General features: G+C 71.9%; 47 protein-coding genes, 2 tRNA genes and 4 pseudogenes (1 of these 53 running past the window's edge). 37 read left to right on the forward strand and 16 right to left on the reverse strand.

Annotated elements, in window-relative coordinates:
* The coding region (locus TU30_RS20065) for a transposase (RefSeq protein WP_042172220.1) at positions 1 to 643 on the forward strand (643 nt) is incomplete at its 5' end.
* A gap of 166 nt (positions 644 to 809) precedes the next feature.
* A pseudogene (locus tag TU30_RS20070) lies at positions 810 to 2,316 on the forward strand (ISL3 family transposase).
* A gap of 13 nt (positions 2,317 to 2,329) precedes the next feature.
* On the opposite strand, the pseudogene TU30_RS34315 reads toward TU30_RS20070, so the two are convergent.
* From TU30_RS34315 to TU30_RS20100, 5 genes and pseudogenes are all read right to left on the reverse strand, one after another.
* Positions 2,330 to 3,031, reverse strand: a pseudogene (locus TU30_RS34315) (site-specific integrase); the annotation flags it as partial.
* Between the two features lie 7 nt (positions 3,032 to 3,038).
* Positions 3,039 to 3,266 (reverse strand): helix-turn-helix domain-containing protein, encoded by a 228-nt coding sequence (locus TU30_RS20080; protein WP_042171882.1) that lies wholly within the window; start codon positions 3,264 to 3,266, stop codon positions 3,039 to 3,041.
* On the reverse strand, positions 3,266 to 4,042 hold the full coding sequence (locus TU30_RS34320) for a replication initiator (protein ID WP_370626686.1): 777 nt from the start codon (positions 4,040 to 4,042) through the stop codon (positions 3,266 to 3,268). The genes TU30_RS20080 and TU30_RS34320 overlap by 1 nt, the downstream gene beginning before the upstream one ends.
* A 27-nt stretch (positions 4,043 to 4,069) precedes the next feature.
* Positions 4,070 to 4,699, reverse strand: a complete 630-nt coding sequence (locus TU30_RS20095; RefSeq protein WP_042171887.1) for a maleylpyruvate isomerase family mycothiol-dependent enzyme — start codon at positions 4,697 to 4,699, stop codon at positions 4,070 to 4,072.
* A 330-nt stretch (positions 4,700 to 5,029) separates the two neighbouring features.
* Positions 5,030 to 5,512, reverse strand: a complete 483-nt coding sequence (locus tag TU30_RS20100) for an ATP-binding protein (protein WP_042171889.1) — start codon at positions 5,510 to 5,512, stop codon at positions 5,030 to 5,032.
* 201 nt (positions 5,513 to 5,713) lie between these two features.
* On the opposite strand from TU30_RS20100, the gene TU30_RS20105 reads away from it, so the two are divergent.
* The 4 genes from TU30_RS20105 to TU30_RS20115 all read left to right on the forward strand — a co-directional run bounded on the left by TU30_RS20105 (position 5,714) and on the right by TU30_RS20115 (position 7,601).
* Positions 5,714 to 6,598 (forward strand): DUF5753 domain-containing protein, encoded by an 885-nt coding sequence (locus TU30_RS20105; RefSeq protein ID WP_042172225.1) that lies wholly within the window; start codon positions 5,714 to 5,716, stop codon positions 6,596 to 6,598.
* Positions 6,599 to 6,601: 3 nt separating this feature from the next.
* Positions 6,602 to 6,775 carry a DUF397 domain-containing protein gene (locus tag TU30_RS33235; protein ID WP_062189646.1) on the forward strand — a complete coding sequence of 58 codons (174 nt, stop codon included), beginning with the start codon at positions 6,602 to 6,604 and terminating at the stop codon, positions 6,773 to 6,775.
* A 368-nt stretch (positions 6,776 to 7,143) separates the two neighbouring features.
* The gene (locus TU30_RS20110; protein WP_052479869.1) at positions 7,144 to 7,362 is read left to right on the forward strand and encodes a type II toxin-antitoxin system HicB family antitoxin; all 219 of its coding nucleotides are present in this window, start codon (positions 7,144 to 7,146) and stop codon (positions 7,360 to 7,362) included.
* Entirely contained in the window at positions 7,359 to 7,601 is a 243-nt protein-coding gene (locus TU30_RS20115; RefSeq protein ID WP_042171894.1) for a type II toxin-antitoxin system HicA family toxin, read from the forward strand. The genes TU30_RS20110 and TU30_RS20115 overlap by 4 nt, the downstream gene beginning before the upstream one ends.
* Here TU30_RS20115 and TU30_RS20120 read toward each other — a convergent pair.
* Complete coding sequence (locus TU30_RS20120; RefSeq protein WP_042171896.1) at positions 7,559 to 10,459, reverse strand: beta-N-acetylglucosaminidase domain-containing protein; 2,901 nt, start codon at positions 10,457 to 10,459, stop codon at positions 7,559 to 7,561. The genes TU30_RS20115 and TU30_RS20120 overlap by 43 nt on opposite strands.
* Positions 10,460 to 10,754: 295 nt before the next feature.
* On the opposite strand from TU30_RS20120, the gene TU30_RS20125 reads away from it, so the two are divergent.
* The 3 genes from TU30_RS20125 to TU30_RS20135 all read left to right on the forward strand — a co-directional run bounded on the left by TU30_RS20125 (position 10,755) and on the right by TU30_RS20135 (position 13,757).
* Positions 10,755 to 11,018, forward strand: coding sequence for a hypothetical protein (locus TU30_RS20125; protein WP_042172227.1), 264 nt, complete (start codon positions 10,755 to 10,757; stop codon positions 11,016 to 11,018).
* Positions 11,019 to 11,185: 167 nt separating this feature from the next.
* On the forward strand, positions 11,186 to 13,315 hold the full coding sequence (malQ, locus tag TU30_RS20130) for a 4-alpha-glucanotransferase (protein ID WP_042172229.1): 2,130 nt from the start codon (positions 11,186 to 11,188) through the stop codon (positions 13,313 to 13,315).
* A gap of 166 nt (positions 13,316 to 13,481) precedes the next feature.
* Entirely contained in the window at positions 13,482 to 13,757 is a 276-nt protein-coding gene (locus tag TU30_RS20135; protein ID WP_042171898.1) for a hypothetical protein, read from the forward strand.
* A gap of 102 nt (positions 13,758 to 13,859) precedes the next feature.
* On the opposite strand, the gene TU30_RS20140 is transcribed toward TU30_RS20135, so the two are convergent.
* Positions 13,860 to 14,414 (reverse strand): MarR family winged helix-turn-helix transcriptional regulator, encoded by a 555-nt coding sequence (locus tag TU30_RS20140; protein WP_042171899.1) that lies wholly within the window; start codon positions 14,412 to 14,414, stop codon positions 13,860 to 13,862.
* A gap of 146 nt (positions 14,415 to 14,560) precedes the next feature.
* On the opposite strand from TU30_RS20140, the gene TU30_RS20145 reads away from it, so the two are divergent.
* Together TU30_RS20145 and TU30_RS20150 are read left to right on the forward strand one after the other, a co-directional pair.
* Positions 14,561 to 15,484 (forward strand): EamA family transporter, encoded by a 924-nt coding sequence (locus TU30_RS20145; RefSeq protein WP_042171901.1) that lies wholly within the window; start codon positions 14,561 to 14,563, stop codon positions 15,482 to 15,484.
* Positions 15,485 to 15,682: 198 nt separating this feature from the next.
* Entirely contained in the window at positions 15,683 to 17,296 is a 1,614-nt protein-coding gene (locus tag TU30_RS20150) for a PQQ-dependent sugar dehydrogenase (RefSeq protein ID WP_234307922.1), read from the forward strand.
* Between the two features lie 141 nt (positions 17,297 to 17,437).
* On the opposite strand, the gene pepN (TU30_RS20155) is transcribed toward TU30_RS20150, so the two are convergent.
* The gene (gene pepN, locus TU30_RS20155; RefSeq protein WP_042171905.1) at positions 17,438 to 20,026 is read right to left on the reverse strand and encodes an aminopeptidase N; all 2,589 of its coding nucleotides are present in this window, start codon (positions 20,024 to 20,026) and stop codon (positions 17,438 to 17,440) included.
* Positions 20,027 to 20,199: 173 nt separating this feature from the next.
* Here pepN (TU30_RS20155) and TU30_RS20160 point away from each other — a divergent pair.
* From TU30_RS20160 to TU30_RS20170, 3 genes and pseudogenes are all read left to right on the forward strand, one after another.
* A pseudogene (locus TU30_RS20160) lies at positions 20,200 to 20,644 on the forward strand (DUF1203 domain-containing protein).
* Positions 20,645 to 20,773: 129 nt separating this feature from the next.
* On the forward strand, positions 20,774 to 21,004 hold the full coding sequence (locus tag TU30_RS20165; RefSeq protein WP_042171908.1) for a ribbon-helix-helix domain-containing protein: 231 nt from the start codon (positions 20,774 to 20,776) through the stop codon (positions 21,002 to 21,004).
* Positions 20,991 to 21,338: a type II toxin-antitoxin system PemK/MazF family toxin gene (locus TU30_RS20170; RefSeq protein WP_042171910.1), complete on the forward strand. Its 348-nt coding sequence runs from the start codon at positions 20,991 to 20,993 to the stop codon at positions 21,336 to 21,338. Before TU30_RS20165 ends, TU30_RS20170 begins: the two co-directional genes overlap by 14 nt.
* A gap of 61 nt (positions 21,339 to 21,399) precedes the next feature.
* On the opposite strand, the gene TU30_RS20175 is transcribed toward TU30_RS20170, so the two are convergent.
* A complete protein-coding gene (locus tag TU30_RS20175) occupies positions 21,400 to 22,416 on the reverse strand; it encodes an aspartate-semialdehyde dehydrogenase (RefSeq protein ID WP_042171912.1) in 1,017 nt (338 codons plus the stop codon).
* A gap of 388 nt (positions 22,417 to 22,804) precedes the next feature.
* On the opposite strand from TU30_RS20175, the gene TU30_RS20180 reads away from it, so the two are divergent.
* Positions 22,805 to 23,341, forward strand: a complete 537-nt coding sequence (locus TU30_RS20180; protein ID WP_042171914.1) for an RNA polymerase sigma factor — start codon at positions 22,805 to 22,807, stop codon at positions 23,339 to 23,341.
* 1 nt (position 23,342) lies between these two features.
* Positions 23,343 to 24,263, forward strand: coding sequence for a hypothetical protein (locus TU30_RS20185; protein ID WP_042171916.1), 921 nt, complete (start codon positions 23,343 to 23,345; stop codon positions 24,261 to 24,263).
* An 80-nt stretch (positions 24,264 to 24,343) separates the two neighbouring features.
* On the opposite strand, the gene TU30_RS20190 is transcribed toward TU30_RS20185, so the two are convergent.
* Positions 24,344 to 27,658, reverse strand: a complete 3,315-nt coding sequence (locus tag TU30_RS20190) for a S8 family serine peptidase (protein WP_042171918.1) — start codon at positions 27,656 to 27,658, stop codon at positions 24,344 to 24,346.
* Between the two features lie 250 nt (positions 27,659 to 27,908).
* Here TU30_RS20190 and TU30_RS20195 point away from each other — a divergent pair, with 250 nt between their 5' ends.
* Both TU30_RS20195 and TU30_RS20200 read left to right on the forward strand, forming a co-directional pair.
* Positions 27,909 to 28,376 carry an NUDIX hydrolase gene (locus TU30_RS20195; protein WP_199816876.1) on the forward strand — a complete coding sequence of 156 codons (468 nt, stop codon included), beginning with the start codon at positions 27,909 to 27,911 and terminating at the stop codon, positions 28,374 to 28,376.
* A 318-nt stretch (positions 28,377 to 28,694) separates the two neighbouring features.
* Positions 28,695 to 30,461 carry a TIGR03767 family metallophosphoesterase gene (locus TU30_RS20200; RefSeq protein WP_042171920.1) on the forward strand — a complete coding sequence of 589 codons (1,767 nt, stop codon included), beginning with the start codon at positions 28,695 to 28,697 and terminating at the stop codon, positions 30,459 to 30,461.
* 61 nt (positions 30,462 to 30,522) lie between these two features.
* On the opposite strand, the gene TU30_RS20205 is transcribed toward TU30_RS20200, so the two are convergent.
* Both TU30_RS20205 and pepN (TU30_RS20210) read right to left on the reverse strand, forming a co-directional pair.
* Positions 30,523 to 31,608 carry a hypothetical protein gene (locus TU30_RS20205; RefSeq protein ID WP_042171922.1) on the reverse strand — a complete coding sequence of 362 codons (1,086 nt, stop codon included), beginning with the start codon at positions 31,606 to 31,608 and terminating at the stop codon, positions 30,523 to 30,525.
* 226 nt (positions 31,609 to 31,834) lie between these two features.
* Complete coding sequence (pepN, locus tag TU30_RS20210; protein ID WP_042171924.1) at positions 31,835 to 34,429, reverse strand: aminopeptidase N; 2,595 nt, start codon at positions 34,427 to 34,429, stop codon at positions 31,835 to 31,837.
* A 182-nt stretch (positions 34,430 to 34,611) separates the two neighbouring features.
* On the opposite strand from pepN (TU30_RS20210), the gene TU30_RS20215 reads away from it, so the two are divergent.
* Entirely contained in the window at positions 34,612 to 35,259 is a 648-nt protein-coding gene (locus TU30_RS20215; protein ID WP_042171926.1) for a DsbA family protein, read from the forward strand.
* A gap of 49 nt (positions 35,260 to 35,308) precedes the next feature.
* On the opposite strand, the gene TU30_RS20220 is transcribed toward TU30_RS20215, so the two are convergent.
* Together TU30_RS20220 and TU30_RS20225 are read right to left on the reverse strand one after the other, a co-directional pair.
* Positions 35,309 to 35,551, reverse strand: a complete 243-nt coding sequence (locus TU30_RS20220) for a hypothetical protein (protein ID WP_042171928.1) — start codon at positions 35,549 to 35,551, stop codon at positions 35,309 to 35,311.
* A 211-nt stretch (positions 35,552 to 35,762) separates the two neighbouring features.
* A pseudogene (locus tag TU30_RS20225) lies at positions 35,763 to 36,836 on the reverse strand (amino acid permease); the annotation flags it as partial.
* 234 nt (positions 36,837 to 37,070) lie between these two features.
* Between TU30_RS20225 and TU30_RS20230 the strand changes: the two are divergent.
* From TU30_RS20230 to TU30_RS20255, 6 genes are all read left to right on the forward strand, one after another.
* Complete coding sequence (locus tag TU30_RS20230; protein WP_042171930.1) at positions 37,071 to 37,676, forward strand: biotin transporter BioY; 606 nt, start codon at positions 37,071 to 37,073, stop codon at positions 37,674 to 37,676.
* A gap of 396 nt (positions 37,677 to 38,072) precedes the next feature.
* Positions 38,073 to 38,558 carry a ribose-5-phosphate isomerase gene (locus tag TU30_RS20235; RefSeq protein ID WP_042171932.1) on the forward strand — a complete coding sequence of 162 codons (486 nt, stop codon included), beginning with the start codon at positions 38,073 to 38,075 and terminating at the stop codon, positions 38,556 to 38,558.
* 144 nt (positions 38,559 to 38,702) lie between these two features.
* On the forward strand, positions 38,703 to 39,527 hold the full coding sequence (locus tag TU30_RS20240) for an Fpg/Nei family DNA glycosylase (protein ID WP_042171935.1): 825 nt from the start codon (positions 38,703 to 38,705) through the stop codon (positions 39,525 to 39,527).
* A gap of 127 nt (positions 39,528 to 39,654) precedes the next feature.
* The gene (locus TU30_RS20245; protein WP_042171937.1) at positions 39,655 to 40,833 is read left to right on the forward strand and encodes a PP2C family protein-serine/threonine phosphatase; all 1,179 of its coding nucleotides are present in this window, start codon (positions 39,655 to 39,657) and stop codon (positions 40,831 to 40,833) included.
* Positions 40,834 to 40,852: 19 nt separating this feature from the next.
* A complete protein-coding gene (locus TU30_RS20250) occupies positions 40,853 to 41,392 on the forward strand; it encodes an HD domain-containing protein (RefSeq protein ID WP_370626687.1) in 540 nt (179 codons plus the stop codon).
* 904 nt (positions 41,393 to 42,296) lie between these two features.
* Complete coding sequence (locus TU30_RS20255; protein WP_042171943.1) at positions 42,297 to 42,491, forward strand: hypothetical protein; 195 nt, start codon at positions 42,297 to 42,299, stop codon at positions 42,489 to 42,491.
* 90 nt (positions 42,492 to 42,581) lie between these two features.
* Here the strand turns inward: TU30_RS20255 and TU30_RS20260 are convergent.
* Positions 42,582 to 42,655 (reverse strand) — tRNA-Gly (locus TU30_RS20260).
* Positions 42,656 to 42,833: 178 nt separating this feature from the next.
* Between TU30_RS20260 and TU30_RS20265 the strand changes: the two genes are divergently transcribed.
* From TU30_RS20265 to clpX, 5 genes are all read left to right on the forward strand, one after another.
* A tRNA-Pro gene (locus tag TU30_RS20265) sits at positions 42,834 to 42,910 on the forward strand.
* 168 nt (positions 42,911 to 43,078) lie between these two features.
* Positions 43,079 to 44,479: a trigger factor gene (gene tig / locus TU30_RS20270; protein WP_042171948.1), complete on the forward strand. Its 1,401-nt coding sequence runs from the start codon at positions 43,079 to 43,081 to the stop codon at positions 44,477 to 44,479.
* A 499-nt stretch (positions 44,480 to 44,978) separates the two neighbouring features.
* The gene (locus TU30_RS20275; RefSeq protein ID WP_042171950.1) at positions 44,979 to 45,587 is read left to right on the forward strand and encodes an ATP-dependent Clp protease proteolytic subunit; all 609 of its coding nucleotides are present in this window, start codon (positions 44,979 to 44,981) and stop codon (positions 45,585 to 45,587) included.
* 165 nt (positions 45,588 to 45,752) lie between these two features.
* Positions 45,753 to 46,433, forward strand: coding sequence for an ATP-dependent Clp protease proteolytic subunit (locus TU30_RS20280; RefSeq protein ID WP_042171952.1), 681 nt, complete (start codon positions 45,753 to 45,755; stop codon positions 46,431 to 46,433).
* A 189-nt stretch (positions 46,434 to 46,622) separates the two neighbouring features.
* Positions 46,623 to 47,909 carry an ATP-dependent Clp protease ATP-binding subunit ClpX gene (gene clpX, locus TU30_RS20285; protein ID WP_042171954.1) on the forward strand — a complete coding sequence of 429 codons (1,287 nt, stop codon included), beginning with the start codon at positions 46,623 to 46,625 and terminating at the stop codon, positions 47,907 to 47,909.
* 94 nt (positions 47,910 to 48,003) lie between these two features.
* On the opposite strand, the gene TU30_RS20290 is transcribed toward clpX, so the two are convergent.
* Positions 48,004 to 48,900 carry a hypothetical protein gene (locus TU30_RS20290; RefSeq protein WP_042171956.1) on the reverse strand — a complete coding sequence of 299 codons (897 nt, stop codon included), beginning with the start codon at positions 48,898 to 48,900 and terminating at the stop codon, positions 48,004 to 48,006.
* 138 nt (positions 48,901 to 49,038) lie between these two features.
* Between TU30_RS20290 and TU30_RS20295 the strand changes: the two genes are divergently transcribed.
* The 7 genes from TU30_RS20295 to mreD all read left to right on the forward strand — a co-directional run.
* Positions 49,039 to 51,687, forward strand: a complete 2,649-nt coding sequence (locus TU30_RS20295; RefSeq protein WP_042171958.1) for a valine--tRNA ligase — start codon at positions 49,039 to 49,041, stop codon at positions 51,685 to 51,687.
* A 328-nt stretch (positions 51,688 to 52,015) separates the two neighbouring features.
* The gene (locus TU30_RS20300; protein ID WP_042171960.1) at positions 52,016 to 53,566 is read left to right on the forward strand and encodes a folylpolyglutamate synthase/dihydrofolate synthase family protein; all 1,551 of its coding nucleotides are present in this window, start codon (positions 52,016 to 52,018) and stop codon (positions 53,564 to 53,566) included.
* A 6-nt stretch (positions 53,567 to 53,572) separates the two neighbouring features.
* Positions 53,573 to 53,923 carry a DUF4233 domain-containing protein gene (locus TU30_RS20305; protein WP_042171963.1) on the forward strand — a complete coding sequence of 117 codons (351 nt, stop codon included), beginning with the start codon at positions 53,573 to 53,575 and terminating at the stop codon, positions 53,921 to 53,923.
* Positions 53,924 to 53,993: 70 nt separating this feature from the next.
* Positions 53,994 to 54,407 (forward strand): nucleoside-diphosphate kinase, encoded by a 414-nt coding sequence (ndk, locus tag TU30_RS20310; protein WP_042171966.1) that lies wholly within the window; start codon positions 53,994 to 53,996, stop codon positions 54,405 to 54,407.
* Positions 54,408 to 54,917: 510 nt separating this feature from the next.
* Positions 54,918 to 55,937: a rod shape-determining protein gene (locus tag TU30_RS20315; RefSeq protein ID WP_042171968.1), complete on the forward strand. Its 1,020-nt coding sequence runs from the start codon at positions 54,918 to 54,920 to the stop codon at positions 55,935 to 55,937.
* Between the two features lie 181 nt (positions 55,938 to 56,118).
* Positions 56,119 to 57,060 (forward strand): rod shape-determining protein MreC, encoded by a 942-nt coding sequence (gene mreC / locus TU30_RS20320; protein ID WP_042171970.1) that lies wholly within the window; start codon positions 56,119 to 56,121, stop codon positions 57,058 to 57,060.
* Between the two features lie 12 nt (positions 57,061 to 57,072).
* On the forward strand, positions 57,073 to 57,671 hold the 5' portion of the coding sequence (mreD, locus tag TU30_RS20325; protein WP_042171972.1) for a rod shape-determining protein MreD. Its footprint extends 67 nt past the window's final position; the window shows 599 of its 666 coding nt (coding positions 1-599); it begins with the start codon at positions 57,073 to 57,075; the stop codon falls past the right edge of the window.

Below are 57,671 nucleotides of genomic sequence, written 5' to 3' on the forward strand. Positions count from 1 at the left end.
GCGCGGCCGAAAGGCCATGGACGACCTCGGCGTCCTGCCCGCCTTCACCGGCATCCTGGTCACCGACGCCCTGGCCTCCTACACGGTCCACGGCGACGCCGCGGCCCTGTGCGGCGCGCATGCCCTGCGCGAGCTGATCGCGGTGACCGAGGACAAGCACCACGACTCGGCCTGGGCCCAGGCGGTGATCGACGTCCTGATCGACGCCAAGGACGGCGTCGCCCTCGCCCTGGCCGACGGACACGACGCACTCGCTCCCGAAGTGCCGGCCGGCTTCCAGGACCGCTACCGCCAGGCCACGTTGTGCGGCATCGCAGCCCACCCCTATACCGGTTATACCGGTACCGGGCCCCGGTCCAAGGCCCGCGCGCTGGCCGAGCGACTGCGTGACCGCACCCGGGAGTACCAGCGGTACATGGTCAACTTTGGCGTCCCCTTCGACAACAACCAGGCCGAACGAGACCTGCGGATGATCAAGGTGCAACAGAAGATCTCCGGATCCTGGAGGACTCTGACCGGCGCGAGGCGCTTCGCCCGGATTCGCTCCTACATCTCCACCGTCCGCAAACACGACATCAACCCACTCGCTGCCCTACACGACCTCTTCGCCGGACGGCCATGGATGCTGCCTACAACCAGCTGAAATCCCTGAACAGTCACCGGGGAGGTGGGTAAAGGCCATGGAGCCGACCGACCCCACCGGTGCTGGGGACTGTAAATCGTTCGGCTCTGTTCCGTAGTCGGTGGTGACGGCTGGTGATGGGCGTCGTTGACGTTGTATGCGAGATATCAACTCCCTTGTGGCAACGGTGTTTTCAGGGCTCTCGGCGCTGGTCATCGAGGATGTGGCGGACGACGGCGAGGTGATCCGGGCCTTGGCCCGGACCCGGGATGTTCCCTTTCCCTGCCCGATGTGCGGGGTCCCGACGGGGAAGGTGCACGGATACCACGTCCGGACCGTTGCAGATGTGCCGGTCGATGGCCGCCAAGTCGTGGTCAACGTCCGGGTACGACGTCTGGTCTGCCCGGTCCTGGGCTGTCGGCGGCAGACCTTCCGCGAGCAAGTCCCTGGGTTGATCGAGCGACTTCAGCGCCGCACCACGCGTCTGACCAGCCAGGTCTCGGGCGTGGTCAAGGAGTTATGCGGCCGGGCGGCCGCCCGGCTCACCCGGTTACTGGCCGTGCCCGTATCGTTCGCCACCGCCCTGCGGGTGCTGCGAGGAATCCCCCCGCCGACGCTGCGGATCCCGAGAGTGATCGGGGTCGATGACTTCGCCCTGCGCCGCCGGCACCGCTACGCCACGATCATCATCGATGCCGAGACCGGGGAACGCATCGATGTCCTGCCCGACCGCGAAGCCGCCACGTTGGAGGCATGGCTGCGCGGTAGGAAAGGCATCGAAGTCGTGTGCCGGGACGGCTCGGCCACCTACGCCGAGGCGATCCGCCGGGCCCTGCCCGACGCGGTGCAGGTCAGCGACCGCTGGCATCTGTGGCGGAACCTGTGCGACAAAGTCCTGGCCGAGGTCCGCGCCCATGCCCCCTGCTGGGCCACTGTCAACCCGCCCCGGCCCGGCGGCGTCCGCGAGCAGACCACCCGCGAGCGCTGGCACAAAGTCCACGCCCTCCTCGACTTCGGCGTCGGCCTGCTCGACTGCTCCCGCAGACTGAACCTTGCCCTGAACACCGTCAAGCGCTACGCCCGCATCCCTGAATCGCCCGCGGATCGCATCGGCCCCCCGCTACCGGCCCACCCTGGTCGACCCCTACCGCGACCACCTGCGCCGACGCCGGTCCGACAACCCGGCCGTTCCCGTCACGCACCTCCTGCACGAGATCAGGGAACTGGGCTATACCGGCAGTGCCAACCTGCTGGTCCGCTACCTCAATCAGGGCCGCGCCGAAGGCGACCGCCCCGTGACAACCCCCCGCCGCGTCGCCCGGCTCCTGCTCACCCACCCCGAGCGCCTGTGGACCAAGGACACCGACCTGCTCGGCCTCCTCGCCGCGGCGTGCCCGGAGATGACCGCACTCGCCCGACTCACCGGCGAGTTCGCCGCGTTCCTGACCCCGGCCCAGGCCAACGACGACAAGCTCACCCAGTGGATCGCCGCAGTCCGCACCGCTGGCCTGCCCCACCTGCACAGCTTCTGCAACGGCCTCGAACTCGACCGCGCCGCCGTGAACGCCGGCCTCACCCTGCCCCACCACAACGGCCGGACCGAGGGCGTCAATACCCGAACCAAGAAGATCATGCGGCAGATGCACGGCCGAGCAGGATTCGACCTCCTCCGTCACCGCATCCTCCTGCAATAAGGAGCACGCACCGTCACCACCGACTACGGAACAGAGCCGTTTGATTGACAGACCCGACGACTGCTGCTGTCGCGGGCGGGTCGTCGGGGTCGTCGTCGGTTAGGCCGAGGGCGTGGTTCAGGGTGTCGATGGCTTGGCGTTGGAGACGGAGCCTTACGTGGGCGTAGACGCCGGCGGTGACGCCGATGTGGGCGTGGCCCAACAGCTCCTTGATCACGACGAGGTCGACGCCCTGTTCCAGGAGCAGAGTGGCGGTCGAGTGGCGGAGATCGTGGAAGCGGATGCGCCGGAGCCCGGATCGGTCGAGGAAGCTGCGGAAGCGCCGGGTGAGGTTGGCCGGGTCGAGAGGTCCGCCCGTCGGGGTGGTGAAGACGAGGCCGCTGTCTTTCCAGTCCGGCCCTGCCGTCTCGCGTTCCTTGTCCTGCTGTTCCTTGTGCTCCTTGAGGGAGTAGAGGCATTCGGTCGGTAGAGCGATGCGGCGTTCAGATGCGAGGGTCTTGGTGGGCAGCGCAGTGAGGCCCCCGGTACGGGGGCGCTGGAGCGAGCGGCGGATGGCGGCCGTCCCGGCGTTGAGGTCGAGGTCTTCCCAGTGGGGGCCGAGGAGTTCGCCTTTGCGGAGTCCGGTCCGGCGGCTTCCCAGCGGCTGTCCTTGCGCTGGTAGACGGCGCCGTCGCCGTTGGCGCGGACGCGGCGGGAGGCGGGGGTGTCGCGGTGTGTGGTCATCAGGCGGCGGCTTCCTGGTCGAGGCGGGTGCGGATGAAGGCGGCCAGCGCGTGGGCAGGGATGCGGCGGGCGCGGTCGAGGGTGATCGAGGCGAGCTGGCGGGTGCGGAGCAGGTCGTAGACGGCGGAGCAGCCGAGCTGGAGGCGCGCCATCACCTGGGGCACCGTGAGCAGATCCAGCGTCGGCGCCGCCTTCGCGTGGAGGACGGCAGTCGGGGGTGAGGCCATCAGCAGCCCCCTTCGGCCGCGAACTGCCGTTCCAGTTGCTTGCGGTGCCGGACGTGGGCGGCGAGGAGGGTCACGCCGGGGCTGTAGCCCGAGCCGAGGTAGTCCCAGCGGCCGACGACGAGCGTGGTCGTCGGGTCGGACTCGGGCAGTCCGGAGTGGACGCGGGCCTGTTCGGTGCGCCAGGCGCGGCGGGCGGCGCGCAGCGCGCCGAGGGTGGTGGAGTGGCTGCGGGACTTGGTGGAGAAGTGGCCCCGGAAGCCGAGCATGTGCGCCCACTTCCGGAGCTTGAGGTGGGCGAACTCCGGCAGCTTGCCCAGTTCCCAGCAGGTGCGGATCATCCGTCGCACATGCCGGGCGACGGCGAGCCGGGACAGCGGCCGGGCCTGCCCGGTGCTGTCGCACGCGGTGCACGGGAGCGGGGTGCCGTGGGGCAGCACGGTGGCGCCGCGTCCCTGGCAGGGGCGGCAGAACAGGGCACGGCCGAGGGTGCCGGAGACGTCGGCGGACTTGGTGGCGTACTGCGCCGCACAGGCGGCCACCGCCTGGTCGGTGAATTCGGCGTCAGCGCCGAAGGCGGCGATCTCACGTACGTCGAACTGTTCGCCCCAGGAGAGTTCGCGTTCCCCGACCGTATCCGAGGCGACCGTGACGCGGACCCGCGCGGCGGCGGCAGCGCGGGCGGCCTTGGTGAGTACGGCGACGGTGGCGTACGGCGGCGGGGGCTGGCTGCTGCCGTCGGGGCCGTCGAGCCGGATGACGGCGTGGAAGTGGACCAGTCCGCGAGCTGAACCCGCACTGCAGCGTCACCGGCACGATGTCATGAGCCTGGCGATTCCCGGCCCGTCAAGATCCTCCAGTGCCACCCGTCGCCCGGAGACGGCCAGCAGCAAGGAAAGCGCGGGTCCCCTGACTTCCGGACCGTCTCCGATGGACAGGTCGGTGTCCACTGCCGTGAGCCGGACACGGGCTGTCAGCTCCTTGGCTCCGCCGAAAGACGCAGGAGTACGAGCTTGTAGGCGCAGCGCTCGGGTGACAGCCTCCGGCGGGTAGGAGTGGGTGAGCCCCAGTGCCCTGCGGATGTCCTCACCGTGGACGACCTCCTCGACGAGCCGGCTGTCCAGGGGCGCCGGGGGGGTCGACCTCCGCGACGCCACCTGCCGAAGCCGCTGCAACGTCTCCTGCGGTGAGGCACCACGCTCGCGTTCCACACCGCGTGCGTTCTGACGGTCGAAGTCGAACCGCTCCCGGACAAGGCCGACCACGAAACCAAGGCGTGTCGTCCGAGCCGAGTGGACCAGATGGGCGGCCACGTCATGCACGGTCCACCCCTCGCAAAGCGACGGCTGCCCCCACCGCTCGTCATCGAGGTGCGCGAGGTCATCAATCAGCGCCGCACGCTCCGTATGCACCATCGGCCAGATGTCGTTGTTCATTGGCTTCTCCTTCACTCAACCACAGCGTTCGCCCCCCGTAGGACTCCCGGCACTGCGGGAACTCATCGCTCGGTGAGCGTGACCGGGACCACCCGGAACCACGTGCTTCTCGTGCTTATGGGGGCGTCTGCCAGAGCGTGTATCGGAGATGGGGTGCCGTTCGCCGGCAATCCACAGGCCCCTGTGCCGAGCGGCTGCTCGGATTCAGGACCGTCTCACCTCGCACCGCCACCCCTCGGCAGTGGCCCCGCCTCCGGCGGGGCCACTGCCGCATCCAAGGCCGTCACCCGCACCCGACCCCGCAATCCGCGTCTTCAAGAACACGCTCTTTTAGGCGATCTCTTCCGTTCCTGTGGGGGGTTGGCGGGGCACGGGGACGTCCCACTCGGCATACACCGTCTTGCCCACGGTCCGTGGTTCCCAGCCCCACCGTGTGGACAGCGCGTCGACCAGCAGGAGTCCGCGTCCGAACTGGTCGGCGGTGCTTCCGGTCGGGCGCGGGTGCGGTAGCCGCTCGCCACGCGGGTCGCTCACTTCCACGCGCAGAGTGTTCCGGCCGAGGGTGATGTGTACACGGACGAACCGGCCCCGGACGCTGCCGTGCAGCAGGGCGTTGGTCATCAGCTCCGACACGACGAGGGCGACGTCCCCGGCCAGGTTCGACTGCCCCCATTCGGTGCCGAGCCGGGCCGCTCTGCGCCGGGCGAGCGGGACGCTGCGCTGGGTGGGGGTGTAGGTGAGGAGGTCCTCCTGGAGGACCGGTTCGGGCGTGGAGCCGGGCTCGGGTGCGGCACAGGGTTCGGGTACGGGCATGGGGGCGCGTCTCCCGGTACGGGCGGCGGTGGCTCTGCCGCGCCTGCGCGGGGGCAGGCGGTGCACTTCCACCGAGGGCGGGGCCGCACGGCGAGCGGCCGGGTGCTGAACGTAGCGAGTCGGTCGCACTGAGTGCAACTGGATCGGAGGCAATTGTCTCCATGATTCCCTGTGTCGAGTTGATTCCGGCACCATGTGGGGGTGAAACGAACTGCGCAACTGGGTAACCGGTCGTCAACTGTCCTGGGCCGCAGACTTGGTGGGGAGCTCCTCCGTCTGAGGGATGCGGCGGCCAGGACTCAGCAACAGGCCGCTGAGGTCATCAGCGCCACCAACTCCAAGATCGTCAAAATGGAACGCGGCTGGGTGCCGATGCGTGATCCGGACATCCGTGCGCTGTGCGAGTTCTACGGCCTGACGGACCAGAAGGCGGTGGTCCAGTTGCTGGAACTCGCCAGGCTGGACCGTGAGAGGCGCAAGGCGAAGGGATGGTGGCAGGACTCGCCGCACCCGGGTGCGCTGACCGAGTACCTCGCCATGGAGGACGCCGCGAGTCGGGTGCGTACCTGGCAGCTTTCGCTGGTGCCGGGACTGTTCCAGACGCCCGAGTACGCACGGTCGCTGGCGGTCAGCGAAAGGGTCGGCTCTTGGGAGGACCCTGCGGAGATCGAGCGGATCGTGGACATCCGGATGCGCAGGCAGGACCGTCTGGTGGGGGAACACCCGCTCGACGTGTACGCCGTGGTCTGGGAGGCGGCGCTGCGACAGCTGATCGGTGGCTCCTCGACGATGCGCCGACAGCTGGAACGTCTTCTGGAGGTGGCCGAACTCGGGAACGTCCGGCTTCAAGTCCTTCCGTTCCACGCAGGAGGACATCCATGCATCACGGGCCCGTTCACCATCCTGTCGTTCGACGAGACCGAGGCGGTGGACGTGGTCCAGGCCGACACCATCGCCTCCAGCGTGTGGGTGGAGAACGAGGCGGCGAGCAGCGAGTACAGCGACCTCTTCGACCGCACGGCCCGGCGGAGCCTTGCGCCTCGTGACTCCGTCCGGCTCATCGACACCATCCGACAGGAGATGTGACCGGTGCCCGAATTCGACTTCGTGAAGTCCAGTTACAGCAACACCTCCGGCGAATGCGTGGAGGTCGCCCTCGACGCCCCCCACGCCGTGGCCGTGCGGGACTCCAAGGACCCCGACGGTCCAATACTGTGCCTCGCCGCGGCGACCTGGGCGGAATTCACCGCGTCGCTGGGCTGACTGCAGCAGCGGTCTTGGCCTGCGTCAAGCACGGCGGCACGGCGGCCATGCCCCGGTCCCCGGCGGACCTCCGTTCCCCGGTGCCGGGGTATGGCCGTCGCGCCGCCGCTCAGGCGTACCGCAGTTGGGACGGGTCGGCCGAGCGGTTCAGCAGGGGGAGGGCCGTTGCCGAGGCCAGGAGGCAGGCCGCGTAGGCGGCCGGGGGGCCAGGGCAGAGACGGTGCCGCCGCCAGCGTTGCCGTAGCCGGTGCCGAACGCCAGGCCGCCGATGCCCGCGAGGAGCAGTGCCGGTGCCAGGGGCAGCGCGGCGCGGGTGACAGCGGGGAGAGCCGCTGACCGGCGGGGGCAGTGCGTGCCAGACTGACGACATGACCACTGACGCACTGCGTCTGACCGCCGCGATCACCCACGAGGGCGAGTGGTACGTGGCACGCTGCCTCCAGGTCGAGGTCACCTCCCAGGGCGAGACCGTCGAGGAGTCTCTGGAGAACCTTCGCGAAGCGCTGGAGCTCTACTTCGAGGACGCCCCCGCCCCCGAGGTCACCGACGTGATCACGGCCCCCGTCGAAGTGCGGCGCGCCGCGTGAGCCCCGCCGTCCCCACGGGCCTCTCCGGAGCCGTGGTGGCCAAGGCCCTGGAGCGGGGCGGGTTCGAGCACATCACCACCCGTGGCAGCCACGCCAAACACCGCAGCGGAGAGCGGATCGTCATCGTCCCCCTCCACCGCAGCCTCGCCCCCGGCGCCCTCCGTTCGGTCCCCTGCCAGCCGGTGGAATGCGCCCGTCAGTCCGCGACCGCGTACGCCTCCGCCGACCACAGCGAGTAGCCGTACCGCGTCGCGCGGCTCTCGCCCTGGACGCGGACGTGGCGGACGGCGGGTTCGTCCATGCGGAGCGTCTCCCGGCCGCCGGCGCTGTCCGTCACCGATGCCGCCGTGCGCCAGCTGTGGCCGTCGGCGGAGACCTCGACGCGGTACGCCGACGGGTGGGCGTCCTGCCAGTGCAGGTCGACCCGGCCCAGCCGCACCGGGCTCTCCAGCTCGACCTGCCACCAGGAGTCGTCCTCGACCGGGGACGACCAGCGCGTCGCGGGGTCCCCGTCGTTCGCCGCCGAGGCGGGGAAGTCGGGCGTCTCGTCGGCCGAGGAGGTAGCCGTGCCGGTACGGGCCAGGTCGGGGCCGGCGGTGCGCGGGACGGCGTTGACCGTCAGGGTCCGGGTCGCCCCGCCGAAGCCGAGCCGCACCTCGTACGACCGGGCCGGTGTCCCCGGCGCCACCGTCACCTCGACCGGCACCTCCACGGGCGTGCCGCGCGGGACGGTCAGGGTGTTCTTCGGTACGCCCACCTTCACGCCCTTCGGCGCCTCGACGGTCACCTTGCCGCGCACCTTTCCGGGCAGCAGCGAGCCCAGCGTGGCCGTCAGCCGGCGGGTGCCGCCGATGTCGGTGTCCAGGGTCCCGTCCGCGAGGTCCGGCAGCTTCAGCGAGGCGCCGGGCTCGTCCGTGAACCACGGCACGACGTGCCGTATCCGGGAGGCGTCCGCGCCGGTGACGCGGACGGCGCCGGCCGGGCCGTCCACCCGCAGCTCGGTGGCGCCGGACGCGGCCAGCGTGCCCAGGCTGCGCCAGCCCGCGCCCGGGGCGTGGATCTCGACGGTCCCCGTGGTGCCTGGCTCGGCCAGGACCGTCACCGTGCTCAGGTCCCGGACCCGGGGCAGCTGGAGCACGCCGTCGTCCGTCCGGCCGCCGGACCCGGCGGTCGCCTCGCGGCCGATGCCCGCCCAGGTCTCGTACGCGTTCCGCGCCCGGTCCAGGAACGGGTCCAGGACGCCCTTGCCGACCGTCACCCGGGCCGGCTTCAGTCCCGCCCGCTGCCCGGCCAGCTTCCGGTACGCGGTCCAGGCGGCGCCCGCGTCGTCGGACTCCTGCGCGCGCAGCATGTCCAGCGCGGTCACGCCGGCCTCCCCGTACCGGGCCAGCTGCCCGGTCCAGGGGGCGACCTCGGTGGCGAGGGAGGCGGTGCGCGGGTGGCCGGCCAGGGTGTCGGGCAGTTCGCGCAGCACCGTGAAGGCCGCGCGCAGCCGCTTCTCGGCCGCGCGGCCGTCGTCGCCGCCGGCGTCCGCGCGGGTCCGCCAGAACTCCTTCAGCAGCGGCCGCAGGTACGCCGACTCCTCGGCGCCGAGGACCGAGGACGCGTCGTTGCCCGCCAGCGCGGACAACGCCTCGTCCAGCTCGGGGTCGCCGCCCGCGAGATCCGCGATCGCGGCCCGCCAGGACTCCTGGGGGCGGTAGTCGCGCGGGTTCCAGGCGAAGTCGGCGGCCGTGAACAGGGGGATGCGGGACGCCTCGGGCTGCTCCATCGCGTTCGAGAGGAGGGCGGCCGAACCGGCGGCCACGGCGGGCTCGCGGCCCTGGTAGGGGCCGAGGAAGATCCGGCCGGGGGCGAAGTCGTTGACCGGGTAGTTGTCCATGGTCACCAGCGGGCGCGCGAACACCTGCCGCGCCTCGGCCAGGTCGCCGCCGGTGATGGTGCTCGGCACCACCCCGACCCCGGTCCACGCCACCTCCACCCCGGAGTCCAGGGCGTCCGAGAGGGCCCGCCGGTACTCGGTCGACCCCTCCTCGTAGTACTCGGTCGGCATCAACGACAGGGCGGCGGAACCGGGGTGGCGGTCCGCCAGGTGGCGGGCCACCGCGTTCGCCACGTACGCCTGGGCGCGGGCGGCGGCGTCCGGGCCGGAGCCGAAGAGGTCCGCGTCCGCGCCGCAGTGCCACTCGCTGTAGCTGACGTCCTGGAACTGCAGCTGGAAGGCGCGGAAGCCCAGCGCCCACATCGCGTCCAGCTTGCGGGTCAGCGCCCGCAGGTCGTCGTCCGAGGCGAAGCACATCGCCTGGCCCGGCGACACCGCCCAGCCGAGCGTGACGTGGTTGCTCCGGGCCCGCTCCGCCAGCTCCCGGAACTGGGCGCGCTGCCGGTCCGGGTACGGCTCGCGCCAGCGGGCCTGCCGGTGGAGGTCGTCGCCGGGCGCGTACAGGTACCGGTTCTGCTTGGTGCGGCCCATGAAGTCCAGCTGGTCCAGCCGCTGCCGGTGCGTCCACGGGGTGCCGTAGAAACCCTCGGTGATGCCGCGCACGGCGGTGCCCGGCCAGTCGCGTACGACGGCGGCGGTGAAGGTGCCGTCGGGGCGCAGGAGCTGACGCAGCGTCTGGACGGCGTGGAACAGGCCGTCCTCGCCCGCCCCGGTGAGGGCGACCGCTTCCTCGCCGACGGTCAGCGTGTAGCCACCGGAGGGAAGGGAGCGGAGGTCCTGCTGGCGGGAGCCCGCCGGCCGGTCCGCGCCCATCCGCACCACGAGCGCCCCTGCGGGCGCCTTGCCGCCGGGGGCGGTGAACCGGCGTGCGCCGGCTTCCCGCAGCAGCTCCCGCAGGGCGGCGACGGCACGGGGGTCGGCCGACGGGTCGGCGGTCAGCGCGACCTCGGCGGTCACCGCGACCGGGGCGCCGTCGGCCCGCAGGGACTGGGGGCGGGGCCAGACGGCCAGGCCCGCCTCCGCCCGGTCGGGAACGGGGGACGTGGTCGTCCCGGGAACGGACGGCGCCGCCACCGAGACGGGCGCGACGCCCAGAGTTCCGGCGACGACCGCGAACGCGAGAGCGACCGCGCTCTTCCCACGCCGTAGCTGCAAGGCCCCTCCCGAGGAGACAGAACCGTCCCGATCATCCATTGGCACGCCCGGAGCCCACCATTGTGCTCCGGGCGTGTCAACGGCAGTGGCCGTTGTGGCAGGTTTGTCCGCATGCGGGACGTGGGAACGGGAACACCATGTGAGCAGGAGCACGTTGTACGGATTGGTATGCCTGCCTTCGCGTCCGCTGGGTAGGGGCAGCGAGGAACGCGCCGAACGGCGCATCCGTACACGAACCGTGACGACGAGGAGGCCCTCCGTGGCTGCTGCACCCGCGTTCCTTCTGGCCCCGCCCATGTCCAAACCCGGGGCGGAGCCGTCCGCCGCCTTCGAAGACCTGCACAGCGCGGAGGCCGAGGGTCTGCAGGCCTGCGTCTTCAGCGCGGAGGGTCCGTGCGCGGGGGTCCCGCTCACCAGCGAGCCCCCGCTGCTCGACGCCGAACCCCTCACCAGCGAGCCCCCGCTGGCCGACGCCGCCCCCCTGACCAGTGAGTCCGACGCCGCCATGGACGCCACCGGACTCGACTCCTTCCCGGCGCAGTACGTCCCGGAGCCCTAGTGGCCGCGCCCGGACCGGCCGAGCCGCCTTCCGAGTCGCCCTCCGACCCTTCCGAGCTTCCCGCGCCGCCTTCCGCACCGCCGTCCGGGCCGTCCTGCGAGCCGCCGTCCGGGTGGTTCTCCGGGCCGACTTCCGCACTCCCGGACGACCTCTCCCGGCTCGCCGCCCTGCACGGCGTCGCCACCTCCTACAACCCGTCGCCGGACCGCACCGTCGCCGCCTCGGCCACCGCCGTCACCCTCGCCCTGGCCGCCCTCGGGGTGGACGCGGAAACCCCCGGGGCCGTCCGCGACGCGCTCGCCGCCCGCGAGCGGGAGCTGGCCGGGCGGCTGCTGCCGCCCACCGTGGTCGGCTGGGGCACCGGCACGCCGCCCGCCCTGGACGCGCTCCCCGAGGGCACCCGGCTGCTCGTGCGCACCGAGCAGGGAGAGACCCGCGTCTCGGCCGCCGGCCTCCCGCCCGGCGTGCACCGGGTGAGAGCCACCGCGCCCGACGGCCGCACCGGCGAGGCCCACCTGATCGTCGCCCCGCCCCGGCTGCCCGCGCCCCCGGCCCGCTCGTACGGCCTTCTCGTCCAGCTGTACTCGCTCCTCTCCCGCCGCTCCTGGGGCATGGGCGACCTCGCCGACCTCGGCGAACTCGCCGCCTGGGCCGGCCGTGCCCTCGGCGCCGGATTCGTCCAGATCAACCCGCTGCACGCGGCCGTCCCCGGCACCCCGACCGACCCGTCCCCGTACCGTCCGTCCTCCCGGCGCTTCCCGGACCCGGTCCATCTGCGGATTGAGGACGTTCCGGAGTTCGCGTACGTGCCGGTCGGTGCGGGGGCCGGGAAGGCGGCCGAGGGCGGGGCCCGGCCGGGGGACCCGATGGCGGACCTGCTCCGGCGGGCCGCGGAACTGCGCGAGGCGGTGCTGGACAGGGGCGCGCTGATCGACCGCGACGCCGTCTGGGCGACCAAGAAGGCCGCACTCGAAGCGGTCGTGGACGGGGTGCCGCTCGGCCCCGGCCGCCACGCCGCCTACTGCGACTTCCTCGCCGAGCAGGGCCAGGCCCTGGAGGACCACGCCACCTGGTGCGCGCTCGCCGAGGTGCACGGCCCCGACTGGCACGGCTGGCCGGCCGGACTGCGCGACCCGCGCTCGCCGGAGACCGCGCGGGCCCGCCGCGAGCTGATGGCCCGCGTCGACTTCCACTCCCGGCTGGCCTGGCTCACCGACACCCAGCTCAGGGCGGCCCAGCACGCCGCGCGCGAGGCCGGGATGCCGCTCGGGATCGTCCACGACCTCGCGGTCGGCGTGCACCCCGGGGGCTCCGACGCCTGGGCCCAGCAGGACACCCTCGCCGCCGGCATGTCGGTCGGCGCGCCCCCGGACGCCTTCAACGCGCGCGGCCAGGACTGGGGCCTGCCGCCCTGGCGCCCCGACCGGCTCGCCGCCTGCGGCTACGCGCCGTTCCGCGCCCTGCTCCGGGCCCTGTTCCGGTACGCGGGAGCCCTGCGCATCGACCACGTCATGGGTCTGTTCCGGCTCTGGTGGGTGCCCCTGGGGCAGCCGCCCACCGAGGGCACGTACGTCCGCTACGACGCCGAGGCGATGCTCGCCGTCCTCGTCCTGGAGGCCTCCCGCGCCGGGGCGGTGGTGATCGGCGAGGACCTGGGCACGGTCGAGCCCGGCGTACGCGAGGCGCTGCGCGCACGCGGGGTGTACGGGACGTCGGTGCTCTGGTTCGAACGGGCCTGGGAGGGCGACCGCCGTCCGTTGCCTCCGGAGACCTGGCGCGCCGACTGCCTGGCCACCGTCACCACCCATGACCTGCCGCCCACCGCGTCCCGCCTCACCGGCGAACACGTCGAGCTCCGCGACGGCCTCGGCCTGCTCACCCGCCCCCTGTCGGAGGAGCGCGCGGAGGCCGCCGCCGACACGGCGGAGTGGCTGGACCTGCTGACCGAACTGGGCCTGCTGCACGGCCCCGGCGGCCCGGTGGGCCCCGGCGGCCCCGGCACGGGGGGCGCCGTCACCACCGAGGAGGAGGCACGCGTCCAGGCCGTCCACCGCTACCTGCTGCGCACCCCCGCCCGGATGATCGGCGTCTGGCTCCCCGACGGTGTCGGCGACCGGCGCCCGCAGAACCTCCCCGGAACCTGGGACGAGTACCCGAACTGGCGCCTGCCGATCGCCGACGCGCGGGGCCGCCCGATGACCCTGGAGGACCTGACGGCGTCCCCGAGACTGCACGCGCTGCTCGACGTGGTCCGCACCCGCACCGGCCGGCCGGCCGGAGGGGCGGTCGAGCCCTGAGCCGGGACGGACGAGGCCCGGGGCCGCCGGACGGGTGAGGCCCGGGGCCGGACGGGCGAGAGGCACGGGGGCGAAACGGGGTGGAACCGGACATACGCAGGCCGGCCGGGGGTGCGTGGGCCACCCCGGACGCGCGGGCCCCGCGGCTGTTCGCTACGTTGGCACCGTGGACAAGACGAACGCCCTGCGCGCCGGCGCCCTGGCAGCCGGTACGACGCTGATGATGCTGCTCATGACGTCCCCCGCGCTCGCGCTCACCCGCGACGACGGCGACGACCCCGGCACGGGTCTGAGCGTGATCGAGACGCTGGGGCTGTACGTCGTGGCCCCGATCGTGCTCTTCCTGGCCATCACGGGCCTGGTGATGGTCCTCGACAAGTCGCACAAGAAGAAGGACACGACCAGCTCCAACATCAGCACCACGGCCGAGGCCAAGGCCTGACCCGGCCGTTGTCCCGCACCCTTCCCGAAGGCGCCGCCCCACCACCCGTACCCGCGTTCCGCGGTAGGGCGGGGGCGGCGCCTTCGGCGTGCGCGGGCCCTCCTACGGCTGTGAACGCTCGGTCGCGAGGAGCAGCTCGCGGAGCAGGCCGGTGAGCTGTCGGGCGCGGTCCGGGGGGAGGGCGGCCAGGGCCTCGGTCTGGACGGCGAGCCCCGCGCCGACCGCCTGGTCGACGACGGCGAGCCCCTGTTCGGTGAGGGTCACCTGCAGGCCCCGGCGGTCGTGGGGGTCGGGGGAGCGCCGCAGCAGCCCCGCGCGCTCCAGCTTGTCGAGGCGGCCGGTCATCCCGCCGGTGGTGAGCATCAGGGTGCCGGAGAGCTGGCGGGGCGAGAGCGTGTAGGGCTCACCGGCGCGGCGCAGCGTGGCGAGGACGTCGAACTCGCCCCGGGCGATCCCGTACCGCGCGTACGCCTTCTCGACGCGGTCGCCCATGGCGCGCGAGAGCCGGTGGACGCGGCCGAAGACCTCCATGGCGGTGGTGTCGAGATCGGGCCGGACGCCGGCCCACTGCTCGGCGATCGCGTCCACGGGGTCCTTGCGGTCTCCGCCGTCTCTGCCGTCCGTGCCGTCCGTGCGCTGCTCGGGGCGTGCGTTCATGGCGTCGAGTATCGGCCGCTCCTCGCTCACCCGCAAGAAAGAAGCTCGAAGGTAAGTCGCTTGCTGCTAAGCTACTTTCTGTCGACCTGATGAGAGAGGTGCGCCCGACCGTGACCGCGACCCGATCCGCGCCGACGGGAGGACCGGTGACGAGGGCGATCCTGCTCACCGCCCTGGCCCCCGTCTCCTGGGGCACCACGTACGCCGTCACCACCGAACTCCTCCCGCCGGACCGCCCCCTCTTCACCGGCCTGATGCGTGCCCTGCCCGCCGGACTGCTGCTGCTCGCGTCGGCCGGGGTGCTGCCGAAGGGCGCGTGGTGGTGGAAGGCGGCGGTGCTCGGCGCGCTCAACATCGGGGCGTTCTTCCCGCTGCTGTTCCTCTCCGCGTACCGTCTGCCCGGCGGCCTGGCGGCGGTGGTCGGCTCGGTGGGCCCGCTGTTCGTGGCCGGCCTCGCGGGGCCGCTGCTGGGCCGGCGCCCGACCGCGCGCACGCTGCTCACGGGGATGGTGGCCGCGCTCGGGGTGAGCCTGGTCGTCCTGAAGGCGGCGGGGGCGCTCGACCCCCTCGGGGTGGCGGCGGCGCTCGCCTCCACGGCGTCCATGTCCACCGGCACGGTGCTGACGAAACGCTGGGGACGCCCGGAGGGCGTGGGCCCTCTCGCCCTGACCGGCTGGCAACTGACCGCGGGCGGCCTGCTCATCGCCCCGCTCGCCCTGTTCGTCGAGGGCGCCCCGCCGGCCCTGGACGCCCCGGCGGTCGGCGGCTACCTCTACCTGGCCCTCGTGAACACGGCCCTCGCGTACTGCCTCTGGTTCCGGGGCATGGGCCACCTCTCCGCCACCCAGGTCACCTTCCTGGGCCCCCTCTCCCCCCTGACCGCGGCCGTACTCGGCTGGGCAGCCCTGGGCGAGACCCTCACCCCGCTCCAACTGGCAGGCATGGTGCTGGCGTTCGGCGCGACGGTGGCGGGCCAGCTCGCGCCGGCGCCCCGGCGGAAGGCCTCCTGGCGCACGGGGGCGGCCTCGGACACCGCAGGGCGTGAACGCGACGCGCCGGTGTCGGCGTGAAGAACTGCGGCGGCGCGGGTCTCCCGGTCGCGAGCAGCGACGTGTCGTTCGCGCCACGCGGGGCGAAAGTGGTGTGAACGAACGTTGCCCCCCTGTTCCGCGACGCGCAGCCTGGGAGTCCGCGGGAGCGCTCCCACGCGTCGGACCCCGCAGGAGACCGGTCGCGCCCGCTGCCCGGAGAAGCACCAGAAGCACCAGATGCGCCAGAAGCACCACCGCCGTGCACACGTCCTCGTTTCTGGAGCCGACATGCTACGACGCCGCTGGACCGGACCCCTTCTGCTGGCCCTCCTGCTGACCGTCCTGGCCCCCTTGCCCGCCGCGGCCCGGCCCGCCGGGGCTGCCGCCTCCGCAGCCGCGGATCCCGTGCCGCTCCGGACGGGCACGGCCAAGGGCGCCCCGACCGTGCCCCTGCCGTCGCTCGGCGCGACCACCACCCAGGTCGCCCGCGGGCTGAGACGGCCCACCGCCCTCGTCGGCCCCGACGACGGCACGGACCGGCTGTTCATCACCGAGAAGTCCGGCACCGTCCGGGTCTACCACCCGGACACCGGCCTGGCTGCGGCCCCGCTCGTCGACATCACCTCGGCCGTGGACGAATCGGGCAACGAGCGCGGCCTGCTCGGCATCGCCCTCCCGCCCGACTTCGCCGCCAGCCGGAACCTGTACCTGGCGTACACGGCACGGCCCGACGGCGCGGTCACCCTCGCCCGTTACCGGCTCGACGAGTCCCGCCTGGAGGTCCTGCTCTCCCAGGAACACGCCGAGTACAACAACCACAACGGCGGCCAGCTCGCGTTCGGCCCCGACGGCAACCTGTACTGGAGCATCGGCGACGGCGGCGGCTCCGGGGATCCCTTCCGCTCCGGCCAGCGGCTGGACACCCTGCTGGGCAAGATCCTGCGGATCGACGTGAGCCGTGGCTGCGACCCGCTTCCCTACTGCGTCCCCGCCGACAACCCCTTCGTGGACACGGACGGCGCCCGCGAGGAGATCTGGCTGTACGGGCTGCGCAACCCGTGGCGGTTCTCCTTCGACGACGCCGACGGCTCGATGTGGATCGGCGACGTCGGCCAGGGCCGGTGGGAGGAGATCGACCACCTCGCCCCGGGACAGGGCGGGCTGAACCTCGGCTGGTCCTGCTACGAGGGGCTGGAGAGATTCGAGGACGGCGACTGCGCGCCCGGTGAGACGTACACCGAGCCGGTCTTCACGTACTCCCCGTACACCGGCGGCTGCTCGGTCATCGGCGGCCACGTCTACCGCGGCCAGAAGTACGCAGACCTGGCCGGCGGCACGTACATCGCCACCGACTACTGCTCGTCCACGGTCTGGGCGCTGCGCCCCGACGGCAGCGGCGGCTACGAGCAGGCCGAGATCGGGGAGATGCCCACCCAGGTGACCTCGATCGGTACGACCGCCGACGGGGAGTTCTACGTGGTCAACGATCTGCCCGGCGGCCTGCACCGGGTGTCGTTCGCACGGGAGGAACCCACCTGCCGGGTGGACCGTACGGTGACGACCTGGGGTACCGGCACGACGGTCGACCTCACCGTCACCAACACCGGCGGCACCCCGGTGAACGGCTGGACGCTGGAGTTCCCCCTGACTCTCGGGCAGACCGTCGTCTCCGACTGGAACACGGACCTGACCCAGGGAAGCAACGTGATCAAGGCGACCGACGCCTCGCACAACGCCACGATCGCTCCGGGCGCGAGCATCACCCTCGGCTACCTCGCCGGCCACACCGGCGACGCGTCACCTCCGCCCCGGTTCACGCTCAACGGGGACGCCTGCGCCGTCGGCCGCTGAACCCCCGGCGCGGCGCCCGCGTGGCGCCGTCGGGCTCCTCGTGCGGCGCCGGAGTCCGGCCCGGTTGCCCCGAAGGCGAAGGGCTGAGGGAACACCAGGGGCGCCCGGCGCGGCACCGGGCGCCCCTGGCACTCGTACGGGTTACGCCCGTTCGGCCGCCGCGTCCGCGGCCTGGGCGCGCAGGGCGCGTTCCACGCCCGCGCGGGACTCGGAGACCAGGCGGCGCAGGGCCGGGGTCGGTTCGGCGGAGGCCAGCCAGGCGTCCGTCTTCTCCAGGGTCTCGTCAAAGACCTGGACCGCCGGGTAGAGGCCGACCGCGATCTGCTGGGCCATCTCGTGCGAGCGGGACTCCCAGACGCCGGCCAGCGCCTCGAAGTACCGGTCCGTGTACGGCTCCAGCAGCTCGCGCTGGTCGGTCTGGACGAAGCCGGCGATGACCGCCTCCTGGACCGCGTTCGGCAGCTTGTCGGACTCCACGACCGACGCCCACGCCTCCGCCTTGGCCTCCTCGGTCGGCCGGGCGGCGCGCGCGGTGGCGGCGTGGCGCTCGCCGGCGGCCGTACGGTCCCGCTCGTACTCCGAGGCGATCTCCGCCTCGTCGAACCGGCCCACCGCCGCGAGCCGCTGCACGAACGCCCAGCGCAGCTCGGTGTCGACGGCCAGGCCCTCGATCGTCCGGGTGCCGTCCAGCAGGCTCTCCAGGAGGTCCAGCTGCTCCGGCTTGCGCGCCGTCGCGGCGAACGCGCGCGCCCACGCCAGCTGGTGGTCGCTGCCCGCCCCGGCGGCCCGCAGATGGGCCAGCGTGGCCTCCGTCCAGCGGGTGAGCAGCGTCTCGCGGGAGGACGGGGCGGCGTACAGGTCGATCGCCAGCTTCACCTGGCGGTGCAGCGACTGCACCACGCCGATGTCCGACTCCTTGCCGATGCCCGAGAACACCAGCGACAGGTAGTCGCGGGTGGCCAGCTCGCCGTCGCGGGTCATGTCCCAGGCCGACGCCCAGCTCAGCGCGCGCGGCAGGGACGCCTCGAAGTCGCCCAGGTGCTCGGTGACGAAGGCCAGCGACCGCTCGTCCAGGCGGACCTTGGCGTACGACAGGTCGTCGTCGTTGAGCAGCACGACGTCCGGGCGCGCCCTGCCGACGAGCTCCGGTACGGCGGTCAGCTCGCCGTCGACGTCCAGCTCGACCCGGTCGACGCGCACCAGCCTGCCGCTCGCCCCGTCCAGGTCGTACAGGCCGACCGCGATCCGGTGCGGGCGCAGGACCGGCTCGCCCTTGGCGCCGGCGGGCAGCGCGGGGGCCTCCTGGCGGATGGCGAAGGAGGTGATGGTTCCCGTGCCGTCCGGGCCGTCCGTCTCGATCTCCGGGCGCAGCACGTTGATGCCGGCCGTCTCCAGCCACTTCCGCGACCAGGTGCTCAGGTCGCGGCCGGAGGTCTCCTCCAGGGCGCTCAGCAGGTCGGGCAGGCGCGTGTTGCCGTACGCGTGGCGCTTGAAGTACGCCTGCACGCCGCTGAAGAACGCGTCCGTGCCGACGTAGGCCACCAACTGCTTGAGGACCGAGGCGCCCTTGGCGTACGTGATGCCGTCGAAGTTGACCAGCACGTCGTCCAGGTCACGGATGTCGGCCATGATCGGGTGCGTGGACGGCAGCTGGTCCTGGCGGTAGGCCCAGGTCTTCATGGAGTTCGCGAACGTCGTCCACGAGTGCGGCCACTTCGAGCCCGGCGCCTCCGCCTGGCAGGCGGCCTCGGCGTAGGTGGCGAACGACTCGTTCAGCCACAGGTCGTTCCACCACTCCATGGTGACCAGGTCGCCGAACCACATGTGGGCCAGCTCGTGCAGGATCGTCGCGGCCCGCCCCTCGTACGCCGCGTCCGTCACCTTCGACCGGAAGACGTACTGGTCGCGGATGGTGACCGCGCCCGCGTTCTCCATCGCGCCCGCGTTGAACTCCGGCACGAACAGCTGGTCGTACTTCCCGAAGGGGTACGGGTAGTCGAACTTCTCCTGGAACCACTCGAAGCCCTGCCGGGTGACCTCGAAGATCGCGTCCGCGTCGAGGTACTCGGCGAGCGAGGGCCGGCAGTAGATGCCGAGCGGCACCGACTGGCCGTCCTTCTCGTACACGCTGTGCACGGAGTGGTACGGGCCGACGACGAGCGCCGTGACGTACGTCGACATCCGCGGGGTCGGCTCGAACTCCCAGACGTTGTCACGGGGTTCGGGGGTGGGCGAGTTGGAGACGACGGTCCAGCCGTCCGGCGCCTTCACGGTGAACCGGAAGGTCGCCTTGAGGTCGGGCTGCTCGAAGCTCGCGAACACCCGGCGGGCGTCCGGCACCTCGAACTGGGTGTAGAGATAGGCCTGGTCGTCCACCGGGTCCACGAACCGGTGCAGTCCCTCACCGGTGTTGGTGTACGCGCAGTCGGCGCTCACCCGCAGGACGTTGCGGCCCGGGAGCAGACCGGGCAGGGCGATGCGGGAGTCCGTGAAGACCCCGGCGGGGTCGAGGGGGTCCCCGTTGAGGGTCACCTCGTGGACGGTGGGGGCCACCAGGTCGATGAAGGAGTCCCCTCCGTCCCCGGAGACGTCGAAGCGCACCGTGGTCACGGACCGGTAGGTGCCGCCCTCCTGCGCGCCGGAGAGGTCGAGATCGACCTCGTACGAGTCAACGGTCAGCAGTTTCGCCCGCTGCTGCGCCTCTTCGCGAGTCAGGTTTGTGCCAGGCACGCGGTCATCTCCTCGTTATGTGTGGGTTGCGTCATCCTTCCACGCCACCGGCTCGGAACGCGATGTCCATTTCCCGCCGGTGGCGTGCCCGGTCGGGCACGGTTCCGAACCCGTGACAGCGGCCCATACCCCCCCACCCCGTCCCTGCACAGGCCCTGAAAGAACCGCGCACCATGGACGACGCGGGCCGCTCCCCGGTCCCCCGCACCGACAACGAGGGCGGCGCCCCGCTCCGCTGCTGCCTGCGCCGCGGCGAAGCGGGAGAGCTGATCACCCTGGTCACCTACGCCCTCTGCGTCGCTGGGCGGCACACACGGGCGCCGACCCGGGCCCGTACGACGAGCGGGGGCCGGTCTTCCTCCACGCCGAGGAGCGTGCGGGACCGCAGGGCGACGACGGCCTCCCCTTCACGGCCGCCCACCGTGTCCTCCGCCGCCACGCCTCCGCCGCCACGCCTCCGACGGCACCATCCTGGGCGGCCGCCTGGTGGACACCCCGGACGGCTTCGGACCCGCCCTCACGGAGGCCTTCACCGACCCGGCCGTCGCCCTCGTCCACGTCCGCGCGGTGGAGTACGGCTGCTTCCTCCACGAGGTGCGGCGAGACAGCCGGCCGTGACTGTCCCGTCCGCCGCCGACGAGGTGATTGATCAGTTGTGACGCGAGGATCAAGATGTTCCTACTTGGGCAAGGGCACGGCACGGAAAACGGTAGCCCTGGACTTCCTGCCCCGGGTAGCATTGAGGGTATGAAGATCAGTGTGAGTCTGCCCCAGGAGGACCTGGCCTTCGTCGACGAGTACGCCGCCCGTACGGAGGCCGAGTCCCGGTCGGCCGTGATACATGCCGCCATCGAGTTGCTCAGGCAGGCGCAGCTCGAGCAGGAGTACACGGAGGCTTTCGCCGAATGGGACGGGAGCGAGGATGCCCGGCTGTGGGACCGGGCGAGCGGAGACGGGATCACCGATGAGGCGTGGTGACATCTACATGGTGGACCTGGAACCGGCGCGGGGCAGCGAGGCCAACAAGGTCAGGCCTGCCGTGATCGTCTCCAACGACGCCGCCAACGAGTCCGTCGTACGGAACAACCGGGGAGTTGTGACCGTGGCGCCGCTGACGTCCAACACCTCTCGCGTCCTGACGTTCCAGGTTCTTCTGCGCTCGGAGGAGAGCCGTCTGCCGAAGGACTCCAAAGTGCAGTGCGAGCAGGTCCGTGCCATTGCGCCGGAACGTCTGATGCACAGGGTCGGCGCCGTGCCGCGGCAGCGCATGACCGAGATCGACGTGGCGCTGCGGCGGCATCTGGCGCTGTGAGGATGCGCAGAGGGGGCGTCCGCCGGCCGGCCGGCGGACGCCCCCTCGTAACGGCTGTCGGTTACCGCTTGAGCTCGGCCGCCACCAGTTCCGCGATCTGGACCGCGTTCAGGGCCGCGCCCTTGCGGAGGTTGTCGTTGGAGACGAAGAGGGCCAGGCCGTTGTCGACCGTCTCGTCGCGGCGGATGCGGCCGACGTAGGACGGGTCCTGGCCCGCCGCCTGCAGCGGGGTGGGGATGTCGGTGACGACGACACCGGGGGCGTCGGCCAGCAGCTCGGTCGCGCGCTCCGGGCTGATCGGGCGGGCGAAGCGGGCGTTGATCTGGAGGGAGTGCCCGGAGAAGACCGGGACGCGCACGCAGGTGCCGGAGACCTTCAGGCCGGGGATGTCCAGGATCTTGCGGGACTCGTTGCGCAGCTTCTGCTCCTCGTCGGTCTCGTTGAGGCCGTCGTCCACGACGTTGCCGGCGAGGGGCAGCACGTTGAAGGCGATGGGGCGCTTGTAGACGGCCGGCTCCGGGAAGTCGACCGCGCCGCCGTCGTGGGTCAGCCTGTCGGCGTCGGCGACGACCTTCTGGGTCTGGCCGTGCAGCTCCGCCACGCCCGCGAGACCGGAACCGGACACCGCCTGGTACGTGGCGACCACCAGCGCGTCCAGGCCCGCCTCGTCGTGCAGCGGACGCAGCACCGGCATCGCGGCCATCGTGGTGCAGTTCGGGTTGGCGATGATGCCCTTGGGACGGTTCGCGATCGCGTCCGGGTTCACCTCGGAGACGACCAGCGGAACCTCGGGGTCCTTGCGCCACGCGGACGAGTTGTCGATCACGACCGCGCCCTGCGAGGCGACCTTCTCGGCCAGCGCCTTCGACGTCGTACCGCCCGCCGAGAACAGCACGATGTCCAGACCGGTGTAGTCGGCGGTGGACGCGTCCTCCACCGTCACGCCGTCCAGCTCCGTCCCCGCCGAGCGGGCCGAGGCGAACAGGCGCAGCTCCGTGACCGGGAAGTTCCGCTCCTTGAGGATGCTGCGCATGACCGTGCCCACCTGACCGGTGGCTCCGACGATTCCGACCCTCACGACGTCTCCCTCACTGCGTTCTGCGTCATACGACGTATACGGCGTACCTGTGCCCTTTGCCTGCCGGCCGGGGCATTTCCATCATGCGGCCGACCACGGCCCGCCTGTCCAGTTCTTTGCGCCCCCTGCCCGCACAGTGGGACGCACCGGCATCCCCGCCGGTCGCGGACCTGCGGTCGCCACCCCCTTGAGCTGCAGGAATTCAGTCGTCGGGGGTCGGCGGCCGCAAGGTTCCCTGCCCCGGCCCACTCCCCTCACACGGAGGTGTGACGTACGCCTCTGCCCGGTTCGCACCCGGCTCGCCCCCGGTTCGCACCCGATTCGCGCGGCGGGCGAACGTTCCGGGCCGCACCGGCGTCGTAGGAGAAACAGAGTGAGGGGGTGGGCAGTGCTGCGCGGAAGGATCCGGCGTGGCCGGCAGGCGTCCGGCGCCGTGGACGACGACCCGCTGGACGCGGCGCAGGAACGCCGGGTACGGGCGGTGCTCGCGCTCGGCGGGGTGCCGCAGACCGACCTGCCGGACGGGGTGCAGCAGGTCCGGCTGCGGCTGCTGGAGCGTGCCGTGAGCGGGCAGGAGGCGCCCCGGGACGTCTCGGCCTGGGCCGCCGTCGTCGCCTCCCACCTCGCCATGGACTGGCACCGGGCCAGACGGCGCCAGGAACGGCTCGGCGAACGCCTCGCCGCGCTGCGCCCCGCCGGACCCCCGGCCGACGAGGAGACCCGCCTGCTCTCCCTCGCCGTCGCCCGCGGCCTGGACGGGCTGCCCGACGCCCAGCGCCAGGTCGTCGTGCTGCGCTTCTACGCCGACCTGCCGGTGCGCTCGATCGCCGAGCAGCTCGGCGTGCCCGAAGGCACGGTCAAGAGCCGGCTGCACACGGCCGTACGGGCCCTGCGCGCCCGCCTGCACGAGGACGAGGTGGTGTGACGTGGCCGTCCACGACGACGACCGGAACGACACCGGCGACGAGCGCGGCACCGAGCACGACGGCCCTCAGCGCGACGGCACCGAGTACGAAGGCGTCGACGCCCTCATGGCCGCGATCCTCGACGAGCCGCTGCCCGCCGCGGCCCGGCGGGACCCGGCGTTCACGGCCGCGCGGGACGCGGCCGCCGCCGACGTCGCCGTGCTCAGGAAGCACCTGGGCCTGATCGGGGAGACGCTGGCAGCCGTGGGGACGCCGGCAGCGCGAGAGAAGGCCGTGGGGCCGGAGGCTGCTCCGGCGGCCGTGACCGGGACGTCTACCAGCCCCGGTGGCAGGCCCACGACGGGCCCCCGCGCGCCGGTGACGCCCCTGCCCTCGCGCCGCGCGCCCCGTCGCCCGCTGCGGGTCGCCCTCGGCGCGCTCGCCGCCGCGGCGGCCGCCGCGGCGGTCCTCGGTACGGGCTGGCTCGTGGCGCAGCCCGGGCAGGGCGACACCGCCTCCTCGGCAGCCGAGTCCGCCGACAAGGCGGCCGGCGACGAGCGGTCCACGGGTGCCGGGGACCCGGCCGGTGACCTGTTCGGCAGTCCCCGCCACCTCGCCTGCGCCCGGCTCGTCGCCGAGGGCACGGTGACCGGGGTGGAGCCGGTACCGGGCGCCGGAGGGGACCGCGTCACGCTGGAGGTGACCCGCGGCTACAAGCCGGAGCCGGAGCCCGGCACGAACGCGGGGGACCGGGACGAGGTCACCTTCCTGACCGGGGCCACCGGCCGGCCCCGGCTGCGCACCGGCGACCAGGTCCTGGTCGGCCTGCCCCGCGAGGGGACCGTCCCGGACGCCGTGATCGTCGGCGAGGAGGGCATCGCCCCCGAGCGGGCGCGCATCACCGCCGCCCTGCCCGCCTCCCGCACCCTGACCTGCGAGTGACCGACGCGGGCGCGGGGCGCGTACGGCGAAAGGGGCGGGCGTCCTCGTGGACGCCCGCCCCTGCCGCTGGTGGCCGTCGGTTACGGCACGACCTTCCCGATCGTCACGCTGCCCGTGCCCGCGACCGTGCCGCGCGCGTTGACCAGCTGGACCTGGCCGAAGAACTCGCGGCCCTCGGGGGCCGCCGCGGCGGCCGTGACGGTGCCGGAGACGGTGGCCGACTCGCCCGTGCCGATCCGCACCGGCGTGGAACCGTCGACCGTGACCTCGCCGAGCGCGGCGGAGAAGAACACGTCCCGGTAGTCGTAGTCGGTGGAACCGGCCGGGACGGAGTAGCCCACGACCTCGACGGTGTACGTACCGGCCGCCGGGTCGGCGACGGACACCGACTCCTCCGAGTCGCCGTCGGCGGACTGGCCGACGAGGGCGCCGGCCGCGTCGTAGACCGCGAGGTCCAGGTCGGCGGAGGCGTCGGAGACGTTGCCGATGGCGACGTCGAGCGACGCCGCGCCCTCGGGCACCTCGACCGTGGTGGTGCGGACGTCACCCGTGCCGATGGCCGGACGGTCCGACAGGGCGGAGCCCAGCGGGCCGCCGACCAGCTTGCCGTCCAGGTCGGCGGCCTCGTTGGTCACGTTCCAGGAGACGTCCGCCGGGGTACCGACCCCGGCCTCCGGCACGGTCACGGTCTCGGGGTCGAAGACCGCGCCGAGCACGGCGACGTCCAGCTTGTACGGGTTCTTCAGCAACGGCGAGGTGCGGCGCGCCTCGACCTCGATCTCCCAGACGCCCGGCTGCGGGTTCACGTACGAACGCAGGTCGGGACGGCAGGCGTTGGCCGGGTTGCTGTAGTTCGGGTAGCAGTTGACGGTCGACGTCGGGTCGGCCGGGACGCCGTACGGGTGGATGGCGACGAACCGGGTCTGGCTCGTGGCCTTCAGCCCGCTCATCGCGATCTCCAGCGTCTTCACGCCCTCGGGCACGGTGACGAAGTAGGAGGTCGTGGCGTTGCGCTGGGCGGTGCCGGAGGCGGAGAAGGTGTGCGCCAGCGGGGCCGAGACGACCACGGTGCTCAGGATCTGCCGGTCGACGCCCTCGGTGCGCGGGTCGTCGACCTCGAGGATGGCGCTCTTGAGGCCGGCCGACCGGGGCGAGGCCTGGACCGTGACGGTCACCGGCTCGTTCAGCGGCAGCCGCACGTCGTCGTCGCCGACGATGCGGAAGACGCGGTCGGTGTTGTTCTCGAGGTCGAGCTCGTGCCGGATCGCGCGGTCGGGACCGGACGTACGGGTGATGGTGATGTCGTACGTCTTCTTCTGGCCCGCCTTCAGGCCGCCCTCGCGGTCGTAGAGGCCGGTGCCGAAGCCGGGGGTCTCCAGGAACTGCTCGATCGCGGTGTCGACCGGCGCCTTCACGCTGTACTCGTGCGCGGTGGCCCCGTCGCGGATCGAGTCCCAGGCCTCCTCGACGTCGATGAGGCCGGCGCCCTCCTCGTAGGCCTGCAGGCCCCTGACGTGCCGGGCGGTGGAGGTGAGGGCGGTGCGCAGCTCGGCGGGCGTCAGGTCGATGCGCTTCTGCTTCGCGGCCGACAGCAGCAGCGCGGCGGAGCCCGCGGCCTGCGGGGACGCCATCGAGGTGCCCTGGAGCATGCCGTAACCGGCCGGCAGGCCGTAGCCCGCCTCGGCGACCGGCTGGCCCGCCGCCCAGGTCTGGATGGTGTTGATCGCCGCGCCGGGCGCGATCAGCGTCGGCGTGAAGCCGCCGTCCTCCCGCGGGCCGCGGGAGGAGAACGGCATCATGGCGTACTTCGTCTTCACGACGGAGCCGTAGTTGGCGGCCCAGGTCTCCCTGGAGACGGACGCGCCGACCGAGATGACCTTGTCGGCCAGGGCCGGGTCGCCGATGGTGTTGGCGCCGGGGCCGGAGTTGCCCGCGGAGATCACCAGCTGGACGCCGTAGGTGTCGATGAGGCGGGTGTACAGCTCGGCGCGGGCGTTGTTGCCGTCGTTGAGGGCGGGCAGGCCGCCGATGGACATGTTGACGATGTCGACACCGCGCTCGGTGACGAGGTCGATCATGCCCTCGGTCAGCGCCACGTTGGTGCAGCCGCCGGACCAGGTGCAGGCACGGGAGGAGACGAGCTTCGCGCCGGGCGCCGCGCCGTCCATCTGCCCGCCGAACAGGCCGTTGGCGGCGGTGATGCCGGCGACGTGCGAGCCGTGCGAGCCTTCGATGACACCGATGTTGACGAAGTCGGCCGTCTTGCCGACCCAGTCCCCGCCGTACGGGTCCATCGGGACGTCCTCGCGGATCTCCACGACGAACGGCTGGCGCTCGGCGACGTCGGTGGCCGGGTCGTCGGTGCCGAAGTACCCGATCTGGAAGCCGTCCTTGTAGGGCTTCATCGGGGTGTCGTCGGAGAAGTCCTGGTTGTCGTTCAGGTCGACCCGGACGGTGCCCGCCTCGGCGTCGTACAGCACGCCCCAGGAGTCGGTGGTGTCGCCGTCGCGGTTGGCGTCGCCGCCCGCGTCGCCGCCGGTGGTGTACGACTCCAGGAAGGTGCTGACCCGGTACGAACCGGCGGGGGCCTGCCAGGTCGTGCCGTTGTACGTGAAGGTCGGGCCGGAGACCGAGGAGGTCATCGGGCGCCAGGTCCGGTCGCCGTCGACGATCGGGTCGGTCGCCGTCACCCAGTCGACGATCTTGCGCTCGCCGGTGGTGGTCTTCTGCAGCGCCGGGTGGGCCAGGTCCACGCCCGAGTCGAGGATGCCGATGGTGACGCCGCGGCCGTCCGCCGTGCGGTTCTTCTTCACGAAGTCGACGGCGCCCGTCTCGAAGGACGGGTTGTACGGGTTCTTCGCGGGGGTCCGCCCGTCGGGGCCCGGGTAGGTGGCGGAGCCGCCCTTGCCCTTGGCCTTGGCGGTGGTGTCCGCGGCCGGGGTCGGGTCGTCGAGCGGGATCTCGTCGCGCAGGTCGATGCCGTGCACGGTGGAGAGCTTGGCGGCGGCGGCGATGGCCGAGTCCGCCTTGGCGGTGGGGACGGTGGCGCGGACGTAGCCGAGCCTGTCGTGGGTCCGGCCGACCGAGCCGCCCTTCACCGCGTTCAGCTCCTCGGCGACCTGCTCGGTCCTGCCGGGGGCGGTGGCGATCATCATCGTGACGTTCTCGGCGCCGTCGGCCTTGGCCTCGGCGAGGAGGTCGGCGTCGCCCGAACCGAGTTTGTCGTGCGCGGACTTGACGTCACCGTCGACGGGTGCGGCGGCCGGCGCGTCGGCGGCGGCCGCCAGAGGTATCGGCCCGACCGCACAGAGCGCGGCGACGAGGCCGGCGGCCAGGGAGATACGGGCCGCGCGTCTCGCGCCCGACAGCGGTTCGCGCGGGGAGGACTGGGTCATCGGCATCCCTCGTAAGTAAAGGCACCATCGTGGAGCGACCGGAGCCGATCGACCCTGGCCGCGATCGTCCGGAATGCGATCCCGGACGATCGTTGAGCCTTACGCAAGGGGTGTGTGTTTGGCGAGGGTTGGCTGAATCGAGATGAATGTATGGGGAAAACCCGCGATGCGTTTATGGGGTGTCGGGGGTCGAAGCGGGCAAGTCGCCCGGGGGTGGGCCCCGTGGGCGCTCGCGGGGTAACGTCCCGGAATGCGGCGGACCCTGAGGGTGGCGGCCTACGCCGTGGTGGTGTGCGACGGACGGCTCCTGCTGGCCCGGTCCCCGGTGCCCGGAGGTGATCCGGAGTGGGTGCTGCCGGGCGGTGGCATGGAGCACGGCGAGGATCCGTACGACACCGTGCGGCGGGAGGTCGAGGAGGAGACCGGGTATCGCGTCGAGGTCACCGGACTGCTCGGCGTGGACTCCGTCCGGCGCGCTCTTCCCCGCCGCCCGCTCCGGCTCCACCGCGCCGTCGACCATCAGGCCGTACGACTGGTCTACGAGGGGCGGATCGTCGGCGGCGAGCTGCGCAGCGAGATCGGCGGCTCCACCGAACTGGCCGCCTGGCGGCCCCTGGACGCCGTCGCGGACCTGCTCAGGGTCGGCCTGGTCGACACCGGGCTGCGGCTGTGGCGGGAGCGCCCGGCGGAGGGACGGGTGGGACAGGCGGAAGGCTGACGGGTGGAGCGCGTGAACCTCTGGACCTCGTGAGCCGATGGGAAGCGATGCCCGTAATGCGAAGGGGTGGCGTTCCTGGGGTTCCCCGTGAAGTGAACGCGGCGTGACCGGTCCCGGACCGGCGCGGAAGCACGGGCCGACGGCCCGGGTGGTCCAAGATCCACGTACGGCGATCGGCGTCGCGCGTTGCCGCCGCGTTCACACGCAGGCCATTCCCGCTGCCAAGCATCCAGTACGAGCGGGACGTCCACCCGGCGAACCACCGGCGAGCGCCCCGCGGTCACTGCCGATGCGTTCGCACCCGGGGAGACAAGCGCCATGTCGCGCATACGCCCAGTAGCCGGCTCCACCGCACTCCACCGCCGTTCCCTCCTCACCGCCACCGGTGCCCTCGCCCTCTGCGCCGGTGCCGGATACGCCCTGCTGCCCGGCGGCGACCGGGCCGTGGCCGCCGGCAGTGCCGACGCCGCCGCGGACGAGGCCGTACCGGCCTCCTCCCGGCAGGCGCCGGCCGCCCCGCTCGCCCCGTACACGCGCGGCACCACCGTCGCCGGAGTGTCCGCACCGCGCGGCGGCGGTGGCGCCGGCTACCGGCGCCTCGCCGAGGGGCCGGGCTGGGGGCGGGTGGTGCGCGGGGAGCTGGCCGGTGCCCGCTCCGGCCGGGACGACCGCCGCACCACGCTGGCCGCGTTCGTACAGCTCACCGACCTGCATGTGATCGACACGCAGCATCCGCTGCGCCTGGAGTACCTGCGCTCCACCGATGTGCACGCCTGGCGGCCGCACGAGGCGCTCACCGTGCACGGCGCGGTCTCCCTCGTCGAGCGGATCAACTCCCTGCGCGGCGCCCCCGTCACCGGTTCCCCGCTGCACTTCGCGATGACCACCGGCGACAACACCGACAACAACACCCGCTCCGAACTGGACTGGTACCTGACCGCGCTCAGCGGCGGCCGCATCGCCCCCAACAGCGGGGACCCGCGCCAGTACGAGGGCGTCCAGAACAGCGGTCTGCGCCAGTACTGGCAGCCGGACGCCACCACCCGCGACGCCGACAAACAACTCGGCTTCCCGCACCTCGACGGCTTCCTCGCCGCGGCCGTCCGGGAGGTGAACAGCCCCGGCCTCAACCTCCCCTGGTACTCCACCGTCGGCAACCACGACGCGATGCCCCTCGGCTGCTACGCCTCCCACGGCGACCCGTACCTCACCGAACTCGCCGTCGGCGGCCGCAAGCTGATGGAGCTCGGGGCGGCCGAGGCGAAGAAGCTCCGGCAGACCATCAAGAAGGCCACCGACCCGCGGGGCGTCCAGTACGGCGCGTTCCTCAGGTCCCAGGCCCGCGCCATGCGGCCGGTGACCCCCGACGAGGCGCGCGCCCCCTTCACGCCCGCCGAGTACGTCGAGGCCCACCTGGATCCCGCCTACCGCGGGTTCGGGCCGGTGGGGCACGGCTACTCCGCCGCCAACCTCGACGCGGGCACCCAGTACTACGCGTTCCGCGTCTCCGAGGACGTCATCGGCATCAGCCTCGACACCACCGACCCCGGCGGCCACTACACGGGCTCCCTCGGCACGGCCCAACTGCTGTGGCTGCAAAGGACACTGCGCACCAACAGGAACGCCCGCGCGATCGTCTTCAGCCACCACACCAGCAAGTCGATGACGAACACGCACCGCGACCCGGCCCGCCCCGACGAGCGGCGCCACGACGGCGGGGAACTCGTCGAACTCCTCGGCAGCCACCCCAACGTGGTGGCCTGGGTCAACGGCCACATCCACCGCAACGCCGTCACCCCGCACACCGGTTCGGCCGGTTCCTTCTGGGAGATCTCCACCGCCTCCCACGTCGACTTCCCCCAACTCGCCCGCGTCATCGAGCTGGTGGACAACAAGGACGGAACCCTCTCCCTGTTCACCACCCTGGTCGAGTCCGCGGCCCCGGCCCGCACGGACTACAGCGACCTCACCCAGACCGGCCTCGCCGCCCTCTACCGCGAGCTGTCCTGCAACGCCCCCGGCGCCCGCACCGACCTCGGCGGAACCCCCCAGGACCGCAACACGGAGCTCCTGCTCAAGGCGTAGGGCCGGGGCGGGGCGGAGCGCGTCGGGACGAACGGCCCGGGGGCTCTGCCCCGGGGCCGGTTCAACGCGGCAGCACCACGACGTAGGCCGCGGGCTCGCGGTCGTCCGCCGCCATCAGGGCCGTACGGATCACCGCCGCCTGCTGCTCCGCCGCGTCCCGCAGCCTGCGCGGGGCGATCCGCACGACCGTGATGCCGAGCCGCTCCAGGTGCTCCCGCTTGCGGGAGTACTCGGCCCGCGGAATGCCGTCGTCCCGGCGGTTCTCCCGGCGGTTCTCCGGGCGGTCGTCCCGGTGGGTGTCCAGGTCGAGTGCCACGGCCTGCTGCGGCCAGTACGCGTCCAGGCCGCCGAGGCGGGGGCCGCCCGGCAGGCTCAGGTCCACGTTCCACAGCGGGTCGGGCAGACCGTACTCGCGCACCATCCGGTACAGGCGGTCCTCCGCGTGCGCACGCCCCTCGGCCACCAGGGAGTTCACCGCCTGCTCCACCTGCGGCCGGTCCAGCAGCCTCGCGGCGGTCAGTTCCCGTACCAGCGCGGCCGCGTCGCAGTGGCCGCCGGTCACCGCCTCCGTGAGCAGCCTGCGCACCGTGCCCGCGTCGGCCAGGCCCGCCACCGCGTCGGCCAGTGCCCGCGGGACCGGTGCCACCGGTACGCCCGCCAGTCGCTCGGGGGCCGGCAGCACCGGGGCGCGGACGATGCGCACACAGCCCGTGGAGCGCAGCCGGCGCAGCCGCGGGACCAGTACGTCGATGGTGCCCAGGGAGGGCAGCGGGGGAGCGGAGGAGAAGCCGTGCAGGGCCAGCGCGGCGAGACCGGTGATCATCGCGTCCTCGTAGTGCGGGGCCGTCGGGTCCGCCGGGCCGGGCTGGTCGGGGACGTGCCCGGACCTGCCGGGGGACCGCTCCCGCGCCGTGTACAGCAGCACCGCGTGCAGCCGCTCCTCGCTGGTCGGCGGACCGGGGTGGAGCAGGACGACGCCGGGCAGGAGCAGCTGCCAGGGTCCGCCGGGGCGGCACTGGTCGTCGGCCTGCGCGGCCGGGACGCCGTGCGAGCGGAGACGGGCGGTCGTGAGCACGCGCCGCGGCCCGGCGCCGAGAGGGCGCGGGGAGAGCGGGGGAAGCGGGGGAAGCGGGAAATCGTGGTTCATGTCCGGCAATCTCCCGTGCCGGGGCCGCTCCCGAAGCCCTGTTGCACGCCCGTCGGCAATCCGGTACAGGCCTGCCCCGGGGGACGCGTGTTCGGATGCCGAAAACCCCTGGTCCGCTCGAGTGGGACCAGGGGTCACGGTTGTTATTGACCGAATTTCGTAACGGTCGCGGAGTGCGCGTCCCGGCGGGGTGACCGCGGGCCTGTCCTGCGGGACGCGCCCGCGGTCACCCCGCCGCCGCGTCGCACGCCTGGCCGCGCAGCGCACGGGCCAGGTCGTCCCGGGCCTCCAGCACCAGACGGCGCAGTGCCGGGGGCGCGTCCTCGTGGGCCGCGAGCCACGCGTCCGTCGCGTCCAGCGTCCCGGGCGAGTCCAGCAGTTCGGGGAACAGTCCCCGCACCACGTGCATGCCGATCTGGATCGACCGCTCCTCCCACACCCGCTCGATCACCGCGAAGTACTTCTCCGCGTACGGGGCGAGCAGCTCCCGCTGCGAGGGCTGGGCGAAACCGGCGATGGTCGCCTCCACCAGCGAGTTGGACAGCTCCCGCGACTCCACGACCCGGTCCCAGTCCGCCGCCTTGACCTCCGCCGACGGGCGGGCGGCCAGGCAGCGGACCTGGTGACGCCTGCCGGAGGCGGTGTCGTCCCGGGCCAGCTCCTCGGCCAGCGCCTTCTCGTCGGCGAGCCCGTGCGCGGCCAGCGGCTCCAGGAACACCCAGCGCAGTTCCTGGTCGACGTCGAGCCCCTCGACCGTCACCGTGCCCGACAGCAGCTCCTGGAGCAGCTGGAAGTCGCCCGGCGCGCCGGCCGACCGGGCGAAGAAGCGGGCCCAGGCCAGCTGCTGCTCGCTGCCCGGCGCGGCGGCCTCCAGCTCGCGCCGGGCGCCCTCGGCGAGCAGCCGGCCGCCGGTCTCCCGCCAGGCGGGCGCCGCGTAGTGGACGATCGCCGACTCGGCCCAGGCGTGCAGCATCTGGAGCACGCCGATGTCGGACTCGCGCCCGCCGAACCGCAGGACCAGGTCCACGAACTCCCGCGCGGGCAGCAGCGCGTCCCGGGTGAGGTTCCACAGCGCCGACCAGCACAGGGCGCGGGCCAGGGGGTCGGTCAGCGCGCCCAGGTGTCCGCGGAGCGTGGCCAGCGAGGTCTCGTCGAAGCGGATCTTGCAGTACGTGAGGTCGTCGTCGTTGACCAGCACCAGCTCGGGCGCGTCGGCCCCGGCGAGTTCCGCGACGACCGTACGGGCCCCGTCGACGTCCGCCTCGGCGCGCGCGTACCGCTCCAGCGCGCCGTCGTCCGTCCGCCGGTACAGGCCCACCGCGACCCGGTGCGGGCGCAGTTCCGGGAGCGACTCGGCGGCCTCCTGCACCACCGCCAGCTCGTCGATCCTGCCCTCCGCGGTCAACAGCACCTGTGGCGTCAGGGAGTTGACCCCGGCCGTCTGGAGCCAGGCCCGCGACCACGCCGTCATGTCGCGCCCGCTGGTCTCCTCGAGGACCGACAGCAGATCACCGAGCCGGGTGTTGCCGTACGCGTGCCGCTTGAAGTAGCGCCGGGCGCCCTCCAGGAAAGCGTCCTGGCCGACGTACGCCACCAGCTGCTTGAGCACCGAGGCGCCCTTGGCGTACGTGATGCCGTCGAAGTTCAGCTTGGCGTCCTGCAGGTCGCGGATGTCCGCGGTGACCGGGTGCGTGGACGGCAGCTGGTCCGCGCGGTACGCCCAGGCCTTGCGACGGTTGGCGAAGGTGACCCAGCCGTCGGTGAACCGGGTGGCGCCCACGAGCGAGAAGGCGCCCATGAAGTCGGCGAAGGACTCCTTCAGCCACAGGTCGTCCCACCACTCCATGGTGACCAGGTCGCCGAACCACATGTGCGCCATCTCGTGCAGGATCGTGTTGGCGCGGCCCTCGTAGGACGCCCGGGTGACCTTGCCGCGGAAGATGTACTCCTCCCGGAAGGTCACCAGACCCGGGTTCTCCATCGCGCCCAGGTTGTACTCGGGCACGAACGCCTGGTCGTACTTCCCGAAGGGGTACGGGTAGTCGACGTGGTCGTGGAAGAAGTCCAGGCCCTGCTTGGTCACCAGGAAGACGTCGTCGGCGTCGAAGTGCGGCGCGAGACCCTTGCGGCACATCGCGCCGAGCGGGATCTCCAGCCGTGTGCCGTCGGGCAGTTCACGCTCGTAGGAGTCGGTGACGTAGTGGTACGGCCCGGCGACCACGCAGGTGATGTACGTCGAGATCGGCTTGGTCTCCGCGAACCGCCACACGCCGTCGGTGAGTTCACCGACCCCGTTGCTCCACACCGTCCAGCCCTCGGGGGCCCGCACCTCGAAGCGGTGGGGCGCCTTGAGGTCGGGCTGTTCGAAGGTGGCGTACACCCGGCGGGCGTCGGCCGGCTCGTACTGGGTGTAGAGGTACACCTCGCCGTCCTCGGGGTCGACGAAGCGGTGCAGGCCCTCGCCGGTACGGGAGTACGCGCACCACGCGTCGACGATCAGCTCGTTGTCGGCGGCGAGGTCGTCGAGGAGCAGCCGGGAGCCGTCGAACACCTCGCCCGGGTCGAGGTCCCGCCCGTTGAGCGAGACGGCCGTCACGCTCGGCGCGATCAGGTCCGCGAAACTGCTCGCGCCGGGCTCCGCGCAGCGGAACCGGACGGTCGTCACCGAGCGGAACGTGCGCGGCCCGTCCACGCCGCCCCCGCCCTCCCCGCCGGCCGTGCCGATCGCAGTGCGCAGGTCGAGGGACACCTCGTACCCGTCCACCGACAACAGTGCGGCCCGCTCCCGGGCCTCGTCGCGGGTCAGGTTCTCACCGGGCACAGGCGGACTCCTCATGCGTCGTCTCGTGCGTCGTCGACATCGACAGGTCTGTACAGCACCGATCCTGCCATGCGCCCCTGACACGTGGCAGGAGGGAAGGGGAGGGGCGGGAATGAGGGGTGGAGCGCGGGTGTTTCCCGGGGAAGCGATTGCCCGCACCTGATTCCCTTCCGAGGAGCGACATGCCGGACGCGTCCACCACCACTCCTGTCGACTTCTGGTTCGACCCGCTGTGCCCCTGGGCCTGGATGACCTCCCGCTGGGTGCTGGAGGTGGAGAAGGTGCGGGACATCAAGGTCCGCTGGCACCTGATGAGCCTCGCCGTTCTCAACGAGGACAAGCTCGACGAACTGCCCGAGGAGTACGCCGAGATGCTCGCGACCAAGGCGTGGGGCCCCGTCCGTGTCGTCGCCGCGGCCCAGGAGGAGCACGGCGCCGAGGTGCTCGGCGACCTCTACACCGCGATCGGCACCCGCATCCACAACGACGGCGAGGGCCCGACGAAGGAGGCCGTGGCCGCCGGCCTGAAGGAGGCCGGGCTGCCCGGCTCCCTCATGGACCACTGGGACGCCACCCCCTACGAGCCCCAGCTGCGCGCCTCCCACAAGGAGGGCATCGACAAGGTCGGCCAGGACGTCGGCACCCCGGTCATCGCCGTGCCCGGCGCCGACGGCGAGCAGATCGCCTTCTTCGGTCCGGTCGTCACCCCCGCCCCCAAGGGTGAGGAGGCCGCCCGCCTCTGGGACGGCACCCTCGCCGTGGCCTCCGTGCCCGGCTTCTACGAGATCAAGCGGACGCGGACGAAGGGCCCGGACTTCGGCAACCTGTGACGGGACGCTCCGGGGCCGGCCGCTTCGGACAGGGGTGACACCGGGACCGTCACTCCGGTTCGGGCAGGCGGATGGGCTTGGGGAACGGCTTCACCGTCCACCCCGTGCGCAGGTTGCGGCACTGCCTGCCGGACTCCGGGTCCAGTACGTTCACGCAGATCCAGAACTCGTTCACCCCCGCCCGCCCCAGCCTCTCCTTGAGCTGCTCCTGCTCCGCCCTGTTCAGCTGACGATGCGGTTGCTCCGCGTCGCATGTCGAGCAGGGGTACTTCTTGGTCCTGGCTGTCGTCATGAGGCACTTTGACCCGGAATGCCGCATACCGGAAGCCCCCGCGAGTCGAGTCCTCGCGGGGGCTTCCGTCTTTCCGCCTGCCGGGTGAACGGTGAGAAGACGGTCACGGGGGCAGGATGCTTATTGCAGATTGCTTGCAACTGCAGGCTAGCAGCAGGAGTGGTGTGCGCGGGGTTCGGTTCCCCGGGTCCGTGTGCGAGCCCTGGGAGGAGCGTGCCCCGGCCCGCTGCCGGACGTAGCCCGCGGCCGCCAGGAGGAGGGTCATGCCGCCCGTCGAGTACAGCTGCACGCGCGTGTCCGGCTCCCGGGCCATCAGGACGAAGACGGCGGCCATCCCGGCCAGGGCGATCCACGTCAGCCACGGGAACGCCCACATCCGGACGACCAGCTCCTGGGGCGCCTCGCGCTCCAGGACGCGGCGCAGCCGCAGCTGCGAGACGGCGATGAAGATCCAGACGACGAGGATCACCGCGCCGATCATGTTCAGCAGCCAGGAGAAGACGTCGTCGGGCCGCCAGTAACTGAGCAGCACGCACAGGAACCCGAAGACCGACGAGGCCGGCACCGCGACCCTCGGCACCCCGGCCGACACCAGGCCCAGCACCTTCGGCCCCTGGCCGCGCCGCACCAGGGAGTAGCCGATGCGCGAGGCGCCGTAGATGTTGGCGTTCATCGCGGACAGCAGCGCCACCAGCACCACGACGTTCATCAGCTGCCCGGCGCCCGGGATGCCGAGCCGGTCCAGGGCGGCGACGTACGGGCCCTGCTCGACGACCGCCGGCGAGTCCCACGGGACCAGGGCGACGATGACCGCCATCGAGCCGACGTAGAACAGCGCGATCCGCCACATCGCCGTACGGACCGCGCTCGCGACACCCTTGACCGGGTTCTCCGACTCCGCCGCGGCGATGGTCACCGTCTCCAGGCCGCCGTACGCGAAGACGGACGCGAGCAGGCCGATCACCAGCCCCTCGCCGCCGTTCGGGAGCAGCGGGGTGAGGTTCGAGGTGCCGGGGGAGCCGGTGCCCGGCAGAACGCCCGCGACGGCCAGCACGCCGAGCACCAGGAACAGCGAGATCGCGCCGACCTTCAGTGCCGCGAACCAGAACTCGAACTCGCCGAACTTCTTCACGGCCGCGAGGTTCGTGGCGCAGAACACCACCATGAACAGTGCCACCCACGCCCACTCGGGCGTACCCGGGAGCCAGCCGGTGACGATCTTCGCGGCGCCGATGCCCTCCAGGCCGACCGCCGTGCACAGCAGCACCCAGAACGCCCAGCCCGACCGGAGCCGGCCGCTTTGGCGGGACCCTACAGACGCCGACCGGCCGGGTCCTGTAGGGGAGGCCACGTCACCTCAGTGACCGGCATCACCCCGTACCCGGGTTGGCGGGAGTTCTTTGTCCGGAGCCCACCACGGGCCCGCCGGAGCCTTTGTCGGGCGCTGACGGTGATCGGCGCGAGGGCGCTGGGATAGCGTCGCGGTGTCCCGAACCGCCCTCACCTCCGCGGAGTCCCCATGAGCACCGCAGCCGCCCCATCCGCTCTGCCCCAGCAGGGCGGAACCCGAGTCGGCCTGGTCCTCGCCGACCTCGTCCCGGCGTCCCGCGTACGGGAGGTCGCCCTCGTCGTCGGAGGTGCCGCGCTCACCGGCATCGCCGCCCAGCTCGCCGTCCCCGTCCCGGGCTCCCCGGTCCCGGTGACCGGCCAGACCTTCGCCGCGCTCCTCGTCGGCACCGCCCTCGGCGCCCGGCGCGGTCTGTTCGCCCTCGCGCTGTACGCGATGGCGGGCGCCGCCGGCGTGCCGTGGTTCGCCGAGGGCGGGTCCGGCATCGGGATGCCGTCGTTCGGCTACGTCCTCGGCATGCTGCTGGCCGCGGTCGTGGTGGGTTCCCTCGCCCGCCGCGGCGCCGACCGCTCCGTCTGGCGGACGGCGGGCACCATGCTGCTCGGCTCGGCGGTCATCTACGCCGTCGGCGTGCCCTACCTGGCGCTGGCCACCGGCATGTCCGCCTCCGCCGCGGTCGCGGCCGGCCTCACTCCGTTCCTCATCGGCGACGCCCTGAAGGCGGCCCTGGCCATGGGAGTGCTCCCCACCGCCTGGCGGTTCGTCAACAAGCGCTGACGGCAGGACTCCTCGGGCCGATCCGGCACGGACGGACAGCAGGAAGGAGGCCGGCCGGGCGCGCGTACAGCGCCCGGCCGGCCTCCTTCCGTGTTCCCGGGGCTCATCGGGCGGGACCACCGGTGAGCCTGCCGGCGGGTCGGGCCGGCCCTCCCGCCGCCGTGGCCGCCGCGACCACCACGCCCCGGCCGCCCCGGCCGCGAGGAACGCGGCCCCGTCGTGCCGGTCGCTCCGCGCCGGCTCGGGGCCGGGCGGGGCGGCGCACGCCGCCGTGCCGGGCCCGCGGCGGCCGGCGCACGGTGCCCCGGGTCCCGCCCCTCGCGTCCCGTGCCCGTGCCCGTGCCTGTGCCCCGCCCCGCCGCTCCCGCGCGCGATCCGCCGTGTCACACTCGGGGCATGCGCGTGTACCTCGGTTCCGACCATGCCGGATACGAACTCAAGAACCACCTCGCCGCGTGGCTCGAGGAGGTGGGGCACGAGCCCGTCGACTGCGGGCCCCACCTCTACGACGCCCAGGACGACTACCCGCCCTTCTGCCTGCGCGCGGCCGAGCGGACCGCCGCCGACCCCGGCAGCCTCGGCATCGTGATCGGCGGCTCCGGCAACGGTGAGCAGATCGCCGCGAACAAGGTCAAGGGCGTACGGGCGGCCCTGGCGTGGAGCGAGGAGACCGCGGCGCTGGGCCGCACGCACAACGACGCCAACGTGGTCGCGGTGGGTGCGCGCATGCACACCACGGACGAGGCGACGAAGTTCGTCGAGATCTTCCTGGGCACCCCGTTCTCGGGCGACGAGCGCCACAGCCGCCGCATCGACATGCTCGCGGACTACGAGACCACCGGCGACCTCCCCCCGATCCCGCCCCACCACCCCCAGCAGTAGCCGGCGCCCGGCCCGTACCCGGCCGGCCCGTACGCGACCCGCCGGGGAGCGGCAGCTCCCACGGCGGGGCGGACGGATGTGCAGGCCCCGGCAGGCGGTGGCCGGCGACGGCGGAAGAGAGCAGAGAAGGAAGGGACCGGACCCGTGCCGGAGGGCCACACCATCCACCGGCTGGCCGAGGACTACGCCGCCGCCTTCGCCGACGGCGGCCCCCTGCGCGTCACCAGCCCCCAGGGCAAGTTCAGCGCCGCCGCCCTCCTCGACCGCACCCCCCTGCACACCGCCGACGCCCACGGCAAGCACCTCTTCCTCGGCTTCCGTGACCCCGATCCCGAGCACACCGCCTGGGTCCACATCCACCTCGGCCTCTTCGGCAAGGTCGCCCTGGGCCCGGCCCCCGTGCCCCCGCCCACGGACACCGTCCGCCTGCGCCTCGCGCATCCCACGGCGTACGCCGATCTCCGCGGACCCACCACCTGCGCCCTGATCACCGGCCCCGAGAAGCGGGCGGTACACGACCGCCTGGGCCCCGACCCCCTGCGCCCGGACGCCGAACCGGACGCCGCCTACCGCAGGATCAGCCGCAGCCGTACGACGATCGCCGCACTTCTCATGGACCAGAAGGTCATCGCCGGCGTCGGAAACGTCTACCGCGCCGAGGTCCTCTTCCGGCACCGCATCGACCCCTACCGCGCGGGCCGGGACATCACCCCCGCCGAGTGGGACGCGATCTGGACCGATCTGGTCGGGCTGATGCGCGAGGGCGTCAGCAACAACCGCATCGACACCGTCAGTCCGCAGCACACCCCGGAGGCGATGGGCCGCCCGCCGCGCGTCGACGACCACGGCGGCGAGGTGTACGTCTACCGCCGGGCCCATCAGCCCTGCCACCTCTGCGGCGGTGAGATCCGCACCGCCCCTCTCGCCGCCCGTAACCTCTTCTGGTGCCCCGCCTGCCAACACCGTTAGAGATTTTCCGCCGGACGCCCCCCGCGAGGGCCCCCGGTGAAGTTGACTGTGGAGTCGGTCCCCCAACGGGGGACAACCAGGACCTCCCGTGCCAAGTGGCCGGTCCGATGGATAGGGTCCCGAACTGATGGCAGCAGGACGAGAGAGGCGCGCAGAAGCCGACACGTTGACGGCCCGGGTGAAGAAGCAGTGGCACCGGGCCCGCGTCGGCGTGCGCCGGGCCGCCGTCGACTACTTCCGCGGGGACGGCTCCGACTGGATAGCCCTCGCGGGGCTGCTGCTGACGATCCCGCTCATCGCGGTGGCGACCCTGGCCAACTCCGTGTGGTTCGCGCCGTCCGCCCTGGTCCTGCCGATCGTCGCCGGCGGGCTGCTGCTGCGCCCGGCGAGCCTGCTCGGCCTGTACGCGGCGGCGGCGACCGCGCTGATCGTGGAGGCCGTCCGCCTCGGCCCGTACACCGAGGGCGCCTCCCGGGTCACCCCCGGCGTCGTCCTCGTGGTGGCCGCCGGAGGCTTCTTCGGCCTGGTCGTCGCCCAGTTCCGCAGCCGGGTCGGCGTACCCTGGCGGCGGGGCGGCACCATGCTGTTCGACCTGCGGGAACGCATCCGCGTCCAGAGCCAGTTGCCGACCCTGCCCAGCGGATGGCACCGGGAGATGTCCCTGCGCCCCGCGGGCGGCCAGTCCTTCTCGGGCGACTTCGTGGTCGCCGCCCGCACCAACGGCGGGCGCACGCTGGAAGTCGTCCTGACCGACGTGTCCGGCAAGGGCATGGACGCCGGATCGCGTGCCCTGCTGCTGTCCGGCGCCTTCGGCGGCCTGCTCGGCAGCCTCCCGCCGCACGCCTTCCTGCCGGCCGCCAACGGCTACCTCCTCCGCCAGGAGTGGGAGGAGGGCTTCGCCACCTCCATCCACCTCGTCCTCGACCTGGACTCCGGCGACTACGAGCTGTACTCCGCCGGACATCCGCCGGGCCTCCAACTCAGCGCGGGCAGCGGCAAATGGGAGGAGAAGACGGCCGACGGCCCGCTCCTCGGTGTCTACGACGGCGCCCAGTTCGACCCGGTGAAGGGCTCACTGCGCGCCGGCGACGTGCTGATGCTGTTCACCGACGGCCTGGTGGAGACGTCGGAGCGGGACATCGTCGAAGGCATCGACCGCCTCACCGGCGAGGCCGACCGCTATGTCGCCGGCGGCTTCCACGGAGCGGCCTGGCACCTCATCGAAGCGGTCGCCAAGGACGTCAACGACGACCGGGCGCTCCTGCTGATCTGCCGCGAGGGCCCGACGGCCGCCGCGACCCGCTGACCGGATGCCCCACGGCTCGGTGCCACCACTCTTCTGCCGTCCTCCGCTCTGCTCACCGTCGCAGGCGAGGGACACTGGGAGGGTGACCGGGACACCGCGCAACCTGCTGACCCCCGCCCAGATCGAGGCCACCGCCCGCGCCGTGCACGAGGGCCAGACCGACAAGGCGGGCGTGCCGTACGCCGAGCACCTGAGGGCCGTCGCCGAGGGCGTCGCGGCGCGCGGCGGCGACGAGGAGCAGGTCGCGGCGGCCTGGCTGCACGACGCCGTCGAGGACGGCAAGCTGTCGCAGGAGTGGCTCAGGGAAGCGGCACTGACCCGGCGGACCAAGGACATCGTCCTCGCGGTCACCAAACGGTCCGGGGAGCCGCCCGAGGTGTACGCGGCCCGCATCCTCGCGACGCCCGGCGCGCTCCTCGTGAAGGAGGCGGACCTGGCGCACAACGCCGATCCGGTGCGGCTGGCGGTGCTCGACGGGCAGACCCGCACCCGGCTGACCGAGAAGTACGCGCGGATGCGCACTCTCCTCGGCCTCGTGGCGGGCGACCGGCCGGCCTGACCGGCCTGACCGGACGCGGAACGACGGCCCGCACGTGCCACGCGTACACGACCGTGTACGCGGCCTCCGGGGGCCGGCTGCCACCCTTGACGGGCTCCCGGAAGTGGCCTGTGGCCACCAGTACGACCGCCGGGTCCTCGGCGTTGCCGAAGAACGCGCCCCGCCGCTCGCCGGTGCCCGGCGCTCCGGACGCTCCGCGGCCGCCGTCCGGCCGAGGCGGGTCCGTCCCGGGGCCACCCGCCGGGAACCCGGGAGGAGACCGGTGCACTCGCCGCGCTTCTGGGGGACGGGGCGGCGCGGAACACGTGAGGCACCCTGGAGCCGGCCGTGAAAGGCGTGGAAATCCCACGTCATTCCGGTTCTCCCTTCCGGATACCCGCGACCGGCGAATACCGACGGCCCTGTCGCCGTGACGGCCGGCACGCACCCGACGCACTGCACGAGCAGGGTTCCAGAGCGTCCGGTGTGCCTGTTGTGTGCTGATTGACCCCAGGATGAACAGCGCGTATGCCTCATCGTGCGAGCCCGCGGGATGCCGGCTCCCTTCTCCTCCGGGGCCTGCCCGGTGGTTCGTCGGGGTGCGGAGGCGGCAAAAGGGAAGAGCCGCGGACGCGTTGCGTGGATACGGCACGGGTCCGGTCGAATTCCGCCTGCGGGTGGTGAGCCGAATTGCCGTGCAAGATCATGCCGTTGGCTTCGTACGGGGCGCGCCCGGCGCCCGGTCGCGCCCGGTCCGTTTTCCTCCGGGGCCGGCGCGCGCACGCGCGGCGCGGTCGATGTGAGACGGATGATGCGTCACTGGCCGCATAGCCCGGCCCTGTTGGTGGCACGATGGTTCTGGCGGGGCGCGCGGGGATGCGTCACCCGGACCGGACGAGCGGACCGACCAGGGGTGTGATCAGTTGTGGCCATTTCACTGTCTGTGGTGGTGCTGTTGGCGATCGTCCTCGTGGTGCTGATCAGAGGCGGCTCCATCAAGGCCGGTCCCGCGATCGTCGCGATCCTCTTCGGTTTCTTCCTCGCCTCCACCGGCATGGCGCCGTCCATCAACCGCTTCATGAACTCGCTGGCGGAGATGGTCAACTCGATCAGCTTCTGACACCCTCCGCCGGTGTCCGGTCCTGCTGGTGCTCCGAGAACGCGAACAGGGCCGGCGGAGGAGTGAACCTCCGGCCGGCCCTGCGCCGTGTGGAGCGGGCGACGGGAATCGAACCCGCGTAGCTAGTTTGGAAGACTAGGGCTCTACCATTGAGCTACGCCCGCACATCACGCACCGCAGGCCCTGGGGCCGCGGTACTGACAGGCATCGTAGCGGGTGGTGCGCCCTCGTCGCACACCCGATGCCCGTCCCGGTCCCGGCGCCGCGCCGGGCCGCGCGCCACGCCCGGTGAATGCGGCGTCCCGACCGGGCGCCGGCATGTACCCTACGTGTCGCACCAGACGGGGTGTGGCGCAGCTTGGTAGCGCGTCCGCTTTGGGAGCGGAAGGCCGTGGGTTCAAATCCCGCCACCCCGACCAGTCACCTGATCACCGCCAGTGATCGGCTTTGGGTCGCTGTAGTCGCTGCCGTTACTATGCAAGCTGCACGCCCGTGTGCTCATCGTCTGAAGTCTCCGGGCTGCGAATCGGCCGGACCGTTCTGGTCCCGGCAGAAACCCAGAAGTCAGCCACCAAGGAGACCGAACCGTGAAGAGCGCCGTGGAGACCCTGAACCCGACTCGGGTTCGGCTCACTGTCGAGGTGCCCTTCGAGGAGCTCAAGGACAGCCTCGACGCGGCGTACAAGAAGATCAACCAGCAGGTCACGGTGAAGGGCTTCCGCAAGGGCAAGGTCCCGGCCCGGGTCATCGACCAGCGGTTCGGCCGCGGTGCGGTGCTGGAGGAGGCGGTCAACGACGCGCTCCCGAAGTTCTACACCGACGCGGTCAACGAGGCCGAGCTGAACCCGCTGGGCCAGCCCGAGGTCGACATCACGGAGCTGAAGGACGGCGAGACGCTGAACTTCACCGCCGAGGTCGACATCCGCCCGACCATCGAGATCCCGGACTACTCCGGCATCGAGGTCGAGGTCGACGCCGTCGAGGTCAGCGAGGAGGACGTCGACAAGGCCGTCGAGGAGCTGCGTGAGCGCTTCGCCTCCACCGCCCCGGTCGAGCGCGCCGCCGAGGACGGCGACGTCGTCACGATCGACCTCGAGGCCAAGGTCGACGGCGAGGTCCTCGAGGACGGCATCGCCAGCGGCGTCTCCTACACCATCGGCTCCGGCGAGCTGCTGGACGGCGTCGACGCCGCGGTGACGGGCCTGTCGGCCGACCAGGAGGCCACCTTCACCTCCGAGCTCAAGGGCGGCTCCGCGGCGGGCAAGGAGGCCGAGGTCACCGTGAAGGTCACCCAGGTCGCCAAGCGTGAACTGCCCGAGCTGGACGACGAGTTCGCGCAGCTGGCCTCCGAGTTCGACACCCTCGAGGAGCTGCGCGCGGACAGCCGCAAGCGCCTGGAGAACATGAAGCAGTACGACCAGGCCACGCAGGCCCAGGAGCGCGTCCTGGACAAGCTGCTCGAGCTGGTCGAGGTCCCCGTCCCCGAGAAGCTGCTCGAGGACGAGGTCAACACCCGTAAGCACAACCTCGAGCACCACCAGCTCGGCCAGATGGGCCTCGACCTCGAGAAGTACCTCGAGATCCAGGGCAAGACCGCCGAGGAGTTCGACGCCGAGACCCGCGAGGCCGCGGTCAAGGGCATCAAGACCCAGTTCGTCCTCGACCAGCTGGTCAACCAGGAGAAGCACAACGTCAACCAGGAGGAGCTCACCGAGCACCTCATGCGGCGTGCGGCCTCCTCCGGCATGTCCCCCGACCAGTTCGCCCAGGCGGTCGTCGAGGGCGGCCAGGTTCCGCTCCTGGTCGGCGAGGTCGCCCGCGGCAAGGCCCTGGCCTCCGTGGTCGAGAAGGCCGTGGTCAAGGACACCAACGGCGAGATCGTCGACCTCGACGACGAGGACGAAGAGGGCGAGGGCACCGAGGCCCCCGCCGCGGACGCCGACGAGGCCCCCGCCGACGCCAAGGCCGACGAGAAGACCGAGGGCTGACCCTCGCATCGCCTCTGACGGACACACGACGGGCCCCCGGCATTCATGCCGGGGGCCCGTCTGTCGTACGGCAGGGCGGCCGCCCCAGGGGTGCGGGGGCCGTACCGGTGTGCGGATCCGCCGCGTGGGCGCCACCGGCCGCCCCGACCCGAGGCGCTCCCTGCCGGGGCCCCGCGATGTCCCGACGCCCGGCGACGCCCTCCCGGCCCGCCGGACGCGCCGCTCCTCCTTCCCCGGAGACCCGTCGGAAGCGCCCTGACGGATCTCCACCGGCGGATACGCCCGCGATGCGGGAACCCGGCGCACCCGGCGGGGCACCCTGCGCTCACAGCGAACACCCCCCGCTCCGGGATTCCCCGAAGGGGCCCGCGCGTTAGGGTCCATGAGTACGAGGGCAGGGGAGTCCGCGAGCACGGCCGGACGGCCCCACGCCCCGGCAGAACACGTGAGACGGCCCGGCGCCGTCGTAAGACGAGCAGGTGGATACGTGACGAATCTGATGCCTTCAGCCGCCGGCGAGCCTTCCATCGGTGGTGGCCTCGGCGACCAGGTCTACAACCGGCTGCTCGGCGAGCGGATCATCTTCCTCGGCCAGCCGGTCGACGACGACATCGCCAACAAGATCACCGCACAGCTGCTGCTCCTTGCCGCCGAGCCGGACAAGGACATCTACCTCTACATCAACAGCCCCGGCGGCTCGATCACCGCCGGCATGGCGATCTACGACACCATGCAGTACATCAAGAACGACGTGGTGACCATTGCCATGGGCCTCGCGGCCTCGATGGGTCAGTTCCTGCTCAGCGCGGGCACGCCCGGCAAGCGCTTCGCGCTGCCGAACGCGGAGATCCTGATCCACCAGCCGTCCGCCGGCCTGGCCGGCTCGGCCTCGGACATCAAGATCCACGCCGAGCGGCTGCTGCACACCAAGAGGCGCATGGCCGAGCTCACCTCGCAGCACACCGGCCAGACGATCGAGCAGATCACCCGCGACTCGGACCGCGACCGCTGGTTCGACGCCTTCGAGGCCAAGGAGTACGGCCTCATCGACGACGTCATGCCCACGGCCGCGGGCATGCCGGGCGGCGGCGGCACCGGGGCGGTCTGAGCGGCCCACGGGGGCCACACGGCCCCGTAGGACCCCCACCGGACCCGCCCGGACGGGGACCGGCTCCGGGCGGACCCGCCCGGACCGGCCCGGACCGGCTCCGAGGGCCCGGTGGCAGCCCCAGCAGCCCCGGCCCACCGCCTCAGCCCCTTTCCAGGAGACACTGTGAACGACTTCCCCGGCAGCGGCCTGCACGACCGCACCCGTGCCGAGTACACCGGCCCCGCGGCCGAGTCCCGCTACGTCATCCCGCGCTTCGTCGAGCGCACCTCCCAGGGCATCCGCGAGTACGACCCGTACGCGAAGCTCTTCGAGGAGCGCGTGATCTTCCTCGGCGTGCAGATCGACGACGCCTCCGCCAACGACGTCATGGCGCAGCTGCTGTGCCTGGAGTCGATGGACCCCGACCGGGACATCTCCATCTACATCAACAGCCCCGGCGGCTCCTTCACCGCCCTCACGGCGATCTACGACACCATGCAGTACGTGAAGCCCGACGTGCAGACGGTCTGCATGGGCCAGGCGGCCTCCGCCGCCGCGGTCCTGCTCGCCGCCGGTACGCCCGGCAAGCGCATGGCGCTGCCGAACGCCCGCGTGCTGATCCACCAGCCGTACAGCGAGACCGGCCGCGGCCAGGTCTCCGACCTGGAGATCGCCGCCAACGAGATCCTCCGGATGCGTTCGCAGCTCGAGGACATGCTGGCCAAGCACTCCACCACGCCGGTCGAGAAGATCCGCGAGGACATCGAGCGCGACAAGATCCTCACGGCCGAGGACGCGCTGAGCTACGGTCTGATCGACCAGATCATCACCACCCGGAAGATGGACAACTCCAGCCTGCGCTGACGCGTGGGGCCCGGGAGGCTGTATTGTCTGCCGCCCCTTGGCATGGTTCATGACGGTCCGCGTCGAAGCGAACCGTGCCGAGGGGGGCCCGAACGGGGGGCCCGGCAAGGTACCGTCGGACATAAGGCAGCACCAGGAGTCGTTGGGCGTTGACGTCCAGGCGGCTCCCAGGCGAAGGGGAAGCACACCGTGGCACGCATCGGTGACGGCGGCGATCTGCTCAAGTGCTCGTTCTGCGGCAAGAGCCAGAAGCAGGTCAAGAAGCTCATCGCAGGGCCCGGTGTGTACATCTGCGACGAGTGCATCGACCTCTGCAACGAGATCATCGAGGAAGAACTCGCCGAGACCAGTGAGGTCCGCTGGGAGGAACTGCCCAAGCCCCGCGAGATCTACGAGTTCCTCGAGGGATACGTGGTCGGTCAGGAATCGGCCAAGAAGGCCCTCTCCGTCGCCGTCTACAACCACTACAAGCGGGTCCAGGCGGGGGAGAACGGCGGCGCCCAGGGCCGCGAGGACGCCATCGAGCTGGCGAAGTCCAACATCCTGCTGCTGGGCCCCACCGGCTCCGGCAAGACCCTCCTCGCCCAGACCCTGGCTCGCATGCTGAACGTCCCGTTCGCGATCGCGGACGCCACCGCCCTCACCGAGGCCGGGTACGTCGGCGAGGACGTCGAGAACATCCTGCTGAAGCTGATCCAGGCCGCCGACTACGACGTCAAGAAGGCCGAGACCGGCATCATCTACATCGACGAGATCGACAAGGTCGCGCGCAAGAGCGAGAACCCGTCGATCACGCGTGACGTGAGCGGCGAGGGCGTCCAGCAGGCCCTGCTGAAGATCCTCGAGGGCACCACGGCGTCCGTCCCGCCGCAGGGCGGCCGCAAGCACCCGCACCAGGAGTTCATCCAGATCGACACGACGAACGTGCTGTTCATCGTGGGTGGCGCCTTCTCCGGACTGGAGAAGATCATCGAGGGCCGTGCGGGGGCCAAGGGCATCGGCTTCGGCGCCACCATCCGCTCCAAGCGGGAGCTGGAGGACAAGGACCGGTTCGAGCAGGTCATGCCGGAGGACCTGGTCAAGTTCGGCATGATCCCCGAGTTCATCGGCCGGCTCCCGGTCATCACCTCGGTCCACAACCTCGACCGTGAGGCCCTGCTCCAGATCCTCGTCGAGCCGCGCAACGCGCTCGTCAAGCAGTACCAGCGCCTCTTCGAACTCGACGGCGTGGAGCTGGACTTCGAGCGCGAGGCCCTCGAGGCCATCGCCGACCAGGCGATCCTCCGTCAGACCGGTGCCCGCGGCCTGCGCGCCATCATGGAGGAAGTCCTCCAGGGCGTCATGTACGAGGTCCCGTCCCGCAAGGACGTCGCCCGCGTGGTGATCACCGCGGACGTGGTCCTCTCCAACGTCAACCCGACCCTGATCCCGCGCGACGCCCGCGGCCGCGGACCGGGCGAGCAGAAGACGGCGTAGGGCGCGGCGGCGACCGCCGCCGACCGCACAGGCGGAAGGGCTTCGGCCGAGCGACCGGGGCCCTTTCGCGCACTCCGCGGGCACGCTCCGCGTGCTACGCGGGCACGCGCACGTCGTCGCGGAGCTTCGTGGTGATGTCCGCGGCGGCGTCCTTCGTGATGTCCTTGGTGTTGTCACCGGGGGAGACGACGGCGACCGTGCTGTAGTCGGCCCAGATGCAGAACCAGTTGGTCGTCTCCTTCTGGGTGAGGTTGTTGGTGCCCTTGCCCGCCTGGCACTTCATCACCGCACCGCCGAGGTCGACCGCCTCGGGCTCGCCCACCAGCTCGGTCATGAGCTCGTTGGACGTGCTCTCCTTGGTCTGCTTCTCGATGTTGGCGAACAGGTTGTCCACGGCCGCCCCGGGGTCCTCGACCTCGCCGTAGGCGCCGAAGAACGTGACGCCCTTCGCGGTGAGCAGTTCCTCCTCGCCGGGGATGTCGGCCGGGTCGGGGTTCTCGGGGTCGTAGTCGCCGAAGTCGGCCGTCGAGTACTGGGCGCCCACCGACTTGCCGTTCTTCACGCCGCCCTTGGCCAGGTCCTTCGTGGTGCTGGAGCTCGAGTCCTCGCCGCCCTCACCGACACGCGTGTACTCGCCGACGACCGTTTCCGGCGCGGAGAGCTTGTGCGGGCCGTCGTCCTCCGGGCCGCCCGCGCCGCCGCCCCCGCCGATCACGAAGTACGTGCCGACACCGATCGCCGCCACGACCGCCACCGCGCCGATGATCCAGCCGGCCTTCTTGGCGCCGCCGCCCGGGGCCGGGGGCTGGGGCGCACCGTACGGGGCCTGGCCGTACGGGGGCTGCTGCGGCGGGACGCCCTGACCGGGCTGGGGCGGGTAGCCGTAGCCGGGCTGCGGAGCCTGCGGCTGCTGGCCGTAGGGACCCGGCTGACCGTACGGTCCGGGCTGCTGGGGCTGCCCGCCGTACGGGCCCGGCTGGTTGTAGCTCATGTTCTGGGTTCCCCTCCAGATGCTTATGTGTCGCTGACATCCTGTCTCAGCTGCGGCGCGATCAGGCCGCCGGGGGGTGCACCGTTACAAAGGAAACGCGTTTCGGGACTGGCCCGTGACACCTCTAAACTGAGGCTCGTGACCGAGAACTCTCAGCAGCCGCAGCCGCCCACCTCCGAACTGCCGACCCAGTACGCGCCGGCCGACGTGGAGGGGCCGCTGTACGAGCGCTGGGTGGAGCGGGGCTACTTCGAGGCGGACGCGAAGAGCGACAAGCCCCCGTACACCGTCGTCATCCCCCCGCCGAACGTCACGGGCAGCCTGCACCTCGGGCACGCCTTCGAGCACACCCTCATCGACGCCCTGACCCGGCGCAAGCGCATGCAGGGCTTCGAGACGCTGTGGCAGCCCGGCATGGACCACGCCGGCATCGCCACGCAGAACGTCGTCGAGCGGGAACTCGGCAAGGAGGGCAAGTCCCGGCACGACCTCGGCCGGGAGGCCTTCGTCGAGCGGGTCTGGCAGTGGAAGGGCGAGTCCGGCGGCCAGATCTCCGGACAGATGCGCCGCCTCGGCGACGGCGTCGCCTGGTCGCGCGAGCGCTTCACCATGGACGAGGGACTGTCCCAGGCCGTCCAGACCATCTTCAAGCGGCTCTACGACGACGAGCTGATCTACCGCGCCGAGCGGATCATCAACTGGTGCCCGCGCTGTCTGACCGCGATCTCCGACATCGAGGTCGGGTACCAGGACGACGACGGCGAACTCGTCTCCATGACGTACGGCGACGGGGACGACACCATCGTCGTCGCCACCACCCGCGCCGAGACGATGCTCGGCGACACGGCCGTCGCCGTCCACCCCGGGGACGAGCGGTACCAGCACCTGATCGGCAAGCTCATCAGGCTGCCGCTGACCGACCGCTCCATCCCGGTCGTCGCCGACGAGCACGTCGACCCCGAGTTCGGCACCGGCGCCGTCAAGGTGACCCCGGCGCACGACCCGAACGACTTCGAGATCGGCCGCCGCCACGACCTGCCGTCCCTCACCGTGATGGACGAGCACGCCGTCATCACCGTCCACGGCCCCTTCCAGGGCCTGGACCGGCTCGAGGCCCGCTCCGCCATCGTCGCCGCGCTGCGCGCCGAGGGCCGGATCGTCGCCGAGAAGCGGCCGTACGTCCACAGCGTCGGCCACTGCTCGCGGTGCAGGACCACCGTCGAGCCGCGCCTGTCCATGCAGTGGTGGGTCAAGGTCGGCCCGCTGGCCAAGGCTGCGGGCGACGCCGTCCGCGACGGCCGGGTCGCCATCCACCCGCAGGAGATGGAGAAGCGGTACTTCGACTGGGTCGACAACCTCCACGACTGGTGCATCTCGCGCCAGCTGTGGTGGGGCCACCGGATCCCCGTCTGGTACGGGCCCGACGGCGAGGTCGTCTGCGTCGGCCCCGACGACGAGGCACCGAGCGGCGAGGGCTGGCACCAGGACACCGACGTCCTCGACACCTGGTTCTCCTCCGGCCTGTGGCCCTTCTCGACGCTGGGCTGGCCCGAACAGACCGAATCGCTCGCGAAGTTCTACCCGAACTCCGTCCTGGTCACCGGCTACGACATCCTCTTCTTCTGGGTCGCCCGGATGATGATGTTCGGCCTGTACGCGATGGACGGCACCCCGCCGTTCCACACCATCGCCCTGCACGGCATGGTCCGCGACCAGTTCGGCAAGAAGATGTCGAAGTCCTTCGGCAACACGGTCAACCCGCTGGACTGGATGGACAAGTACGGTTCCGACGCCCTCCGCTTCACCCTCGCGCGCGGCGCCAACCCGGGCACCGACGTGCCGATCGGCGAGGACTGGGTCCAGGGCTCCCGCAACTTCGCCAACAAGATCTGGAACGCGACCCGCTTCGCGCTGATGAACGGCGCCACGGTCGACGGCCCGCTGCCGGACGCGTCGAAGCTGTCGCCGACCGACCGCTGGATCCTCTCCCGGCTCAACACGGTGGTCGCCGAGGTCGACGCGTTCTACGACGACTTCCAGTTCGCCAAGCTGTCCGACGCGCTGTTCCACTTCGCGTGGGACGAGGTCTTCGACTGGTACGTCGAGCTGTCCAAGACGACGTTCCAGGCGGGCGGGGAGCCGGCCGAGGTCGGCAAGCGCGTCCTCGGTGAGGTCCTCGACGTCACGCTGCGGCTGCTGCACCCCGTGGTCCCGTTCGTCACCGAGACGCTGTGGACGACGCTGACCGGCGGCGAGTCGGTCGTCGTCGCCGACTGGCCGCAGGCCGTGTCCGTTCCCGGTGCCGACGCACCGGGCGGCTTCCGGGATGCCGACGCCGAGCGGGAGATCGCGACCCTCCAGTCCGTCATCACCGAGGTCCGCCGCTTCCGCGCCGACCAGGGCCTGCAGCCCGGCCAGCGGGTCCCGGCCCGGCTGTCCCTCGACGGCTCGGCGCTCGCCCCGCACGAGGCGGCGATCCGGCAGCTGCTGCGTCTCCAGCCGGAGGGCGACGCGTTCACCGCGACGGCGGCCCTGCCGGTGGCGGGCGTCGAGGTCGCCCTGGACCTGTCCGGGGTGATCGACTTCGAGGCCGAGCGCAAGCGCCTCACCAAGGACCTCGCGGCCGCACAGAAGGAACGGCAGCAGGCACAGGCCAAGCTGGGCAACGAGGCGTTCCTGGCGAAGGCCCCCGACCACGTGGTCGACAAGATCCGTGCGCGGCTGGCCAAGGCGGACGAGGACATCACCCGCATCGGGGCCCAGCTGGAGCGGCTCCCGCAGGCGTAGCCCCAGCCGTCCCCCGTCCTCGAAAGCCCCCGGAGCCCGAGCGGGATGCCGTTGGTCGGTTCGGGCCGGGGTGCTTCGCCCCGCCGCTGTGCGGCGGGGCGGAGTGCTGCCAGGGGGCCGGGGTGGGTGCCACTGCATGCCGGCCGCTCCGTCCGGGCAGGTCACCTGCTGGTTGTCCCAGCCGATGGTGGAGGCGTCCTGCCCGTGAGTGGCGTCACTGCGGGCAGGGGGGACGGTCACGGATTCGTCGACCGACAGCGTCCCCGAGCGGCTCCGGGGGCTTTCGGCTGCCGTGGGAGGGATGCGGGCGGATACGTAGACTGGCCCCGTGAGCGACCTCCCCCCGAACGGCAACCACGACGACCACGACGACCGGCCGGACCCCCTCCGCCCCCTCGACTCCCCCGACCCCTTCGAGGAGATCATCGAGGCCGAGACGCACCGGGACCCCGACCTCGCGGTGATCGAGGCCGGCAGCCGCACCCTGCGCACACAGGGCGGCGCGCCCGAGCCCGGCGTGCCCGTGCGGCCGGCGGACCCCGAGGTCGACAAGGCGCTGCGGGAGGTCGAGGGGGAACTGGCGACCCGCTGGGGCGAGACCAAGCTGGAGCCCTCCCTGACCCGGGTCGCCGCGCTGATGGACGTCCTGGGCGAGCCGCAGCGCGCGTACCCGTCGATCCACATCACCGGCACCAACGGCAAGACGTCCACCGCCCGCATGATCGAGGCCCTGCTCGGCGCCTTCGAACTGCGGACCGGGCGCTACACCTCGCCGCACGTCCAGTCGGTCACCGAGCGGATCAGCCTCGACGGCGCACCGGTCTCCGCCGAGCGGTTCGTGGAGACGTACCGGGACGTCGCGCCGTACGTCGGGATGGTCGACGCACAGCAGGAGCACCGGCTGTCCTTCTTCGAGGTGCTCACCGGCATGGCGTACGCCGCCTTCGCCGACGCGCCGGTGGACGCGGCCGTCGTCGAGGTCGGCATGGGCGGCAGCTGGGACGCCACCAACGTGATCGACGCCGGGGTCGCCGTGGTGATGCCGATCGACCTCGACCACACCGACCGGCTCGGCACCACGCCCGCCGAGATCGCCACCGAGAAGGCCGGCATCATCAAGCCGGACGCGACGGTGATCATGGCCCAGCAGCCGGTCGACGCGGCCCAGGTGCTGCTGAAGAAGGCCGTCGAGGCCGACGCGACCGTGGCCCGGGAGGGACTGGAGTTCGGGGTCGTCGCCCGGCAGGTCGCCGTCGGCGGCCAGCAGCTGACCCTGCGCGGCCTGGGCGGCGAGTACCCCGAGGTGTACCTGCCGCTGCACGGCGCCCACCAGGCGCACAACGCCGCCGTGGCGCTCGCCGCCGTGGAGGCGTTCTTCGGCGTCGGCGCCCAGCGCGCCGAGCCGCTGGACATCGACACCGTCCGCAAGGCCTTCGCCGCCGTCGCCTCACCGGGCCGGCTGGAGGTCGTACGCCGGTCGCCCGCCGTCGTGCTGGACGCCGCCCACAACCCGGCGGGCGCGCGGGCCGCGGCCGGGGCGATCGGGGAGGCGTTCCAGTTCAGCCGGCTCATCGGCGTGGTCGGCGCGAGCGGCGACAAGAACGTGCGCGGGCTGCTGGAGGCCTTCGAACCGGTCTTCGCCGAGGTCGTCGTCACACAGAACTCCAGCCACCGCGCGATGGACGTCGACGAACTGGCCGGGATCGCCGTCGAGGTGTTCGGCGAGGACCGCGTCCAGGTCGAACCCCGGCTGCCCGACGCGCTGGAGGCGGCGATCACGCTCGCCGAGGAGGAGGGCGAGTTCACCGGCGCCGGTGTGCTCGTCACCGGTTCCGTCATCACCGTCGGCGAGGCCCGACTGCTTCTGGGGAAGGGCTGAGACACCGTGCGTACACTCTGCGCGTCGACCCTGATCGGCGAGTTCTTCGTCATCGGTTTCGCCGGACTGGTCGCGATGAAGGACCCGGACCTGGCGACCGGCACGGTGTGGACGGTCTGCGGCATCGCCATGTTCCTGTCCGTGGCACTGTGCGGGGTGATCACCCGGCCCGGCGGCGTCGCCCTCGGCTGGGCCCTGCAGATCCTGCTGATCGCCTCCGGCGTCTTCGTCCCGATGATGTTCCTCCTGGGCGTGATGTTCGCGGTGCTGTGGTGGGCCTCGGTGCATTTCGGGCGGAAGGTGGACGAGGCGAAGGCCCGGTTCGCCACCCGGGCCGAGCAGCCTGACGCTGTGTGACAGGTGTGGAGTCCCGCCCGGTAACCTTCACGAAACCCCGCACCACCCTTGATGCATAAGGAGCTCCGCCGTGACCCAGCGCACCCTCGTCCTCCTCAAGCCCGACGCCGTCCGGCGCGGCCTGACCGGCGAGATCATCAGCCGCATCGAGCGCAAGGCCGGCTGGCGGCTCACCGCGCTGGAGCAGCGGACCCTGGACCGCGCCACGCTGGAGCAGCACTACGCGGAGCACGTCGGCCGCCCGTTCTACGAGCCGCTGATGGAGTTCATGGCCTCCGGCCCGGTCGTGGCGATGATCGTCGAGGGTGAGCGGGTCATCGAGGGCGTGCGTCAACTGGCCGGTCCGACCGACCCGGTCGCCGCGGCCCCGGGTTCGATCCGCGGGGACTTCGGCGTCATCGTCCGGGAGAACCTGATCCACGCCTCCGACTCCGAGGAGTCCGCGGAGCGCGAGGTGAAGATCTTCTTCCCGGGCCGCGCCTGACGTCCACGGGCAACACCGCCCGCACCGGCCGCGCGTGACGCCTCCACGGGTGCGGGCCGTGCCGGTCGATCGCCCGTATGGCCGTACGTGGAGCAACCGTCGTGCACGACGAACGCGCACGACGAACGTGCACACCGCGCACCACGGTGGTGGACGGCACGCAGCGGGTCAGGTGTGCCGGGGCCGTACCCGAAGATCACCCGCCAAGACCGCGCATAACAATCACGTAGCGGCCGTGGGCTGCGGTTTTGGCCGCCTGACGACGGTCTGGGGGCTTTGCCCCCGGGCCTTTTCGACATGCGGACGGCATTCGGGGGAACGACTGCCCCCGACGGCCCGTCTCCACGAGCAACGGGACCCGCCATCCGATGACAATGGCGAAGACCCTCGCGCCGTGTTCGCGAAGGCGCGTCTACGATGGAACCCTTCGCGTCACCGCACCCACCTCGCCTACCTGAAAAGCCCTCAAAAGCCAGTGGGAAGGCCAGACGAATCCTGATGGGGAACTCAATGTCGTTCATCGGCCGTGACATGGCTGTCGACCTCGGGACCGCCAACACGCTGGTGTACGTCAGAGGCCGCGGGATCGTACTCAATGAGCCGTCCGTCGTCGCGATCAACACCAACACCGGTGGCATCCTCGCGGTCGGGGCCGAAGCGAAGAAGATGATCGGGCGCACCCCCGGCAACATCGTGGCCGTCCGCCCCCTGAAGGACGGCGTCATCGCCGACTTCGAGATCACCGAGCGGATGCTCCGCTACTTCATCCTGAAGATCCACAAGCGGCGGTATCTGGCCCGTCCGCGGGTCGTCGTCTGTGTCCCCTCGGGCATCACGGGGGTGGAGCGCCGTGCCGTCATCGAGGCGTCGTCCCAGGCCGGCGCCCGCCAGGTGCACATCATCGAGGAGCCCATGGCCGCGGCCATCGGCTCCGGCCTGCCGGTCCACGAGGCCACGGGCAACATGGTGGTGGACATCGGCGGCGGCACCACGGAGGTCGCGGTCATCTCCCTCGGCGGCATCGTCACCGCCCAGTCCATCCGGGTCGCGGGCGACGAACTGGACAACGCGATCATCCAGCACATCAAGAAGGAGTACTCCCTCCTGCTGGGTGAGCGCTCGGCCGAGCAGATCAAGATCACGATCGGTTCTGCGTACGACCTGGACTCCGACGAACACACCGAGATCCGCGGCCGGGACCTGGTCTCCGGGCTGCCCAAGACCGTGGTCATCTCCGCCGGCGAGGTCCGCAAGGCGATCGAGGAGCCCGTCAACGCGATCGTGGACGCCGTCAAGACCACCCTCGACAAGTGCCCGCCGGAACTGTCCGGCGACATCATGGACCGGGGCATCGTGCTGACCGGTGGCGGCGCCCTGCTGCGCGGTCTGGACGAGCGGCTGCGCCGGGAGACGGGCATGCCCATCCACATCGCCGAGGACCCGCTGGACAGCGTGGCGCTCGGTTCCGGAAAGTGCGTCGAGGAGTTCGAGGCGCTCCAGCAGGTGCTGGACGCCCAGCCGCGCAGATGACACGGCTCCTCGATTCCGCCGTACGGGACGATCTCCTCTCGTACGGCGGATCGTTGATATGAAGACACCAGCTCCACCCATACTTTCCGACCGTTCCCGAAGGCTTCCGAAGGCTCGCGAAGACTTCTGACGACTTCCGTTCTCGCTACCCGTTTCGACGAGGAAGGCACGGCCGCCGCACGTGAGGGACACACGAGAGAGCCGGCTGCTCCTGGTGCTGCTGATCACCACCGCTTTCGCACTGATCACGGTGGACATCCGCGGCGGAGAGGATTCACCGGTCGACGGTGCCCGGCAGGCCGCGGCCACGGTCTTCGGCCCGATCGAGAACGGGGTCTCCGGCGCGGTCGACCCGATCGGCAACGCGGTCGCCGCGGTCCGTGACTCCGGCGACCGGCACGACCGGCTCGCCGAACTCGAGCGGGAGAACGCCGCGCTCAAGGCCGAACTCGGCAGCGACGACCGCAACCGCAGCAGGGCCAAGCAGCTCGACACGATGCTGAAGGTCGCCGGCCAGGGCCAGTACGGCATCAAGGGAGCCCAGGTCATCGCCATAGGAGCGGCCCAGGGCTTCTCCTGGACGATCACCATCGACGTCGGCGCGGGCGACGGCATCGAGCGCGACATGACCGTCCTCAACGGCGACGGACTCGTCGGCCGGGTCACCACCGTCGGCCCGCACACCGCCACCGTGCTGCTCGCCAGCGACCCCGACTTCACCGTCGGCACCCGCATGGAGGCCGGCGACGAACTCGGCTTCGCCTCCGGCCAGGGCGACCGGCCCCTGCGCGTCGAACTCCTCAACGGCAAGGCAGAGATCAAGAAGGGCGACCGGCTGGTCACCTTCGGCTCCCAGGCCGACAAGCCGTTCGTGCCCGGCGTCCCCGTCGGCACCGTCTCCCGCGTCGACCCCTCCGGCGGTGACCTCACCCGCACCCTCTACGTCACGCCGTTCGTCAGCTTCACCAAGCTCGACATCGTCGGCGTCGTCGTCCAGGCCCCCGAGAAGGACCCGCGCGACACGGTGCTGCCCAAGAAGCCGAAGCCGGCGCCCACCCCGACCGTCACGGTGACCGTCACCCCGTCCGCCCCTGCCGACGGCCAGTACCAGCAAGAGCAGTAGGAGCTGTCACCCATGCGCGTCAACCGGATCCTGCTCTCCAGCTCACTGATCGTCGTCGCCCTGGTGATCCAGGTGAGCGTCCTCGCCCGCCTCCACCTCCCGGGCGCCGTCCCCGACCTGCTCCTGCTCACCGTCCTCGGCCTCGCCCTGGTCTACGGCCACGTCGGCGGCTCCCTCATCGGCTTCGGCGCCGGACTCCTCGCCGACCTCGCACCGCCCGCCGACCACGCCGTCGGCCGCTACGCCCTCGTGCTGTGCGTCATCGGCTACCTCGCCGGACTGGTCAAGCCCGAGTCCGGCCAGGTGAGATCGGCGACCGGCCCCATGGCCGTGGTGGTCGCCGCCGCGGTCGGCTCCACCCTGCTCTACGCCGGCGTGGGCGCCCTCGTCGGTGACACCGCCGCCCGCCATGTCGGCCTCGGCGGACTGCTCTTCAGCGCCGCCCTGTACGACCTGCTGCTCGCCCCGTTCGTCGTCCCCGGCGTCATGGCCCTGGCCCGCCGGGCCGAGAACGACCCGCTCGCCGAGACCAGCTCCGCCAAGTCCGGTGACGTCGCCTCCGGCTGGAGCTCCGGCGGCACCGGGCTGCGCATCGGCGCCCAGCGGGGCCT

The organism is Streptomyces sp. NBRC 110035 (assembly GCF_000829695.1).
Lineage (GTDB): Bacteria > Actinomycetota > Actinomycetes > Streptomycetales > Streptomycetaceae > Streptomyces.

Coding starts and splice junctions, on each gene's coding strand:
- TU30_RS20080 (WP_042171882.1), bottom strand. CDS start 3,266: ATGGCCTCACCCCCGACTGCCGTCCTCCACGCGAAGGCGGCGCCGACG.
- TU30_RS20095 (WP_042171887.1), bottom strand. CDS start 4,699: ATGAACAACGACATCTGGCCGATGGTGCATACGGAGCGTGCGGCGCTG.
- TU30_RS20100 (WP_042171889.1), bottom strand. CDS start 5,512: ATGCCCGTACCCGAACCCTGTGCCGCACCCGAGCCCGGCTCCACGCCC.
- TU30_RS20110 (WP_052479869.1), top strand. CDS start 7,144: ATGACCACTGACGCACTGCGTCTGACCGCCGCGATCACCCACGAGGGC.
- TU30_RS20125 (WP_042172227.1), top strand. CDS start 10,755: ATGTCCAAACCCGGGGCGGAGCCGTCCGCCGCCTTCGAAGACCTGCAC.
- TU30_RS20140 (WP_042171899.1), bottom strand. CDS start 14,414: ATGAACGCACGCCCCGAGCAGCGCACGGACGGCACGGACGGCAGAGAC.
- TU30_RS20150 (WP_234307922.1), top strand. CDS start 15,683: ATGCGCCAGAAGCACCACCGCCGTGCACACGTCCTCGTTTCTGGAGCC.
- TU30_RS20165 (WP_042171908.1), top strand. CDS start 20,774: ATGAAGATCAGTGTGAGTCTGCCCCAGGAGGACCTGGCCTTCGTCGAC.
- TU30_RS20170 (WP_042171910.1), top strand. CDS start 20,991: ATGAGGCGTGGTGACATCTACATGGTGGACCTGGAACCGGCGCGGGGC.
- TU30_RS20190 (WP_042171918.1), bottom strand. CDS start 27,658: ATGACCCAGTCCTCCCCGCGCGAACCGCTGTCGGGCGCGAGACGCGCG.
- TU30_RS20195 (WP_199816876.1), top strand. CDS start 27,909: ATGCGGCGGACCCTGAGGGTGGCGGCCTACGCCGTGGTGGTGTGCGAC.
- TU30_RS20200 (WP_042171920.1), top strand. CDS start 28,695: ATGTCGCGCATACGCCCAGTAGCCGGCTCCACCGCACTCCACCGCCGT.
- TU30_RS20205 (WP_042171922.1), bottom strand. CDS start 31,608: ATGAACCACGATTTCCCGCTTCCCCCGCTTCCCCCGCTCTCCCCGCGC.
- TU30_RS20215 (WP_042171926.1), top strand. CDS start 34,612: ATGCCGGACGCGTCCACCACCACTCCTGTCGACTTCTGGTTCGACCCG.
- TU30_RS20220 (WP_042171928.1), bottom strand. CDS start 35,551: ATGACGACAGCCAGGACCAAGAAGTACCCCTGCTCGACATGCGACGCG.
- TU30_RS20230 (WP_042171930.1), top strand. CDS start 37,071: ATGAGCACCGCAGCCGCCCCATCCGCTCTGCCCCAGCAGGGCGGAACC.
- TU30_RS20235 (WP_042171932.1), top strand. CDS start 38,073: ATGCGCGTGTACCTCGGTTCCGACCATGCCGGATACGAACTCAAGAAC.
- TU30_RS20245 (WP_042171937.1), top strand. CDS start 39,655: ATGGCAGCAGGACGAGAGAGGCGCGCAGAAGCCGACACGTTGACGGCC.
- TU30_RS20275 (WP_042171950.1), top strand. CDS start 44,979: ATGCCTTCAGCCGCCGGCGAGCCTTCCATCGGTGGTGGCCTCGGCGAC.
- TU30_RS20290 (WP_042171956.1), bottom strand. CDS start 48,900: ATGAGCTACAACCAGCCGGGCCCGTACGGCGGGCAGCCCCAGCAGCCC.
- TU30_RS20315 (WP_042171968.1), top strand. CDS start 54,918: ATGTCGTTCATCGGCCGTGACATGGCTGTCGACCTCGGGACCGCCAAC.